A 57,671-nucleotide genomic window follows, 5' to 3' on the forward strand; every position below is an offset into this window, starting at 1 on the left:
CCCGCCGTTCCGGGGGGAACCGCTGGAACACCATCCGTTCCCGGCGGCAGCACCGCATCGGGCGGGAATGTTCCGGCAATACCGGACCAGCCCGGAGGACAGGACCGGACACCGGGCGATACGATTCCGCAGACCCCGCCCGGCGGCAACCAGGGATCGGCACCGCCGGAAGAAGATCCGGTCCGGACGCCGCCTGGAGGAAGCGGGACCGCCGCGCCTGTACCGGAAAATCCCCCCGCAGACAGAGATCCATCTCCGGTCCGGACATCGTCGGGATTTTCATTTACGGAATTCCTCAGGAATATTCCCCTGCCCCTGCTTATCGGGCTTATTATCCTGGTGCTGCTCATCCTCGGACTGATCATCTTCTTCATGGTGAGGAATCTCCATGACTCTCCGAATAGGGCCATGGCTTCCGCCGCGGGATCGGCATACCGGCCGCCCAGGGAGGATCCGCAGCAGCAGCCCCAGGACGAAGCGGCAAAACGCAACGCGGAACTCCTGGCGAGTTTTGCCGCCAACCAGCGACGGCCTACGAGCCCCTACCAGAACCGGTCTTCACAGGGAATGGGCGACCTGCCGCTGAACGGCCCGCTGATGCTTTCCCTGTTCGTGGAGGACCAGAATACCGCCATCGGACGGCGGAACGTACATACCGTAAAATCAGGGTATTCCTTTACCGTTGGGGGCGGGAAATCGGATTTCCTGATTTTCCTGGTACCCATGCCTCAGAATATAGCGGAAGTTAAATTTGACGGGCAAAACTGTACATTTATTCCCAGAAAACCGCAGTACTTCCCGGATATCGGATCACAGACAGTCTCCAACTGTATCGGAAAAAATATCAGGGTAATTTCGGATAAAAAGTATGAACTTCACATCAGGATAGAACGGTACCGGGATCCTCTGGAAACCCTCAACCGGCTGCTCCATTCCATTGACCTGCCGGGGGTTCCGGAACCTTAATCCGGTTCCGCATCGGAATACGGGATGCCAAGTTTATCAAGGGCATCCCGGGCTTTCCGGGAAAGGCTCCCGTTCTTGGGGTCCGTAAGCTCTTTTATCTGATTCCCCAGAGATGTGAGCTTGTTTTTTACCGCCATATCGATGGCATAGGACTTCTCAACAACCCCTCCCGCAGTCAGGAACCGAAGGGCCAGATCTTCGACTTTTTTCGTCTCCGCCTGGGCGATAATCCGGGAAAGACCGTTGTACAGCGGTGTTTGGTTTTTGGTTTTCGCCTCATCCAGCTCAGCAATAAACCGTTCCGCAAACGCATCGGGATCGTTTTTTATTAGCATTTCTCCGGCAACCAAACGGACACGGTCGGAATTTTTCCGGTTGAAAAACAGGGTTGAGAGGATTTCCGAAGTTTCCGAAGTATTGATGGCCCCGAGGGCCTTAATGGCTTCATCCTTTACCGCGGGAACGTCATCCCGCTCCGCCCGGTATTTGAGGTACGGTACGGCGGCGGTCATCTTCCGTTCGCTGGCCGCCTGTGCCGCGCCGATGCGGGTACGGTAATAAGAATCCCGGAACGCTTCGAGAATGGCGGTTTCCACCTCGTCTCCCGCAAAGGGTCCCAGCGCCGCGACCGCCGCCGCCCGGACATTGGGATCCGAAGACTGCAGCGATTTTATAACCGCGGGAAGGCCTTCGGAATCACCGATTTTTGAGAGAGCACCCAGGGCTGCCATCCGCCGGGTAGCCCGTTCGTCATTGTTGCCCGCGATCTCCGCAAGGAACGCCGTGCCCTTGCGGTTTCCCAGTTCGCCTAAGGCAACTATAATTTCCCGCATATTTTCATCGGTTGGATTCTTCTGATCGTAAAAATCTATCAGATAATCCGCAATAAAATCGGATTCATCCTTGCTGGCGGACCCTATCCTGCCCAGCGCGCGGAAGGCGTTGTTCATGAACCGGCTCTCATTGGAATTGATAATATCAATGAGCGGATCCGTCGCTTCCTCTGCTTTTACCTTTCCGAGGTAATCGATCGCGGCAATAACGGAATCGTTCGTTTCCTCATCCCAGTATTCCACCGCCGCCATGGCCCGTTTTTCCAGCCCCGGTTTCTCCCGGTCGGCGAAAAACGTAAAAACTCCGGACAGGATTTTTCCGTTTTTCGTCGTTTCTATAACAGAGGCGAGCTCGCCGTCCAGATAATCGGCATTTTCGTTTTTCAGGGCCTGGATAAGATCAATAATCTCATTTTCCGTTCCGTAACGGAGGGTTTCCCTGCGCTGATCCTCCAGGGAAACCGGGGCTGTTTTTTCTTCCGCGGGAAGAAACTGAATAAATACAGCCGCGGCCAGACAAAGGAATATCCGTTTTTTCATGCCTCTTTTTCCTTATAGCGTGAAAGGAACGATTTTTTGAAGTCGGCAAAACCGTCCTGTTCTATGGCATTGCGGGCATGTAGTACCAGGTCATGCAGGAAATACAAATTATGATAGCTTGCAAGCATGGAACACAGTATTTCCTGGGTCTTAAAAAGGTGGCGCAGGTATGCCCTACTATATTGTCGGCAGACTTTGCATTGACATTCTGCATCAATAGGGCCAAAATCGAGACGGTTTTCCGCTTTTTTCAGGGCAAAGGTTCCCCGGCGGGTAAACACATGGCCGTTTCTGCCGGTCCTGGTAGGAAATACACAGTCAAACATATCAATACCCTGTTCAATGGCATCGAGGATATACTCGGGGGTACCGATTCCCATGACGTACCGGGGCTTTTCTCGGGGAAGGAGCGCCGCGGTAAAAGCCAAATATTCCCGGAAAACATCGTAGGGTTCCCCCACGGAAAGCCCTCCGATGGCTATTCCGGGTGTATCGGCTTCTATGACCGTTTCAGCGCTCCGTGTCCGCAGATTCCGGTAAAAATTCCCCTGCACTATGGCAAAAAGCTTTCCCCGGTATCCCTTTTCCGCGGCCTCATCCCAGGCGCGTTTTGCCCGGCCCAGCCAAAGATCGGTAGTATCCAGAGCCTTGCGGGCGCTTTTTTCATCGATCCCCCAGTCGGAACAGACATCGAGCTGCATCTGGATATCGCTGTTGAGAGTTGTCTGGATTTCAACAACCTTTTCCGGAGTCAGTTCATGGTAGGATCCGTCAATATGAGAACGGAACCGTACCCCGGCATCGGTTATTTTGCGGAATTGCGGCAGGGAAAAAACCTGGAACCCCCCGGAATCCGTCAGGATATTCCGGTCCCAATTCATGAACCGGTGCAGACTGCCGGCAGCGCCGATGACCTCCGTTCCCGGCCGCAAATACAAATGGTACGTATTGGAAAGAATTATCTCAAAGCCTATTTCTGCAAGATCTTCCCGGGTCAGGGCTTTTACCGTGGCATTGGTGCCTACGGGCATAAAGACCGGAGTGGAAACGGTTCCATGGGGAAGAACCAGTGTCCCCGTTCTCGCGCCGCAGGAAGCGTCACTGTGATTAATTGAAAATATTTTTTCCGCCATTACGTTTTCGCACTCCGCATGAGTACCATTCCGATGACGATAAAACTGACTATGGGAAACCAGGCTCCGACAAAGGGAGGGATATAGCCGAGCTTTGCCATCATCATGGTAATCATTTCCATGATATAAAAAACCACCGCCGCCGCGAGGCTGGACAGGAGGCTCATGAGCAGGATGTTTTTTTTAAACCGGCCGCCCATGGCGATAGAAAGAATTATGACCACAAATGATGCGGAAGGAAAGGAATACCGGTGAAGGTAATCCGCCTGGGCCGCAACATACGGAAGACCCGCGAGCTTAAGGTCCTCCACCAGAAGAGCGGCGTCACCGGCGGGAAGCTCCTCCACATTAACCGCGCTCCGCCGGAAGGCATCCGGCGTTTCAGTATACAGGAAGGAATCATCAAAGGAAACCGCCCTGAGAATATCACTGTCCCACCGGTAAATGAGACCGTTCTCAAACTGCCAGCGGTCACCGTCCCAAACTGCCCTGGGTGCCCGGATAAGAGCCTCAAACTCTCCCGTTTCGGACTGTTCGACAATACTGATGCCGTTCAGCGTTTTCGCAGAATCATCGTAATAGTCAACGGAATAAATCGTTTTTCCGTTCCTCGTTTTGATAACAATATCCGAATTATTTGCCGACTGTGGCTGCCGGAGCAGGGTTTTGCTGAGGGTGTTTTTCATTTTAAACGTGGGAATTACAACCTGATCTTCAAAAAAAAATGAGAAAACACTGGCGGCAAGCCCGATGACAACAAAGGGAAGACAGAACCGCCGGTACGGAATGCCCGAAGAAAAAACCGCCGTCAGTTCATTCCTGGCATAGAGGTCGCCAAGGGTATAGGCTGTGGCGAAGAGCAGTGAGATCGGAAGCGCGTAGGAAAGGCTCTTGGGCAGATAATACAGACTCACCTGGAGAATCTGAAACACCGGCACTTCATTATTGAGATACCGCCAAAGGTTGGCGAACAGATCAATCAATGACAGAAGCAGCATGAACATGGACAGGGCGACCGCGAAAACAGGCGCGAACTGGCGGGCTAGATACCGGTCAAGGATCATTGGCGCACCTTAATGAGACACAGAACAAGTCCGACGGATATGACCAGTATATTGGGAAACCACATGGACCAGAACGGTGAATATCCCAGGCGCATCCCCATGGTCTGCCCTCCCAGAAGCAGAGCCCAATAGAAAACCGCAATAATAAGGCCGAATATGAAGCCCACGGTCTGGCCGCTTTTCCTGGCGAAAAGTCCCAGGGGAACCGCGAGAAATATGAAGCACAGCGCCCCGAAGGGTATGGAAAATTTCTTGTAATACTCCAGCCGGTATATCAGGAGACTCCTGTCCCGCCGCAGCCCCTGGGCATTGACGGCTTCCCGGGTAAAGTTTTCGAAATGGGACCGCCGCCGGTTCCATTCACCGCTGTCGGCGCCGAGCCTGAGGGATTTTTCGAGGAGCAACCCGTAATCAATGGCCCGGGAATAACGCTCTTCCAGTCTTTCGTCCAGGGCGGCTCTCTTTGCTTTGATTTCACGCCGAACATCGGTGGAGCTCATTTCCCGGGGACCGATCGTCGAAACAGCCTGGAGCAGATCTTCCTGTGAGACGGAATACCGGAGGAATGAACTGGAAGCGTAATCATAGTCCTCCCGGGAAATTTCCTTGGATGACTGGATAAAAGCGTCCGTAAGGTCCAGGCTCAGACTTGCGGTGCCGCTGTCTTTAAGCTCCGCCCCCCGGGCCATGATGATTCTCCGTTCGCCGTCGCTGGTACGGTCAAGGATCAGAACATCGTCAATTTCGGTGCCGTTTACGTTTCCGGTGACCAGAACCGTTTCCTTAAAACGTTTTACCGAATTCGACTCCAGCTCCAGCGCGGGGGTGGATACGAGAATACGCCGGTACAGCTTCGAGAATTCCACAGTACCCGCTGGGAGCAGGACATCGTTGGCGAAAAATGAAACAAGGGAGATCAATATCCCCACCGCGAAGGCGGGGATAAAAATATTGGCGTAGGATAAACCCGACGAAAGCATAACCAGTACTTCGTTGTCCGAAGAAAGCCGGCCCACGGTCATCAGGGTTCCCACCAGGGCGGCGAAAGGAGCCGCCATGGCAATGATTGAGGGAAGGGAATACAGAACCAGCAGCGCGACCTGGTTAAAGGGAACCCGCTTCGTCAGGATTTCCTGGGCCATGAGGAGCAGCTGGTTTACAAAGAAAATAAAAAAGAAAAAAAGAAATGAAACAAAAAATGAAAAAAGGGCTTCGGTTACTATATACCTGCAGATAATCCATGACAGGCTGCGTTTTCTTTCCATATCCACAGTAAATTATAATCCGGTGGAGCCGAAACCTCCAGAACCGCGGCGGCTTTCTGAAATTTCAGCGGATTCCCGGAAAGCTGCGGTGCATACCGGCGCGACCACGCACTGGGCGATCCGGTCACCGTCATGTACCGTAAAAGCCTCGGTACCGAGATTCACCAGGATAACCTGCACTTCTCCCCGGTAATCGGAATCAATCGTCCCCGGGGTATTTAACACCGTTACACCGTGCTTTGCCGCCAAACCCGACCGGGGACGGACCTGAACCTCATATCCTTCGGGGATTTCCATGATAAGCCCTGTGGGAATACGGTCCCGGCCCTGGGGGGGAATAATCCGGGGTTCATCCAGAAGCGCCCGGATGTCCGCGCCGGCGGCGCCGGCGGTTTCATAGGAAGGCAGGGATGCCCGGGGATTCAGTTTCAGTATCCTCACCGCAGGGTTTTCGGTGTTCTTCATTTGATTCCTTAAAAATACAACCCCGCAGCAGCGGCCGCGGGGTATTCTTCAGAAATAAAAACTACGGGTCATAACCGCCGTTATTTTTTTCCCTCGGCGCCATCAGGATCGATAGCGTCAATATATGAAAGGTTCAGCCTTCCCATCTTATCGATTTCGAGGAGTTTAACCGGGATCTGCTGACCTTCCTTAAGCACATCACTGACATTGTTTATGCGCTGCCGGGACAGTTTGCTGATATGCACCAGGCCTTCCTTGCCCGGCAGGATCTCCACGAAGGCGCCGAATTCCATAATGCGCTTAACGGTTCCGTCGTAAATCCGTCCCGGTTCGGGATCGGACACAATACCCAGGACCGCGGCCTTGGCATCTTCGGCGTCCTTGGAATTTTTGCCGTAAATCGTAACGGTACCGTCATTTTCGGTGTTGATGGTTACGCTGAACTGTTCGCAGAGGGCTTTTACGGTTTTCCCCCCCGGACCGATCAGGGCACCGATTTTATCGGTTTCGATCTTAAGGGTTACGATTTTCGGCGCGAACTCACTGATCTTATCGGTGGGTTTGTTGATGGTTTCATTCATCTTTGAAAGGATATGAAGCCTTCCCCGTTTAGCCTGATCCATGGCCTTTTTCATAACCTCGGGGCTGACACCGGCGATTTTGATATCCATCTGGAAGCCGGTTATCCCGTCCTGGGTTCCGGCTACCTTAAAGTCCATATCACCGAGGTGGTCTTCCTCTCCGAGGATATCCGACAGAACCGCGTACCGGCTGCCGTCGGTGATCAGCCCCATGGCGATACCGGCGACGGGTTTTTTCATGGGTACACCGGCGTGGAGCATGGACAGGGTTCCGCCGCAGACCGACGCCATGGAGGACGACCCGTTGGATTCCATGATTTCCGAGACCACCCGGATGGTATAGGGGAATTCTTCCTTGGAAGGCACCATGGCATCCAGGGAACGCCGGGCCAGGTTTCCGTGGCCGATCTCGCGGCGGCCGGTCCCCATACGCCCTACTTCACCCACAGAATAGGGAGGGAAGTTGTAGTGAAGAATGAAATTCTCCCGCTTGTCCCCTTCGATATCATCGAAAATCTGCTCATCAAAAACAGTACCCAACGTCGTTACCGCCAGGGCCTGGGTTTCACCCCGGGTAAACAGCGCCGAACCGTGGGTCCGGGGAAGGAGTCCGATTTCGCAGGTGATATCCCTGATGTCCTCGGTGCCCCGGCCGTCAACCCGCCGGCCCTTATCGAGAATCGAAGACCGGAGGATTTCGTATTCCATATCCTCAAAGAGGGCATGAAAGAGTTTATGCTGCATTTCATCGGTCAGCTGTTCGGCGTACTGGGCCGCAATATCGGTTTTAACCGCGTGGATGGCCGCGTGGCGTTCGTGCTTGCCCTTTACGAAGCAGGCTTCCTCAAGCCGGGGATACGCCGCAGACCGGATGACATCACTGTTCTCAAGTTTCACCGAAAGTTCGGTCAGGGGGAGTTTTTCCTTCCCCACAAGCTCCCGGAGTTTATCCTGGATGCCGCAGAGTTCAATAATAACCTTGTGGGCTTTTTCCAGAGCCTGGATCATGAGGTCTTCATCGACCTCCGAGGCGCCGCCTTCGACCATGGTGATACCGTCTTTGGTTCCGGCCACCACAATTTCCAGCCGCGATTTTTCGATCTGCTCAAAGGTCGGGTTTACGATTAGCTCGTCGCCGAGAGCGCAGATACGGACTCCGGCGATGGGGCCGTTAAAAGGAATGTCCGAAATGTGCACCGCGGCGGATGAGGCGATAATCGCCAGAATGTCCGGGGGATTTACCATATCGGCGGAAATGGTGGTGGGAACCACCTGGATCTCCCGGCCGAAGCTTTTGTCGAAGAGTGGCCGCATGGGCCGGTCAATGAGCCGGGAAACCAGGATTTCCTTATCCTTGGGACGGCTCTCCCGCTTGATGAATCCGCCGGGAATCTTTCCGGCGGCATAGTATTTTTCATTGTAATCCACCGTCAGGGGAACGTAGTCGAGCCCCTCCACGGAAGAACCGGATGTACAGGCGGTGGCAAGAACCACCGAACCCGCGTACTGGGCAAAAACAGAGCCGTTGGCCTGTTTCGCTATTTTGCCGGTTTCAAGGATCAGCTCCTTCCCGGCTATTTCAAATGTTACTCGTTGGACCATATCTTCCTTTGTTTGCTGGAGCGCGGAAGCAGACCGCGTGGTCACCGCCGCGCCGGCCAGGAAAAATTTATTTTTTTTAATAAATAAAAAACAGCAAATTTCTCCTCGCAGATAGAGCTGGTTTCCCGGTTTTCACCGGGAAACCGCCAAATATTATTTGCGGAGACCTAATTCTTTAATAAGCGTTCTGTAGCGTTCCAGATCCGTGCGCTGGATGTACTTGAGCATGCGCCGCCGCTGACCGACGAGCATGAGCAGCCCGCGCTGGCTGGATTTGTCTTTTTTGAACTGTTTGCAGTGCTCCGTAAGGGTATTAATCCGCTGGGTCAGCAATGCAATCTGAACTTCCGATGCACCCGTGTCCTTCTCGTTCTTGCCGAATTTCGTCACGATGGATGCCACATCCTCTTTGTTTAATGCCATATCTTTTACACTCCTTGGGAACTAATTAAGAACTCAATGCTCCGGGCATTGGGTATATCGGGAACCATGATTTGCCCGTTCTGAACAACGGCGGTGTCAACGGTTCCTTCGGCGGAATTATCGGTGTGAATAGAAACAGGGTACCGGCCATTCGGCGGCGTTATCCGGTCAGCGGCGGCGGCGTTAAAATAAATCCCTCCGGGTCCAGGGGTAATGGATAAGCCGGAAAGGTCCAGTTTAAAGTTTCGCCCGAGAAGTGCCGCCGCCTCGACGAGGTCACCGGCTGAAATCGCGGCGCGGATCCGGCTGGAACTCACCGGGATCCCATCCTGAAGGATGGGAGAAACCACGTCGGTGAAGATACCCTCGGGAGCGTTCATCTCCCTGATACGGGCTGCGTCAGTTTCCAGTCCGTGTCCGCAGCGAAAATTGCTGCCAATTACCAAATATCGCAGATTTCCCCGATTCTTTAGAAAATCGATGAATTCCTTCCCGCTTAGTTTACTGAAATTCCGGGAAAAGTCAATGAGCACCGTATGGGCGACCCCGAGGCTTTCCAGGATATCCAGCTTCTGTTCGAGGCTGCATATATATCCGGCGAAGGTTTCCGGCCGGAGTACGGCCTTTGGGTTCTGTAAAAAGGTTATTACGGTGCTTTCATAGGGGGCCCCGTCCCGCAAGACCCTGCGGATCAGCTCCCGGTGGCCGATGTGGATGCCGTCAAAAACACCCACCGTCATGGCGGCCCCGTCCGCGGGACCCGGAGAAAGGATAAAATCAGACCAGTTACTTACGCGCATAGACATATCCGTAGCACCAGGTTGCTTCTTTTTTTTCGATTATGGCGATAAATTCCCCGTCATCGGAGAACACCCCCGCAGCGCATTGTCCGCCGGGTTCCGAATTCCCCAGGGGAGTCCCCAGGGAGTCTTGCTGTATGGGTTTTCCGTGAACCATGGAGAGCGCTGTTTTTTCGTCCACCCGGTACCAGGGCAGTCCCAGCGCATTCAGGGCCGTCTCATCTATCGGCTTTACGGCGTTCCATGGGTCCGCGGAAAGGCCGTCATCCGGCGCAAAGGCGTCTTCCAGGGAAAATCCGCCTATACTTGTACGGGTAAGGGATACAAGGTGCCCCCGGGAGCCGGCGGCCAGGGCAATATCCCGGGCCAGAGACCGGATATAGGTTCCCTTTGAACACCGTACGGTTATTTCTGCGAACGGCGGGTCATAGGATACCAGGTCCAGGGAATATACCGAAACCGGCCGTTTTTCCATTGTATGGTCCCGGCCGCTCCGGGCAAGGCTGTGTGCCCGTTCCCCGTTAATGTGAACCGCCGAATACAACGGCGGGGCCTGCATAATTTCTCCGGTAAATTCAGGAAGAACCGATTCAAGGCGGGCATAATCAGGGACAGGACCTTCGGCCACCACCGTTCCCTCCGGATCCAGGGTATCGGTTTCCTGGCCGAAACGGATGGTTCCGCGGTAGCATTTTTCCGATGAGACAAACCAGGGCATCAATTTGGTCGCCCGGCCGGCCAGTACCACCATAAGCCCCTGGGCAAATTTATCCAGGGTCCCCGTGTGGCCGATTTTTCCGGTTTTCAGGGCCTTTTTTAAAAACCCCAGGGATTCAAAGGAAGTACGGCCCGGACTTTTATGGAGCAGGAGATACCCTCCTGAAGTTTCACCGCCGTCACTGCCGGTGTTCTTCACTTTCGAGATCCCCCAACTTCTGCACCATGTCAAAACCGGCCTTTATGCTTTCATCTTCGTGGAAACGAAGTTTCGGCGTCTGGCGGGTGTGCATCTGGCTTCCCAGCTGCGCCTGAATAAAACCCGCGGCGCTTTGAAGCCCCGCGACGCCTTTTTTCAGTCCTTCATCGGATTTATAGCTTGAAACATACACATCGGCGTAGCTGAGATCCCGGGATACCTGTACCCGGGTGACCGACAGAAACGGGTCAACCCGGGGATCCTTTATTCTTCCTTCAACAATCAGGGCCCCGATCTTTTCCTGAATCAGGCGGCCCACCCGTTCCATTCTGTATTCAGACATAGTTAACTGAGCTTCCGGGCTACTTCCACAAACTCGAAGACTTCGAACTGGTCATCTACCTGGATATTGTCGAATCCCTCAAGTCCGATACCGCATTCGTACCCTGCGGCAACTTCCCGGGCATCGTCCTTAAACCGTTTGAGGGAGGCGATCTTTCCGGTATGGATTACAATCCCGTCCCGGATCACGTTGACACTGGCGCTCCGTTTTACGGTTCCGGAAAGCACGTAACAGCCCGCGATGGTACCGATTTTCGGAACCTTGAAGGTATCCCGGACTTCGACCTGGGCGATTACCTCTTCCTTCGTATCGGGTTTGAGCATCCCTTCCATGGCCTGGGTTATTTCCTCAACGGCCTTGTAGATAACATTGTACTTCCGGATATCCACTTTTTCGGAATCCGCCAGAAGTTTTGCCTTGGGTGTGGGCCGTACGTTGAAGCCGATTATTATGGCGTTCGAAGCGATGGCGAGGTCCACGTCCCCTTCGTTTATAGCGCCCGGCAGCGCCTGGATAACATTGAGCCGGACTTCCTTGGTGGACAGTTTTTCCAGGCTGGAACGGAGGGCTTCCACCGATCCCTGGACGTCACCCTTGATGATAACCTTAAGTTCCTGAATTTCCCCGTCACTGATGGTATCAAAGAGATTATCCAATGTAATCTTCCTGACATTCTTGGCGTCCTCAAAACGCTTCAGTTCCTGCCGTTTGGCGGAGATACCCCGGGCGGTCCGTTCATCCTCAACCACCTGGAGGGGATCGCCGGCGTCGGGAATACCTTCAAAGCCGAGAACCTCCACAGGCATTGCCGGAGTGGCTTCTTCGACTTTATCGCCCTTATCGTTGAAGAGCGCCCGGACTTTACCGGGCCAAACCCCGGCCACAAAGGAATCGCCGATTTTGAGGGTTCCCCTCTCTATTATCACCGTGGCGACAATACCCCTGCCGTGGTCGATCCGGGATTCAAGGACCTTGCCTTCCGCGGAGCGGTTGTAATTGGCCCTGAGATCCAGCAGCTCAGCCTCCAGAAGAAGGGCATCGATAAGTTTATCAATACCTTCCTTTTTTAAGGCCGAAACTTCGACAAACATGGTCTGTCCGCCCCAGTCTTCGGGCATGAGGCCGCGTTCCGACAGCTGGGTTTTTACCTTGTCGGGGTTTGCCTCGGGTTTATCAATTTTATTGACCGCCACAATGATCGGGACACCGGCTTCCTTGGCGTGGTTGATAGCCTCCACAGTCTGGGGCATCACGCCGTCGTCGGCGGCGACCACAAGGATTACAATATCCGTTACCTGGGCGCCCCGGGCGCGCATGCGGGTAAAGGCCTCATGGCCAGGAGTATCCAGGAACGTAATTTTTCCGTGGGGCGTATCAACCATATACGCGCCGATATGCTGGGTAATACCGCCGAACTCACCGGAAGCCACATCGGCGCTCCGGATCGCGTCCAGAAGTTTTGTCTTTCCGTGGTCAACGTGGCCCATAACCGTTACTACCGGCGGACGCGGGCTCATGGAGCCTTCCTCATCCGCGGCGGTCTCGATTACCGTTTCGTCATAGAGGCTGACGATTTTGACATCCGCCCCGAATTCCGCCGCCAGAATGGTTGCGGTTTCCGCGTCTATCTGCTGGTTAATGGTAACCATCATCCCCATGCTCATCAGCTTCTGGATTAAGTCCGAAGCCTTGAGGTTCATTTTGCGGGCCAGTTCCGAAACCGAAATGACTTCCATTATATCAATGGATTTGGGTACCGGGTTGGCCACATGGGCGGATTTTTTCTTGGTCTGGAGGAGCTTTTCAGCCATTTCCAGTTCTTTATCCCGTTTCTGATATACGGGTTTTTTAGCCTTAAAGGACTTTTTCGCCGGCCCTTTGCCTTCCCCGATGGGAGGTGCCGAAGGCGCACCGCCGCCGGGACGGCCTGGGCCGCCGGGGCGACCGGGACCGCCGGGACGCGGGCCCTGTCCGAAACCGGGCCTGCCGCCGAAGCCGGGGCGTCCGCCGGGACCGCCAGGTCCTCCTGCCGGCCGGGGACCGCCGGGACGCGGGCCCTGCCCGAAACCGGGCCTGCCGCCGGGGCCATTGGGACGGAAATTACCGCCGCCGCCGGAATCACCGCCGGGACGGGGGCCAACAGGGCGTCCGCCCACCCGGCCTGCCGCGCCCGCGGGGCGGCCCGGGAAGGGAGCGCCGGGACGGTCTCTGTTTCCTTCATCCCGGGGCGGCCGGGGGCCTACGGGGCGTCCGCCTACCCGGCCCGCCGCGGCCGCAGGCCGCTGGGTGTTGGGCAGGGTAGAAACACCGTCGGAAGGTCTGCCGGCGGAAGGAGTCCCCGGAACAGCGTCAGCGGAGGATGTTTCAGGTTTTGCAGCCGGTGCCGGCTGAGATGCTTTTCCGGAATCATCCGGGAGCTTTGCCTTTGGTTCGGATTCCCCCTGGGCCGCAACGGCCACAACTTTGGGCTGAGCTTTCTTCGCAGCGGGGGTCGGAGAACTGCCTCCGGCCGGGGGAGCCGCTTTTTTCTTAACCACCACCACCTTACGGCGTTCTCCTCCCTCGGCAGCGGCTTTCGCACCGCCGTCGGATGAGTCGGATTCAATTTTTGCGTGTTTGATCAGTTCTACCTTTGGTTTCTGGGTGTTATCTAATTCCTCAGCCATGTTCCACCTTTTATTCTTCGTCCTCTTCGTACTCAAAACTCAGACCGATACCGCAATTTGGACAATTACTCATATCCGTCGTTATTTTAGCCCCGCATTCGGGACATTCATATTCTTCTGCTTCCCCGGAATCCTCCGGTTCACTGTCCGCCGCAGGCTCGTCGCCGCTTTCTTCTTCATAGAAATCGCCGTCCGCGGAATCTTCGGATCCGGAATATTCATCTTCCTCGACGATTTCAACATTTTCTTCTATCAGCTTCTGAAGTTCTTCAAGCTGTTCGGCGGTAACTCCCTGGAGTCCCGCCAGTTCCTCTTCGGAAAGGGAGAGGTAATCCTCGATGAAATCAATATTGTTCTCCAGAAGCGCTTCGGCCACCGCCTGATCCACCCCGGGAAGCTCCGATATACGGGAGATTTCATCCTCATAATCCCCGCTGTCTCCGAACAGTTCCGAAACGGCCCGCCGGGATTCCGCGGCAATATCCATTTCCGCAAACTGCTCTTCGGTTTTTACGTCAATATTCCAGTCCACCAGGCGGTTGGCCAGACGGACATTGAGTCCCTGTTTTCCGATAGCCAGGGACAGCTGCGATTCGTTTACCACCGCCAAGGCCTGATGCTTGGCCTCATCCAGGATTATGACATCCCGGACCTCCGCAGGGGACAGGGAGTTTTTGATAAAACGCCGGGGATCGGGATCGTATTTGAGAATATCGATCTTTTCCCCTTCCAGTTCCCTGATAACCGCCTGGATGCGGACGCCCTTGAGTCCTACACAGGCACCCACGGGATCGACATCTTCCCGGTTGGAATACACCGCAAGTTTGGTCCGGTAGCCGGGCTCCCGGACTATTTTGTGGATTTCCACAGTCTTATCGTAAACCTCTGGAACCTCAAGCTCAAAAATAGCCCGGACAAAATCCGTATGGGTCCTGGAAAGGACCACCTGAAGCCCCGCGGGGGTCTTATTTACTTCCGTGATAAGAGCCTTGATCCGGTCATTGACATGGTATACTTCCCGGGGGCTCTGGAACTTCTTCGGAAGAATACCTTCGACCTTGCCCAGATCCACGTAAATGGTACCGTTCCGCTCCCGCTGGTAATACCCGATAATGATTTCGCCGACCTTGTCCTTGTACTCCGAATACAGGCTGTCCTTCTGGATCTCCCGTATCGACTGGTGGGCGGTCTGTTTCGCGCTCTGCACCGAAATCCGGTCAAACTCCTTGGGATCAACTTCGATCAGGAGTTCATCACCCATTTCCGCTTCGGGATTCAGTTCCCGGGCGTCCTCAAGGTCGATCTCAGAGACAGGATCATAGACCCCGTCGACAATCATTTTTTTTGCATAAATAGAAACTTCCCGGTTGTCATCGCTGAACCGGACAATTGCATTTTCCGCATTCCCGAACCGGCGTTTGTATGCCGCCAGAAGGGTATTTTCAATGGTTCTGAGGACGAGCTCCTCGGACATACCGCGATCCTGAATCAGCTGGCGGATTGCCTCCGACATATCCGTTGCCATCAGCCTTCACCCTCCTGGGAATAATCCAACTTCGCTTTTGCGATTATATCATAATTCAATTTCACCTCTCCATCTCCCCTTTTTAGAATGAGATGTGTTGTATCCGCGGATATGAGAATTCCCGCGGACCAATCCGAAATATCGGTACGGTAGCATTTAATGCCCCGTCCTATATAATACTGAAACTCCGAAGCGTCCTTAATTACCCGGTCGATCCCCGGGGACGAAACCTCGATATAAAGATCCTGTCCGGGAAAAGCAAGCTCAAGCCTCGGTGTAACGCTGTGATGAACCCGCGAGCAGTCGTCCACTCCGATGGCGGTGTTTTTATACACAATCAGCCGGATGTGGATACTCCCTTTCTGCCGGGACACGGAACAATCCACCAGGGACATCCCCAGGCCCTTAACCACCGGTTCCAGGGAATCAAACACAGGATCAGACCCTTTGGGCGTATACTGCACGGAACCACCTTAGCGTTCTTTTTTACTTTTTCCCATAAAAAAAAGAGCCGTTCGAGCGACCCTTTTTACATTATGAGAATCTTCGATTGTATGATTAACAGTATCCCGAGATATGTTTTTTGTCAAGTAAGCCCGGGGCCGGACAATAAATTCGGCATAAAAACCCATATTCCGCCTGAACCATCCCGCCACGGGAAACCCAGGATGGATAAAAGTACTTTTTCCATTACGGCTTCTCCGGCGTGGCGGACGGTTAAGGAAAACACTTGCCTGCCATGAGATAATTTCACAAATAGAACAAAAAAAACATTTTTCGAGAATAATGATTTTTTTAAGAATTAAAATAAAGTCATAGTTTTGCGGATTATAAACTTCTGGATCCGAATAATACCGGAAAACAGGATTTTCCCGCCGGCACTCTTAATATTCTTTCATTTAATTAATAAAAGTGTTTGACAAATGCCGGCAAGTAACCCTAAGATTTTTTCTATTGTAGCAGCTGGGGGTATGATGGAATGAAGATCCGGCGTAAGTACACCAATTGGATTTGGGGGTTTGTTTTTATTGCCCCTACTGTAATAGGACTGTATGTTTTTTTTCTGTATCCCATGGTCAACTCAATCTATATTTCCCTGACCAAGTGGAACCATCTGACCAAACCGGAGTTTATCGGTTTTGAGAATTACCGGAGGCTGTTTTCGGATCCGACGATACTCAGGGAATTTTTCAACACCTTCTTTTTTGTCTTTACCATGGTTCCCCTGATCATTATCGTGTCCCTGCTGCTGGCCAATACCCTGAACCGGCGGACAAATCTGACCGGTTTTTTCCGGACCGTATTTTTCCTCCCCTATGTGCTGCTCCCGGTGGTCACCGCCCAGGTCTGGATGATCATGTTTAACTCCCGCTACGGACTCATAAACACCATACTGGGTATTTTCGACCTTCCCCAGCCGGTTTGGATGTCCGACCAGTGGCTTGTCCGGATGATTATTGTTCTGGTCGGACTCTGGGCGAATGTGGGGTACTACGCTGTTATCATCCTGGCGGGACTCCAGAATATTGCCGATCAGTATTACGAGGCGGCTGAGCTTGAAGGCGCCACACCCCGGCAGAAATTCTTCCGCATCACCATACCGCTGGTGACACCCCAGCTGTTTTTCGCCGCCATCATCGCCATGATTACCATCTTCAAAATGTTTGACTACATCTTTATTTTCGGGAAGAGCAATGACTTTGTCAGGGAATCCATCCGTACCATGGCTTACGGCATTTATGAACGGGGATTCACCTACCTGGAAATGGGATATGCCTCGGCGGAAGCCATGATATTGTGCGTGATTGTTCTGGCTATCACGATTATCCAGAACATTGGTCAGAAAAAATGGGTTCATTACAGTTGAGGGGCACCATGAAACAGCAGATAGGCCCGAAATTAGGTATTTTCTTTTTCTTCATCCTGGCGGTGATCTGGCTTGTCCCCTTCATGTGGATTTTCCTTTCATCCTTTAAAACCTACGCGGAAACCGTAACCCTGCCCATCCGTTTCCTGCCCGGCAGCTTCCTGAATTTTGACAATTACAAAGAGCTTCTGGGTACGCTGAACTTCGGGGCGTACTATAAAAACAACATCATCAATACCATTGGTATTCTGGTGCCCCAGCTGTTTTTCTCATCCCTGGCGGCGTATGCCTTTGCAAGAATAGATTTCCCCTTCAAGAATATTATCTTTACCTCACTTCTGGTGGCGCTGATGATTCCGATCCAGATGATTCTCATGCCCCGCTACAACCTGATGATCAAATTCGGCTGGTTCAACACGTACCTGGCAGTCATTATTCCCAGTATCCCCAGCGTAACCACGACTTTCTTTGTACGCCAGCAGATTATGGGGCTGCCGAAATCCCTGGATGAATCGGCCATTATAGACGGGGCCAATCATTTCCGCATTTTCTGGTCCATCATTATGCCCCTCTGCAAAAGCGCGCTGCTCGCCACGGGGATACTCTGCCTGGTGTTTGCCTGGAACGATTTCCTGTGGCCGCTGATCGTCATCAACAACCAGGAACGGTTTACCCTTTCCATCGCCGTGGCAAACCTCCAGGGACAGCACCTGACCAAGGAAAACCTGATCATGGCGGCGGCGCTGCTCGTCTCCACGCCGGTGATTATCGTATTTCTTTTTACCCAGCGGTATTTTATCAGCGGGATTGCCCTTTCCGGGATCAAGGAATAATTCCCCAAACATACGCCCCATGGGGGATAAAAATAACAGGAGGCTATAATGGTCCAGAGAAAATTTGCAGCGGTTCTTCTTCTTCTGACAGTTTTTGCCGGTGTCTTTGTGTTCGCCGGCGGCGGTCAGGATGGCGGAGCGAAGGTTATCAATTTCTGGTACTGGGACCAGAATGGGATGGAAGTGTACAAGCAGCTCATTTCAGAATTTGAAAGCCAGAACCCGGGGATTAAAATCAATCCCGTGGTCACCCCCTGGGCCGATTACTGGACGAAACTCCAGACCGCGCTTCCCACCGGTACCGGACCGGATGTTTTCTGGCTCAACCACCCGAACGCGGTTTCCTATCTCCCCACCGGCCTGGTGATGGACCTGGAATCCGCCGCCAATGATATTCATTTTGAGAATTTCGCCAGGAATTTTTATGAGCCCTTTATGTACCAGGGCAAACGGTACGGGGTACCGATTTTTTATGACGCCACGGTTCTGTATTACAACAAGGCTCTCTTTGATAAAGCCGGCGTGGCGTATCCTACCGGGGACTGGACCTGGGATGATTTTTACGATGCCGCCCGGCGGCTTACGATCAAACAGGGGAACAGGACTATCCAGTACGGTGTGGTCATTGATATCAGCTCCCAGAGCGGATACTCAAATTTTGTGCTTCAGAACGGCGGACGTATCTTCAGCGACGACCGGATGAAGTGTATCATTAATTCCCCCGAATCCATTGAAGCGATCCAGCGGCAGCTTGACGTAATCCACAAGAACGGCTGGGCCCCGACAATCCAGGAAATGCAGGAAACCACCAAGGCAACCCTGTTCCAGTCCGGCACCGCCGCCATGATCACCCACCATTCGGGGATCGTAAAGCAATACGCGGAAATCCTGGGCAAGGACCTCAACGTGGCGCCCCTGCCCAGGCAGAAACAGCGGGCCAGTATTTACCACAACATCGCCTATGTCGGTTCAGCAAAAACCAAGTATCCCGAAGAGGTCAGGAAATTCCTGGCATTCCTCGCCACTAAGCGGCATGCCGAAGTTCTGTCAAACGTATGGGCTCCCTGCTACAACGGAACCACCGAATTGTTCTACGCGGTATACGACTGGATGGATACCCATTATATCAGCGAAGCCATTGAGTACGGTTATCCCCTTCCCATCGCGGGCAGGAACGCGGGACCCATCTATACCATGATGGATAAGGAGATGAGTAAAATCTATACGGGTACCCAGGTTACATCCGAAGTTCTCGGCAATTTTGAGAAGATTATAAACGCTGAAATAGCTAAGTAGCGCCCGGCGGGTAAAAACAGGGCACCTCGGCGCGGATGAGCCGGGGTGCCCTCTGTATGTACAGCGGCGGAAAAACCGGCTGCCCGGCAGCCGGAATATCACAGGAGATTACTATGGAACCTATTAAAGTTCTGATCCTCGGTGCAGGAAACCGGGGCGGCTACGCATACGCGGGATACGCCAAAATGAATCCCAAGATGATGAAGGTTGTTTCCGTGGCGGATCCGAACGAGGCAAAGCGGAAACGGATCCAGGAGGAACACGGCATTCCGGACAGTCTGGCTTTTGCCAGTTGGGAGGACGCCTTAATCAATCCCCCGGAACTCGACGCGGTAATCATCGCCACCCAGGACAAGATGCACGCCGGCCCCCTGGCTAAGGCCATGGCCCTGAACCTCAACATTCTCTGTGAGAAGCCCATTGTTCCGACTTTGGACGAATGCCGGCAGATCGAAAAAGACGCGGCTGATTTCACCAAGGTGTTTATGATCGCCCATGTGCTGAAATACACATCCTTCTTCTCGAAGGTAAAGGAGCTCCTGGACGCGGGTAAAATCGGAAAGCTGATAGGCATCGACCTCATCGAAAGCGTGGGACATATCCACATATCCCATAGTTTCGTCCGGGGCAACTGGCGCAATCTGGCGGAATCGTCGCCCATGATCCTGGCCAAGAGCTGCCACGACATGGATATGCTCCACTGGCTGGCCGCGGCGGACTGCGAATCCGTGAGCTCCTACGGTGCCCTTAACTATTTTAAGGCCGAAAATGCCCCCGCCGGAGCGCCCCGGCGCTGCCTCGACGGCTGTCCCCACATGATCGGCTGCCCCTATCACGTTTCGAAAATTTACCTCACCGACAACATCGGATGGCCCACCAACGTGATTACCACGGACCTTTCCATGGAAGGCCGGGTAAAAGCCCTGGAGACCGGTCCCTACGGCCGCTGCGTATTCCACTGCGACAATGATGTGGTAGATCACCAGACTGTGGCTATGAAATTCACCAACGGGGTGACCGCAAACTTCACCATGTCGGGATTTACCTACAAAACACACCGGAACGTTACCCTCTTCGGGACCGCCGGTGAAATGACGGGAGATATGGAAGAAGGAACCGTCACGATCAAGGATTTTTCATCCAGAAATATCGAAACCATTGATCTGGCAAAACCCGTGGGCGGCCATTCCGGTGGGGACGTCAATTTCCTCACCGACTTTGTCATGATGGTCAGGGACAAGTCCGGCGCGGGAAGAACATCGGTGAAGGATTCCTTTGAAAGCCATTACATGGCCTTTGCGGCGGAGTCTTCCCGTCTCAGCGGCGGAAAGACCCTTTCTCTGGGAGAATTTAAGAAAAGCGGTAAGTAAAAAAAATGCTGTCTCTGTGTAAATCCGGCTTTTGTCCGCCGGATTCTATCCAGGAGGACTTTAGTCCGGATTTACCGCAGACAGCTCCGCAGCTGCATTAGGAATTATTTCTTGGCGGCCGCGATTTCTTCCCGGGGAGCGGATTCCGCTTCCGGTTTGAGCGTTTTTATGCAAAGCAGATGAATGGTTACACCGATTGCGATACAGGCAAACAGTATGGATGCCCAGAGTTTCTGCATAAAAACAGCGGAAAAAGCAAGAAGGATCCAGACTGCCGCAATTCCCCGGACCTTGGATGCCAGGGGTACGCCTTTTTTCGTCCGGTAGTTTTCTATGTATGGTCCGAAGTACTTATTCCGGATAAGGAAATTGTACAGCTTCGGTGAACTGAAGGAAAAACACAGCGCTGCCAGAATTACGAAGGGTGTTGTGGGGAGTATGGGAAGGAATACCCCTAACCCTCCAAGAACCGTAAGAATAATACCGGAAATCAATAAGAGTATCTTTTTCATCTGCAACCTTTTTATTCCAGACTGACAGCCGTGACACGCTATTTCCATCCCGGCGGAACCAGTATCGTGAGTATACCGGAAAAGACAAAATAGAAAAAGCGGTCTCCGGCTTTTTTCTCAGCGGTACGATTCATCCTTTGGTTTGCCCTTGGTTGCTTCCATCAGGTCAGCGTGTTTCAGCTTGGAAAGCTCCTTTGCCTTTTTCGGGTCGAGTTTCATAACCCTGCATATCCGCGTTCCGTAATCTTCATCCGCCATAAAGCAATGGGCGGCGTGACGGTATTTGATATTGTCGGTGACGCCCTGCATGTTGCGCATGGTATTTTCCGCCAGAACCTGCTTCTGCTGGTCGCTCATGAGGCGGTACAGATTTCCGGCCTGGTTATAACAGTTGTCGGTCTTGTCATCCTTTGGATCGTAATGGCCCATGGGCCCCTCAAGGGACAGAGCCGGCTCCAGGAATTCCGGCTGCTCCGCCCATTCACCGTAGCTGTTCGGCTCATAGCCGAGGGTGGCGCCGTAATTTCCGTCGACCCGCATCATTCCGTCCCGGTGGTAGGCGTGGACCGGCACGATGGGTTTGTTTACGGGGATCAGGTCCTTGTTTACCCCGAGCCTGTACCGCTGGGCGTCACCGTAGGAGAACAGCCTGCCCTGTAGCAGTTTATCCGGAGAATAGCCGATCCCCGGAACAATATTGGCGGGATTAAAAGCCGCCTGTTCGACATCGGCGAAATAATTCTCCGGGTTTCGGTTGAGTTCCAGCATCCCCGCCTCAATCAGGGGATACTCCTTATGGCTCCATATCTTGGTAATATCAAAGGGATTTTCCCGGTGGGCCTTTGCCTGATCTTCGGTCATAATCTGCAGACAAAGTTTCCACTTGGGGAATTCGCCGTGCTGGATGGCTTCAAAAAGGTCCCTCTGGTGGCTCTCACGGTCCATGGCGACCACTTTCGCGGCCTCCTCGTCAGTGAGGTTCTTGATTCCCTGCTGGCAGACAAAATGGAATTTGACCCATACCCGTTTGTTTTTGGCGTTGATGAAACTGTAGGTATGGCTCCCGAATCCGTGCATATGCCGGTATGACGCGGGAATACCCCGGTCGGACATGGTTATGGTTACCTGGTGAAACGCTTCGGGCAGGGAGGACCAGAAATCCCAGTTATTCTGGGCGGAACGCATATTTGTCATGGGATCCCGTTTGATCGCGTGGTTGAGGTCCGGAAACCGGAGCGGGTCCCGCAGGAAGAATACCGGGGTATTGTTTCCTACCAGGTCCCAGTTGCCCTCTTCGGTGTAAAATTTAACCGCAAAACCGCGTATATCCCGCTCCGCGTCGGCGGCCCCCCGTTCTCCGGCCACCGTGGAAAACCGGACAAATACATCGGTTTTTTTTCCCACCTGCGAAAAAACCGCGGCCTTGGTATACTTGCTCACATCCTTGGTTACGGTAAAATTTCCAAAGGCGCCGCTGCCTTTTGCGTGCATCCGGCGTTCGGGGATCACCTCGCGGTCAAAATGGGCAAGTTTTTCAAGGAACCAGATGTCCTGGAGCATCATGGGGCCGCGTTTTCCCGCGGTCAGGGTATTCGTATTTTCCGCCACCGGGGCGCCGTTAATGTGGGTTAATTTTTTGTTTTTCATTCTTAACTCCATTTTTTTAAATTTCTGATAGTTATAATTATATGTGTCCGTGTATATTTTACAAATAGTTTTCGTGGGAAATCAGTCGTAAAACAGGCTTACCGCATAAACGGTTTCCGCCCCGGCGTCCTTGAGTACCCTGGAACATACATCCAGGGTGGCTCCGGTGGTAATCACGTCATCGAAAAGAAGTATCCGGGAAGCGGGCTTTGCCGCACACACAATTTTACCCAGCAGGTTTGTCTTACGGTCTTCCTTGCTGAGTTCCTTCTGGCTTTTTGAGGGGAGCCTTTTTAAGCATGAGCGCAGTGAAAATTCCGGAACGGTATACTCCCCCTGGATACTTCGGGACCGGGAAAGTATCCGGAGGCAGCGTGCGAGGCAGGCAATCTGGTCCCATCCGGCGGATTTAATTTTACCCGGGCGCGGAGGGACCGGAACCCAGGTTTCCGGAACACCATCGGGACCGAATAATTCCAGGGCTCTGAAGAAACTTTCCGCAAGGTAAAACCCCAGGGCCCTGTTTTTGCCGTATTTATAGCCGCTCATGATCTTCCGGTAGTTCCCTTCATACGGAAATACCGAAACAGCCTTATCAAAGGAGAATTCCTCTCCCCTGCGGCAGGAAAGACAGCGTGATTTTTCCGAAATCAGGGGACGTCCGCAGGACACACAGCGCTGATCCCGGTTTATTTCCAGGGTATTTCTGCAGAAACGGCAGACTCCGCAGAGGGCATCCCGGTATTCACTTAAGTAAGTCCCGCAGAGGACACACCCCGCGGGAAACAGCCATTCCCGCACCAGGGGCGCGGTACGCTGAATAAGATTCATATATACGCTAGGGCACGGTCCTGAAGGGTGCTTCGATCAAATGAACCGCCCCGCGGCAATCAGCGGGTTAAACCTGGCTTTCGAATAAATCAGGGGGATCATTTTTTGAATGGGTACGGTATTTCGATGTATAGCCTTTTACCAGGGATTTCCAGGTATGTATACGGTTGAGGGCCTCCAGAGGGGTCATTCTGTCGGGATTGAGGGAGCGGATGTCCTCAAGGATCCGTTCCAGTTCTTCCGGAACCACAGCGGCGGAAGGGTTCTGCGGGGCGGTTTTTTCCTGGAGGAAAAGCTCCTCATGCAGGGACTGCTCCTTTTCCCTGAGCCGGTCCATGATACGCTGCGCCCGGCGGAGCACCGGATCGGGAATTCCCGCGAGGCTCGCGACATGGAGGCCGTAGGATTCGGCGGCGGCGCCTTCGATAAGCCTGCGGAGAAAAACTATTTCGCCGTTTCGTTCCAGGACTTCCATGGAGCGGTTCGCCATCCGGGGATGGGAGATCAGGGACAGCTCATGGTAATGGGTCGCGAACAGGGTCCTGCACCCGATCGTTTCCAGAAGTTCCTCCGAAACCGCCCAGGCAATGGAAAGCCCGTCACTCGTGCCGGTTCCCCTGCCCACTTCATCCATAATAACGAGACTGCGGCTGGTGGCGGTATGGAGGATATGGGCGGTTTCATTCATTTCCACAAGGAAGGTCGATTCGCCACGGGCAAGGTTGTCCGAAGCCCCAACCCGGCAGTAAATACGGTCCGTAAGGCCGATATGGGCTTCCTTGGCGGGCACAAAACTCCCGCACTGGGCCATGATGGTTATCAGCGCCGCCTGCCGGAGGTAGGTGGACTTTCCTGCCATATTTGGTCCGGTTATCAGCGCAAAGGAAATACCGCCGCCGTCAAGCAGGACATCATTGGGAATGAATTCACCCCTGGGAAGATGGGCCTCCACCACCGGGTGGCGTCCCTCGGTAATAGCGGTACGGTTTTCCCCGTCAACCCCGGGCCGGACCCAGAGGCGGACCGTGGCCGCCCGGGCAAGGGACTGGGCAACGTCAAGTTCCGACAGCCGGGCGGCGGCGGCGGTAAGCTCCGGTATAAGCGCCTTCGCCGCTTCCCGGAGTTCCAGGAAAAGGTTCTTTTCCAATTCAACTATCTTATCCGACGCGCCGTTGATTTCCGATTCCAGGGAAGCCAGGCGGTCAGTGGTATAGCGCTCCCCCCCGGCGACGCCCTGACGACGGATAAAATGGGAAGGCACCTTGGAAAGGTGCATCTTGGTTACTTCAAAAAAATAACCGATCAGCCGGTTGTAGCGTATTTTTAAGGTACTTATTCCCGTGGCAGCCCGTTCTTCTTCGAGGTACTGCTCCAGGAGGCCCCTGCCGTTATCCCGGAGTGTTTTAAGATCATCCAGGGTCCGGTTGTACCCGTCCCGGATGAGGTTGCCTTCGCTCAGCAGAATTGACGGATCGTCGCACAATCCCTTTTCCAGGAGGTCCCGGATGGAAGAGAGTTTTCCCGACGCGCCGGCGTCCAGAAGACTGCCGGCGGTATTTTCAAAGGCAAGGCTGAGATCTCCGGTCAGGGTTTCCACGGCTTCAAAAGAAAGGAGGCTGTTTTTTACCGCCACCATATCCTTGCCGTGGGCCTTATCCATGGCAAGGCGGGAACACAGCCGCTGCAGGTCAGGGGTTTTGGCAAGGAGATCCCGGAGCGCGGAAAGCCGCCCCTGGTCGCGGTAGAAGGTTTCCACCATATCGAGCCGCCGCGCAATAAGGGCAAGATCCCGCAGGGGGTGGAGCAGCCGCTGTTTGAGAAGGCGCCGGCCCATGGCGGTTTTCGTTTCGTCCATGGTTTCAAGCAGGGAAAAACGGACATCCCCGTCCCGCAGATTCCGGATGAGTTCCAGGTTTCGCTGGGAGGATTCATCGATACCGACGAATTCCTCTTCACCGTACCGGATTAAAGTCCTGACATGGGGAAGAAGGCTCCGGGCGGTACCGTCCAGATAATCCAGCAGGGCACCGGCGGCCAGGATTTCCGTGTCATGGTCCTCAAAACCGAAACCTTTCAGGCTGGCGGTGCCGAACTGTTTTTCCAGCCCTTCCCTGCTCCGCTGGGGATCGAACAGCCAGTCCGCCCAGCGGTTGATCACCAGTGACGGCCGTTCGGATACAGCGGCGGCCACGGCGGGGTATTCCTCCAGGAGCGATTCCTGGACCAGCATTTCCTTTGCCTGGAGCCGTTCCAGTTCCTGGCGTATCCGTTCGGCGGCGCCGTCAAAGGGAAAAGACGTCGCCCGGAATTCACCGGTGGAGAGATCAATATAGGCGAATGAAAGTCCCTTCGCGCCGGATGCCAGGGCGCACAGATAGTTGGGATTTCCCTTATCGAGATAATCCTCATCCACCGTCGTCCCCGGGGTGATGACTTCGACAACCTTCCGGTCTACGATACCTTTCCCTTTTCCGGGTTCCGAAACCTGTTCACAGACGGCTATTTTTTTTCCGTATTTAAGGAGGCGTGCGATATAGGAACGGGCCGCGTGGTAGGGAATGCCGCACATGGGCTGTCCGTTCCGGCTGGTGAGAGTCAGGTTGAGCAGAGCGGAAATTTCAACGGCGTCTTCCGCGAACATTTCATAAAAATCCCCCAGGCGGAAGAACAGTACCTCCCCCTGATGGTCCCGCTTTATCCGGCGGTACTGTTCCAGCATGGGGCTCGATTCAGCCGAAGCGATAGGCCCCCTCCTACCTCCCGGCTTTGGTCATCAGATTCTGGATGACCTTATCGGTAATATCCACGGTCGGACTGTACCATATGATGCCGGTGTTTTCCTTGAGATTGAGGACCATGCTGTAGCCTTCACTTTCCGCTATATACCGTATTTCGTCGAGGACCTGCTGGAGGAAGGTGTTTGACTGGGCCAGGCGTTTGCGCTGGTCCTCCAGTTCCGCGGTTTTCGTCTGAAAATACTCCCGGAGAAATTCCGATTTCCGGTAAATTTCACTTTCCAGGCGGAGGGCCTGTTCCGTATTTCCCTGCCGTTCGGCATCGACCTTGCTGCTGCGCAGGGTCTGGATTTCCTCGTTCATCCGGTCGATTTCAGCCTGAACCCGGGCACTCCGCTCCTCAAAATCCCGGACCGCCCGGGAATCCCGGAAAAACGAGGTGTACACCCTGGGAAGGTCCACCACGGCAAACCGGGTCAGCTGCTGGGCTCCGGCGGAGGCTGCCCCCAGAACCACCAGCAGTACACTTATAATCAAGGTCCGTTTCATACCTACAGCCTTCCTTTTTGGTAAAATCTAGTATGAAGAAAGCGCAAAGGAAATAATAAAGTCTATACCCGAATTGGGTTTGCCGCTCCGTTTCCACAGGGAACCGGACTGCCATTCAACCTGTCCGTCAACGACCTTGAACCGCTTCGCGAATATAAACCTGAAGGGAAACTGCGGAAGGGCGAAACGCAGCCCCGCTCCGAAGCTGAACCGCATATCCTCCATCTTGAAATCATTAAAGAACGCTTCCGGTGTCTCCTTCATGGCGGCGGCGTCGAAGAATCCGTCCAGAGCCAGGATCCCCGGGATGACCGGGAGCCTGAGTTCGGCCCAGTTTTCCCAGAGGGCCAGCCCCCGGTTATACCGTTCATTGGTCCAGCCCCGTCCGATGAACGTACCGTCCACCGACAGCTGGTTTGAGGATTCGACCGTGGCATCATCCTTGCCGAACTGGGGCAGCAGGAAAGAAACCCCGGTATGTATCCCGAAGACCATCTTCAGGCTGTATGTTTCGGTAACGGGTATATTAAACAGGGTGGCGAAAAACTCCGCTTTTGTATCGGACCGGATGTAATGCTCCCGTTCGACCGGAAAGATACCGTAAAACCCGAAACGCTGTATCGCATAATACCCCTTTGAGGGGTCGTAATAGATATCCCGCTGGTCCAGGGATATCGAGGCGGAAATGGAATTCGACGGCACCCATTGGTTGTTGCCTTCCCGCAGGGTCGGGTCAAAGGGTCGGTACATATCTTCATCGTATACGTTTCTGACAAGACCGGCCCTGATGCTGCCGCCTAAACTGAGATTTCCGAGGAACGTTGAGAAACGGTACCCCGTGCTGAATCCCAGGGAGAGGCTCCACTGGTTGTAATCCATAAGGTATTCATCGTCGGGAAGCTTGCTGGCGTCCACGTACTCATCATAGCTTTCGAAACCGTCGGGATAGGCGTACGTTTCGTCACCGTTAAAGAACGGCGCGTAGTTATTCATTGCCGCGCCGCGTTTGGCGTGCCTGACGGTAAAATCAAATCCGCCGGACAGGGGCAGCCCGAAAAGCCAGCGCTTGGTATATTCCAGGGTCAGGTACTGGGTATCCGGGGAGGCGCTCAGCTCGGCTCCGAGACTGTTGCCGTATCCCATAAAGTTGCGGTCGTTCCATTTTATCACCCCGGAAATGGGGAACGTATCGGGATCGGATGTGCCGGAGAAGGTTACCCCGAGCTGCAGATCCGTGGTGGGCTGTTCCTCCACGGTAAAGACCAGGTTCATAAGGCTGTCAACGCTTCCCGGCGGCGTATCGGGGGCAACCATGGAGAAGTACTGCAGGTTGTAGAGGTTCCGCATGGCGTCCATAACCTTTGTTTTGGAAAACACATCCCCGGGCTCCAGGTCGATTTCACGCAGGATAACAAAGTCCTTTGTTTTCTTATTCCCCCGGATGACAATATTTTCTATATGGGCCCGGCCGCGTTCAATAATGGAAATACGGTAGGATACGGTCCCTTCGTCGGAGTTTTTGACTTCCTCCCGGGAAATGGAATTGAAGATATACCCGTTTTCGTAGTACAGATCCGCCACCCGCTGGAGGTCCGCTTCGACCCGGCGGGCGTTAACCACCTGGCCTGGTTTGGAACTTACCAGGGCGTTGAGCTGCTCGGTGGAGAAAATTTCGTTTCCGACAAATTCAACCCCGCCGAAGTTGTAAATCCGGCCCTCGTAAATCTTAAACCCGAGTATCATGATATTGTTGCCCTTGTCATCCCGCCGGACATCCCGGACAACGTCGGTGACCGCAGCGTCTATATAGCCGCGGTCATGGTAATACTGGGTAATGGAATTCCGGTCGGCGACGAGTTTTGCCTCCTGGAAAGCGCCGTCATTGAGGATACCCTTTGTCTTGAGGGAAAGCTGCCCCCGCAGGGTGCGGTCGGAAAAGGTCGAATTCCCCTCAAACTGGAACCCTTCAATGGTAATCCGGTCCCCTTCGTTTATGTAAAACGTTACCGCTATGGTATTGTCATCGTTTGTTACGGATTCCGCCCTGATGGAGACATCGGGAAAGCCCTTTTCCAGATATTTGTTCCGCAGCGCGGCCTCGTCGATCCGGAGGCGCAGCTGGTTGGCAACATCATTTACCTTGAGGGAAATCACATCCATCAGCTCGTTCCGCCGGAGGGTGCTGTTTCCCACGAAATTTATCCGGGAAACAATCGGCCGTTCGGTTACGGCAAATTTGATTATAACCTCGCTGCCGGCGGCATCCGACGGCACAGCGGTGGGAGAAATCATATCAAAGTATTCCAGCGCATAAAGCCGCCCCTGGAGTTCCCAGAAATTTTCGTCCGTAAAGGGCTTGCCGATAAAGGATTCCACCACGCCGGCCAGTTCGGTTTGGTTGATATGCTTCAAACCTTCAAACACAATATCCTTAATTGGTTTTCCCTGGTACCACTCCCCGGACTGGGCAAAAGCGGAAAAAGCCGCGGCCAGCATCAGAAAAACTAGGAAACGTATGCGCATCTAAGCTCCTTCATTAAAAAGACCATTTCCAGCTGAGGGTAAAGGAAAGGTCATCAATATACAAGTTTTCAGGATGTTCCGGAACTAAATTCCACTGTATGGTAACCAGCGGACTCCGCAATTCTATCCCAATATCGGGCTCAAATTTAAGCCCTCCGGAATAACTGTTGGATTTGTATTGATCATACCGCAGCGACAGCATCATCTCAATGAACATATCCGAACCAATATATTTACCAATAAAAACCGTTGTATTATCGAAATAGTTACCCACCCCGCCATTTGTGTCAACCGGGTCTCCGAGTCCGCTTATCTGCATTACCGCGTTCTGGAGTATCTGGGTTCTGATGGAGAACATATCAAGCCCCAGGGCGTTCCGGATGGTGCGTTCGAACCGCCGTACCACGTTGAACTGGCTGAGCAGGTCCGTGGTCGCGGTGAGAAAGCCGATGGCGCTGGAATCCCCCGATGGCGTTCCGACAATATTCTGTCCCAGAAGCGCGAATATTTCCGCCTGGGACAGCGCAGGAGTGGACTCAAACCGCGGGGTAAAAGAGCTTAAGGGGGCATTATCGATAATGAGAGAAATGGTGACCGGGCCGTCGTCGGTCCGGTCACGGATCTCGGCCCGGGCCGAGATAAAGGGGTCGAATTTCAATTCATTCTCATTAAAAATAAGGCTACCCTCACGGATGTAAAAGCTTCTTTGAAAGTAAAACACCTCTCCGCTGCGTAAGGATACATTTCCCACAACAGAAAATCTGTTTGTTGCGGTATCGCTGGAAACCCGTATCCCCGTTCCAACATCGGTATACGCCCGGATGATGGGAAATTCCTCCGAAGGCCACAGGAATTCCACCTTTCTGCCGGATGTTATCCGGATATCCACCATAACCGGTGTTTTTCCCTGTTCCTCATTCCGTTCTCCCATGGACTGGGAATCCACGGTTATTACCGTATCACTGCCGGTAAGATCACCCTGGACAATAAAAACCTGGTCCTGCATGGCGAGATGCAGGGACCCGGAAACATTGCCTTCGGCGGCCACTCCGGAAATATCAATGCCGAAGGGAATGGGGTCATCCTGTTCAACGGAAATATCGATGGTAAAGGTATTCGGGATCCAGCGGTCGAAGAGGAACCACGCGGAAACCGTGCCATGCCCCTTGCCCACGGGTGTAACCAGCGGACCAAAGGTCATTTCGTTCCCGCTGAGGGTTATGGTAATCGGAGTCGGGCCGATATCTTCCCGGAGATACTGGGGGACCCTGATCCTGACGCTGTTTCCTATGGCGGTTCCGAAGAATTCCGGGTCACCGATGGGACCGGTTACGTGTACGGTGGCATCGGCGAAACCGCTGCTGAAATCAATTATATCCTTCCTGGGGATAAACTGCCACAGGGCCTGCAAATCCACATAAAGGTTTGAAGCATAGGCGTCGATCATGCCTTCGGAAATCGTACCGATCAGGGCTCCCCGGATGGGAGACGGGTTTGAAAAACTCGCGTAAAAAGAGCCTTCATCGGAAAGCTGGAAACGGATCAGGTTTTCCGGGCCGCCGGACAGGGTGGTGAGCGAATCCGACCGGGAAAAATCAAAATAGAACGGCTCCGCGGCTTCCAGGGCATCCAGGCGGAAGCGGTTCACCGTAATGAGGCCTTCAAAGGCATTTACCACATCGGCTATGCTGAACCATGAATCGATGGGATCAAAATTAGCCCAGGCATCCAGGGAAAGATCCATATCCCTGCCCAAAGCCGTTCCCCGCATCTGCATTTTCGTATTCATGGACGCGTCGAGGCGGCTCATCCAAAGGGTTGGGATTTCCACGAAAAGGCCGCCGTATTGCAGGCGCACGTTTTCAACCATCAGGTCATCCTCATCCAGGGAAGCGAAGGCCGACATGGAGACATCGGTTTCACCGATCTGCGCGGAAAGGCTCGAAAGAATCATATTTACCGAATAGTGGTCGCGGTTTACCCAGTTTATCCGGACTTCCCCGGTTGCCATGGCATTAAAAGAATTGGCGATTATGCGGCTCAGGTACATCCGGGACCCGTAAAGCCTGACGTCCAGGGACCCGTCGGAATAGTTCAAATCCGCATCATAGCGCTCAATCCCCGCTAGGTCGGTGATGTTCAGGCTGCCCGAAACACTGGAAAAATCGCTTTGCCACCGGGCCGATCCCCGGCCGGACAGAGCCCCCCGGCCGTCGTCAAAAAGCAGCTGCGGAAGAAGCAGGCCGTTCTGGTCCGCCATGCCGGTGATGAGGATCCGCAGCGCGGCGGTACCCGGCGTGGCCAGATCCTGGACTTCAAACCGTTCAAGCTCGACGGACCAGAAATCCCTGGATTCCCACCGGAGATAGCTGAGCAGGTACATCCGCGCGTTCTGGCCGTTGATCGGAATCGGGATACCGTCCGCCTGGATAAAACCCGAATAACCGCCGCTGCCGGTCATGGCAATATTTACGGAAAAGCCGTAGGAACCCTGAATGCTGATGGACCGCTGATCGAGGATAAGCCCTTCAAGGTAATAGGTGATGTCCATATACGATGTCTGAAATGAAAATGAGATATCGGATATATTTGAAAAGTCGGCGTATCCCGAAGCTTCTATGCTTCCGTCGGACCAGATAATCCTGCCTTCGGACAGCTCAAACCGGCGGTCCGTCCCCGAAACGGAAAACAGGGTAAAGACATCCTGGTCTCCCTCATAGGCGGTTACCAGGCGGGGGGCGTTATAGGAAATATGCTCAAAATCCGTGGTAACAAAAAGTTCCGTTGTCATTGAAAGCTGATCTATGATGCCGGTCAGGATCTCCGGAAGATTGGGCAGGGAAACAAAAGGCCGGACGATCTGCACCATATCCCCTACGGAAAAGGAATCCACCGAAAGGGAGGCCTGGAGGCTCCGGGGATCGTAGTCATAGGATCCGTCCAGGGTAAGATTGCTGATCCGGACATCCTCATAGGAATCGAGGTCCCGGAACCGGAGAGCCGAAGCACCGAAAACAACCCCCGTATCCAGGGGTGTTATACTGACATCCAAAGCCGACAGAAGCACCGAACCAAGGGTGACACTTTCACCGAATATACTGATTTCATTTCCGAAGGTACTGATATTGAGGTCAGCGGTTACCGTGCCATCTCCGGACAGGCTCAGGTCCTCCGCGGTAACCCTCCCGTTTATCGCCAAGGGGTCAAAAACAATTCCCCCCGCAAAAGAAAAGGTTCCCTGGGAAGCGGCAAACCTGAAATCCCTGACCGTAACCTGCCGGCTGTCCCCTGAGCCGTCGATTACAAAAGAAGCGTTGTCCGCGGGAATGCCTTCCGGAACATCCCCGGAAAGCTGGACTGTATAATTGAAGTCACCCAGACTGTCAGTCCGGATGGCGGCAAACCCCGAGACAGTAAGATCCAGGAGGGGATCAAACTGTGTCCATCCGCCGGAAAAGCTGACCAGCTCATTGAGGGAGAAATTATCCGACCGGAATTCCCCTGACAGGGCCCCCGAAGACGTGTCATACCGGACGTAGAGATCGAAGGGCAGACGGTCCTGGATTTTACGCAGCTCCACGATACCCTGGGAAACCGCCAGATTGACGGTCATGGACCGGAAGGTAAAAAGATCCCCCGAAAGGACCGGAATACTGAGGTTGAGATTCCCGCTGCGCAGGTCCGAGGAAAATTCCCCGGAAATCTTTCCCGCCATAACAACGGAAAGTTCCTGGCCCAAAAAGCTCGGGAGGGATGTACCCGCATTCCACCGTCCGCTGAGTATTATCCGGCGGTCCTGGGTCCGCGCGTTAAAGGTGAGGCCGTCAATGGTAAAAAGATTGTCCATAAAGTTGAATGACGCCTTACCGCCCCGAACCCTGGCCTGGATATTGTCGGGAAGGAATTCCAGGCCGGTCCAGGTCCGCGGGGGGGCGGCCTCGGGAGCTTCCGGGGGAGGTTCATCCGGCGAATCGGAAGAAAAAAGCACCCATAAATCGGCATCCTTTTCACGATCGATGGTAATTGCCGGATTATCCAGAAGCAGTGATTTTACCGAAGCTTCCGGTTCCCCCCGGAGAATGTCCCATAAAGAATAGGAAATCCGCAGCCGCGAAACCGTGATACTCGGGGTGCCGTCATCGCGGAGTATCTGGAGATCCCGGATATCGATGGTCCCGAATATTGAAGGCCCCATGGATGCGTAGACAATGGTTCTGCCAAGATAGGACTCACCATGGGAAATCAGACGGTCCCTGATATCGGTCATCTGCTTCAGAATGGACTGCTGAAGCGGGCGGAGTACCAGCGCGGTTATGGCGATCAATGCCACAAAGACGAGAATTTCAATACTTATCCGCAGCACCTGGTAAAAGCGCTTCGGGGGGCCCGTACCTTTATGTTTTCCCGAACTGTCCGCCACCGGAGATGTTCCTTGCTTCCGATTTCATCTCACTGCATGGCAATGAGGTAAAAAATACTTATTTAGAACCTAACACTAAACCATGCAAATTGCCATGGATACCGGTATTATTATATCGGCCGAATTGTACCATCCTCCTCATTATGGTATAACAATCATACTATGAATATAATACAAAATTTTTTGGTCCTTGAGGGGGGAGATGGTACCGGAACCTCCACACAAATTAAAATTCTTGCCGAAAGACTTGGCTCGGAACAGAGAAATTTCGGTTTTTTCCCTACTTTTGAACCCACCGAAGGCGAAATCGGCGTACTTCTCCGGAAAGCCCTCCGCCGGGACATAGAACTGACCCCCCAAACAATAGCCCGCCTGTTTGCGGCGGACCGGAGCGAACATCTGTACGGCCACCGCGGCATCATCGAACGGTGCGGATCCGGACAGCTGGTGGTTTCAGACCGGTATACCCCTTCATCCTTGGTGTACCAGGGGATAGAATGCGGGGATGAACTTCCCCGAAAACTGAACGAGGATTTCCCCTACCCCGAGATGCTGCTCTATTTTGAAATAGATCCCGAAACAGCCCTGAAGCGGGTGGAACAACGAAAAACCCGGGATATCTACGAGTACCTGGATTTCCAGGAAAAAGCCCACGCCCGGTACCGCAAACTGCTCCCGGAGTACGAATCCGCGGGGGTGCGGGTCATCCGTGTCGACGCGTCCGGGGATGTGGAATCCGTTGCCCGGGAAGTCTGGAGTGCTCTGGAAAAACTGCCGATAATGGGAATATGAATCGGCGTCAGACCGTATTACGGACCACTGGATTTTTTCTTCTCATCGCGGCATTTGCGGCGCTGCCTGCCCCGGCGGCCAGCGCGTACTTTGTGCAGTACAAGGAACAGTATTACCGGCTCTACCATCTTCATTACATCCAAAATCCCGATGATACTATTGAAAACATCTACTGGCTCGAAAAAGCTTTAGCCGCGGATTTCTGCAATCCCCTCTATGCCATGGCGCTGATCGAAAACGAAGTCCAGTGGGAAAAATACCGGTACCTCTTTATGATGCACGTCAACCTGAAGCTAATCGAACAGTATCTGTTCCTGGGAAATAAGTGGAACAAACGGAATGCCTATTTCTACAACGCTCCCTGGAAGGAGCAAAACCTGGAAAGCCTGGAAACGGCGGAAACCTGCTACCGCACGGCCCTGTATTACTGGGGCGAAGCGGTAGCCTGGGCGGAGAAATCCAGGGAACGGCGGTTCTACTTTATCAATCTTGAACGGGTTCAGTACTGGGAAGATGAGGCCCTCCGGATTGAGCAGAAAAAACTGGACTATGAAAAAATAATAAACCGGGAACTGGCCCTGCTCCAGCAAGTCCGGGAACAGTTCCAGGCTATGGATGAAAACACCTACTGATCCCGAACTATTCGCCTGTTCCGGGATTTTCCGGCCAATGGTGCTTGGGATACCGGCCTTTCATATCCTTGCGGACATCCTTATAGGAACCGGCCCAGAACCCCGGCAGGTCATTGGTGATCTGCACCGGCCGGTCCGCCGGCGATAGGAGCCGGAACAGGACCGGCACACCCATGATACGGGTATCGCCGGACAGACCGAAGGCATCCTGGACGCGCATACTGACCACCGGTTCTCCCGAACAGTAATCAATACGCTTTTTCCTTCCCCCGGGAAGGGTGAAATATTCGGGAACCCCCTGCCCTAATTCGGCCGCCCGGTCCCAGCCGAGCCGGGCCAGCAGGGCGTCCCTGAGTATGGTTCCGCTGACCGCCGGGCCGGTTTTGTTTTTTCCGCCGGCCTCAAAAAACGGCCCGAGCCACTGGGCCGCTTCGGCGGCGAGGGTTTCGTCGGTCCAGGTATCCTGCATGGCAAGGTCCGGCCGGGAAACGTAAAACCGTATCCGGCACAGCAGGTTCCGGGCCGGAGGATTTCCATCGTCCCAGGGCAGGATACCCAGACCTTCGCGGATCAGCAGCAGGGAAAGTCCTTCCGCGGCCTCCGCCTGCGCGGCGGGACGCTCCTGTTCGCCCAGAGAAATCCGTCCGGCCCGGCGCGTAATCCGCACCCGGGGCTTAAGGCCCTTCCAGTACAGTTCCTTATCCTCGGACAGGTATTTTCCCAGGACTTCCAGGGCGCTCTCTTCCGATAGAGGGGCCGCGAGCCTGATCCGGCCGCTCCGCTCTCCCGCGTCAACCTCCGCGGCAACAAGCCACGGTTCACCGTTCAGGCCGCCGGAAACGGCAGCTTCCCGGCCGGATACAAAACGGTACTTCCCGGAAGCCTGCAGGCGGCAGATCCTTCCGGGGAAAGCCCTTCCCAGAAATTCGCCGGAATCCGCTTCCGCCGCCGGAGTCCAGCGCACATGCCCTGTAAAACCCAGCCGATGCAGGATGTCCCGGGCAAGCCGGTAAACCCCGCGGGCCCAGGGAGTTTCCGGCTCCGTCCGCAGGAGCTCAAGCCGCCGCCGGATATCCGCATCCTCCCGGAGCCCGGCCCCATCCCGTTCGGAGAGCAGCGCCGCAAGGACCGCCCCCAGGACCGGGGCATTCTTTTCCGCGGCGGAGAAGCACAGGACCCCCAGGGAGGGTTCCAGCCCCAGGGATACCATGCGGCGGCCCTTCGGGGTAGGATTGAATTCCCGGTCGATGGCGCCCAGATCCGCCAAGGTCTCCAGGGCTTTTGCCCAGGCGGTCTCCGGAGGCGGATCGAGCCAGGGAAGATCCCCGGGCTGCCGGCATCCCCAGATGCAGCACTCCAGAACCAGGGAGGAAAGCCCTGTCCTGAGGATCTCACAAGGGGTCTCCTTGGGGCGGGGATCGTTTTCCCGCCATAAACGGACACAGGTCCCCGGTTCCACCCGGCCCGCACGGCCGGCCCGCTGATCCGCGGACTGCAGGCTGGCAGGCTCCAGACAAAGCCGGTTCATCCCCGATGGAATATGAAACCGCTCAAGCCGGACGAGTCCCGAATCGACCACCAGGTTTATACCCGGAACGGTAATGCCGGTTTCCGCGACGTTGGTCGCCAGAATAATCCGGCCGGGGCCAGTTCCGGTGACGACCGCCCGCTGTTCCCCCAACGGAAGGGACCCATGGAGAATCTGCACCCGGTACTTTCCGGACAGGCCCTGGCCGCTGAGGCTCCGGCGGACGGTTTCAATCTCCCCTTTTCCGGGGAGGAAAACCAGGACCGAAGGCAGATCATCCCTGTCCCGTTCAGCCTGCTCCAGAATTGCCGGCAGGGCTGCGGCGCAGGCCGCTCCGGGAGAAATGTTTCCCGGGAGGGACCGGTAATACACCTCCACGGGAAAGGTTCTTCCCGGCACGTCAATGACCGGCACTGAGTTTTCCCCGGGCGGCGCGGCGCAGGCCATGAACTCCGCGACCCGGGGGGCATCCATGGTCGCGGACATTACGAGAATCCCAATGTTTGAACCGAGGCGCCGGAGATCAAGAAGCATTGCCAGGGCAAGGTCGGTATTCGCCGACCGTTCGTGAAATTCATCCAGAATCACCGCGGAAACCCCGGCCAGACCGGGATCGTTCTGGATACGCCGGATAAAAAGCCCCTCGGTAAGCACTTCGATGCGGGTCTCGGATGACAGTTTCCGTTCCATCCTGACCGAATAACCGACCCGTTCTCCCGGAGCTTCCCCGATAAGTTCGGCCATGCGGCCGGCGATACCGGCGGCCGCGGCCCGCCGCGGCTCAAGCACGATAATTTTTCCGGGCGGTTTCGCCGGGACGGACGGCGCCGGAGTTTCAGCCCGGAACGCCATTAAACCCAGGGGAATAAGGGTCGATTTTCCGCTCCCGGGATCGGCCCGGAGCACCGCCATGGGATTCTGCTCAAGGGTTCCGCAGATATCCCGCAGCCGGGGGGAGAGCGGCAGCTGCAAGGATTCTAAAAGCGGAATAATATCCGGAAAGGGAACGGACACTTAAAAACGCTGCCGGTCTCTGAGCACCAGACCGCCGGTCTGTTCCACCCGGATCTCAAACCGGTCTCCGGAAGCCACCCGGCGGTGGACCGCGCTGCCGTACACGGAACGGATAATTCCCGCCCTCCGGGCCGCCTGTTCGTCCCGGACGAGTTCCATGAACTCCATGAGCCGGTGACGGTACAGATCCGGGGCGATTCCGTAGATATCGTCGTCCGTCCGGTTAAAGATAAAAGGAATACCCAGTATGTCGGTTCCCCCCAGGGGAACCCCCTCAGCCTGGGCGACCCTGTCGCTGAACACCCGGTATGGTATGGCTATATTGATTTTACGTCCCCCGGATATTTCGGAATAATCGAAATTAAGTACCATGGCGTCGATATAAATATCCCTGCCGGGAAGGCTCAGTTCCTTGCGTTCCACCGCTGTCCCGGGGCGGGAGGGATCGTAAAAATCCACTGCCATCCGCGTAATATTGTCCTGCACCGAAAGGATGTGTACATCCGCCACGGTGCAGCTGCGTTCAAGATTCTGAACTACCCGGGTAAGATCCCTGATCTTCTGGGCGGCGGCGGCGGATTCCTCGATCCGGTTTATGGTTTTCCCCAGCCCCGCGAGACTGAGGGCAATCAGTACTACCAGTACAAGCATGGGAAGGGAAACCAGCAGCTTCGCCGCCATTTTTCCCAGGGCCTCCATGGATGCAAGAAAGGCGTCGCCGAATCCGAACCGCTGGCCTGCCGCCTTTGAGAGAAGCGACGCCCGGCGGATAGTGTGGGATACCCAGACAACCGCCACCAGCAGAACCGCCGCGAGAATGATGGTGATTCCCGGCGGAGTGGTTACCATCATGGTAATGAAATCCGCGATCTTTTTTATTGCTGAAAGCAGCGTATCCTGTCCTGTTTCCATTGTCCCTATTCCTCTATTATTTCTACGGCCCCGCTGGTATGGATTGTCAGGGCGTATACCCGTCCGGGCTCAAACTGCCGGATCCGTCTGAGGTCGTGGACCGCATTGCCGTACAGGTTCTTAAGCCCTTCCTGCGCCGGCCCCATTCCGGGATCTCCGGTTTCAAAGAAATAGGCTTCTTCCTTTTTTAGCTCCCCGAACAGCGCCGTGAGAGCATTCCGGGTGGTTTTATCCAGTCCGACGCTTTCGAAGATCCCCGGCATCCCGTCACGGTCATAGTACTGGAACAGCCCGGTACCGTCCCGGGGGGCGATCACATCCGTAAAGATTCTGCTCGGAAAAACCAGGTATTTTTCTCCCACCGGGACAATGAGGGAATCCACCGCGAGTTCTTCGCCTTCCCAGGAATCTTCGAAAAACGCAAGTTCCCCGCCGTCGGCGTTGTAGAACCGGAACCGCGCCGTGACAGCGCCGTTTTCCCGGGAAAGAACCATGAACCTGAGGGGTATTGTGGTTTCAGTTATTCTGCTGATTCTGTCTTCCAGCGAAGCAATGATATCCTGCTGCCGGGAAAGGACTGCCCCGATGACTCCGGCGATGATGATGACCGAAACGCATAAAACAATCAGTCCTTTCTGAAACCCCCGGAACAGTCCCCGGGCCGATTTTTCCGCCATTTTATTCCTTTTGCCTTTGTCCGGATCTGTTATCCGCACAAAGGGTTATTCCGATCCGGAGAACAGATCCCCCTGGGCAGTTTCTTTTCCCTTTTTATTTTTTCCGCCGCCGCCGGGGCTTTTCGCGCCCGCCGCGGCGTAATCGGATACTTTCTCCGGGTGGGCCAGTATATCCAGGAAAACCGATTCATCGATAATGGGAATACCGAGATCCGCGGCCTTGCGGTTTTTTGATGATCCCGATTCGGGATCATTGGTGACCAGAAAGGACAGGTCCTTAACCACCGCTGACTTCGCGGAACCGCCCAGGGCTTTTACCTTCTCCTCACCTTCACTCCGCTTCATGGCGGTGAGTTCCCCGGTGAAGCAGAATGAATATCCCCGCAGGGGCTGTGTATCGGCACTGGGCGGATCCGCGATGGTGATAACACCGGCGGCCAGCACCGCGTCCATTTCCGGGGCGGTATCCGCAATGCCGTCCGCGATGGTTTTTGCGGTTATCTCCCCGAGGCCGTATACATCCGCGATGGCTTCCGCCGGAGCGGCCCGCAGTTTTTCCAGTGTATCGAATCCCGCGGAGGTCACCTTTTCCATGATGGTTTCACCCACTCCCTCGAGATCGAAGCCCGCCACGAAGGCGGCCAGGGAAAGCGACCGGGGGGTCCGGATATGGCGGATCACCTTGGCGGCGGACAATTCTCCCATTCGTTCAAATTCCCCTAGTTCCGCGGCCGTAAGGGTGTAGAGGTCGGCAATGCGGCGGACCCGGTTTTTATCGTAGAGCTGGCGGATCAGTTTTTCCCCGAGCTCCCGGATATCCAGTACATTGACCCACTTTTCCACCCGGTGCAGAAGGCGTTTCGGGCAGTCGGGGTTGGGACAGTACAGCCGGGTTCCCCCATCGGTCAGGGCGGTTCCGCAGGTTTCACAGGTTTCGGGGAACTCAATATCGGTTTTTCCGCTGTCCGGCTCCTGGGCATCCATAGGGGAAAGCCCTTCTATCTTTGGGATAATTTCTCCCCGCTTGACGATGGTGACGGCGGACCCTATTTTGAGCCCCATGGCGCGGATCATGTCGGGGTTGTTGAGGTTGGCCCGCTGAACCGTGGTCCCCGCGAGCCTGACGGGATCGACAATACCGATCGGGGTATAGGTCGCGCCGGATTCACTCCACTCCACACGCCGCAGGATACTGACCGCCGCTTCGAGTTCAAATTTGAAGGCTATCTGCCGTTCCGGCCGGGCCCGGCGGAGATCCGCCATATCGGTCCGGCGGTCCTTTATGACCAGGCCGTCGATATCCACGGGAATGGTTTTCCGCTTGTCCGATACCGACTGGCGGTACGCGATGATGTCTTCGGGATCGGAAAATTCCTTTGTGGGGCTCGTCTCAAACCCCCGTTCGGTAAGCCACGCAAGCTTCGCGATTTCGTCCGGAAAATATCCGTCATTGCCGGAGACTGAGGCGTCATAGGTTATGAGTTTCAGGTCTTCGCACCCGGCGCCGTCTTTCCGCCGCATGATGCCGTTGGCGGCGTTCCGGGTATTGGCCTTGTCCTGGTATTTTTTCCGCCAGATTTCCCGGGTCATGAGCACTTCACCCCGGATACCGCCGGTAAAGTCCGTCTTGAGGTCGGCGACGACACCCTTCATTTTAAGGGCATTCTGGGTAATATCGTCCCCGATGATCCCGTCACCCCGGGTTACAGCCCTGGCGAGCCGGCCTTTTTCATACTGAAGCTCCAGGCTGGCGCCGTCGAGTTTATACTGAACCACATAGGAGTCCGCGGGGGTTTTGGCGGCCCATGCCCGGAATTCCTCGGGGTTGGCTGCTTTGTCCTGGCTCCCCATAGGAATGATATGGCGGACCTTGGGAAAACCGTCGGTGTTGTCCGCGCCGACCTTCGCCAGCACCGGGCTCGACGGATGGAGCTCCTTGAGTTCATCCCAGAGAATATCGAATTCCGCATCGGAAATTTCGGCTTCGCCGTTATAATACGATTCCTGGTATCCCCGGATGAGCCGTTCCAGGGCGGCAATACGGGTGTCGGTTTTTGTCTGCTCTTTAGTCTTTGCCATTCCTTACCTCCGCCGCCGGAACATCAGTTCCCAGACGGCATGATTTTTGTCTATTCCTTTGCGTTCAAATTTCGTTTCCGGCCGCCATTCCTGGTGCGGCGCGAATCCTTCATAGGAATTTTCCAGATTTGGGGTAGCTTCCAGCTCCGTCAGGGCCCACCGGGCGTAATCCTCCCAGTCGGTTACCATATATACGTACCCGCCGGGGCTCAGCTTTTTCCCCAGCAGCTCCGTAAACGGCCGTTTTATGAGCCGCCGTTTGTGGTGGCGCTTTTTAGGCCAGGGGTCGGGAAAAAAAACATGGAAGCCCGTCACGGAGCCATCTTCAATCACGCCCGCCAGTACTTCCGCCGCGTCGTATTCCAGGATCCGGATATTACCGAGATTCCGCTGTTCGATTTCCCAGAGGAGCCGCCCGATCCCCGGCCGGTGGACCTCAATTCCCAGATAGTTGATCCCGGGGTTATCCGCCGCGATCTGGGCGGTTGCCACTCCCATGCCGAACCCAATCTCCACACAGAGGGGATTGCCGTTCCCGAAAATCCCCTGAATGTCGAGGCCGCCCTGGGACGGCGCGGGAATACAGTACCGCGGGGAAAGGGTGTCATAGGACCGGCGCTGGGCGTCACTCATCCGGCCGGCCCTGAGGACATAGCTTTTTACGGGGCTGTATTTTTTTAGGTTCCCGGAGGAACCGGCAGATTCAGTCGTGTTCATGGTGATGTCCTTCTGTCTCAGCGGAGCGGTACGACATCCGTCAGGGCGGATGTCTGGTATTCAGGATCTTCGGCCCACAGGGCGGCGGCGCGGGCATCCCGGGGAAGCCCCAGGCTTTCAATATCGCCCTCAGGTTCCGGCAGCTCCAGGGTTCTCAGGTAAATTCCGTTTTCACTATAGCACACCAGGCGGTTCACCGGATACGCCGAGGTGTAGCGGTACATTCCATCGGAGACAGAAAAAACCGGAAAATCATGGCGCGGGGACACGGGCCCATCAAAGGATACGGTCCGTTCTCCCCGGCTCCCGCCTTTGTCTTCCAGCACGGCCCGGAACTGCCCCCGGGGGAGCCGCTCCCCATCGATCATGGCAATGGCGTTGGTTCCGATCCAGGTTTCACCGTTTACAATCTCACTGCGCCAGTCTTCGTTGGTAAGTTTCCACCGGAGTTCCTCCCGGTCGTGGTACAGATATAATACCGCAAGATCCTCCAGGCCGTCGGCGTCTTCAGGAAGTATATACAATGAATACCGTTCCTCCACGCCGCTGCCCGTACCCGAGGGATAGTACTCCAGCCGCAGGGTTCCCCGGGCAATCTGCGGAGCAGACTGGGAACAGGAAAAACTGAACCAGAGAAAAACCGCCGGTAAAACCAGAGGAATAATATTCCGTAAAAAAAAGCGCATGACCGCCACCTGCACAGCAATGATAATTATTTTACTCTAAATTAAGTATATATACCAAATCGGGATATATATCAATTTAGTCCTTTCTGCGGCTTGACCGACGCCTGGTCCGGGATTATGTTTGACCCAGTGGGTGTTTTCAGAGCGTTCTTAATCAGCGGTTTAGTATTATTCCTCCCTTTCCAGGTTTTTGCCCAGACCGCCCATAAGCCTGATGTTCCCGCGATTGAACAGTCCCGTATAGAGTGGCTCATTTCAGCTCTGGAAGAACGGAATCTGCCCTATGAACAGCGGGAGCTTTTTTCCCAATACGGCGCTTTCGGATCTTCGCTGCATGTGGTAATCAGGCCGGATACCCAATCCGACGACCAGCCGGAATTGTTTATCCTCGCGATGCCGCTGTACAGCGCCGGGGATCCCGGCAGCCCCGGCCGCTACGATATGGAAGCGGCCCTGATATTTGCCGAAAAAACCATGCAGTCGGGAACAAACGCGGAAATCCGTATTGCCTTTCTGGGAAATGAGTATTCGGTCCTCCCGGAGGATATAGAATCCTCCCGGCACGAAGGGTTTGAGGACCTTCTGGATATCTATGACAATCCCGAGCTGATGAATCTGCTCTATATCGATATTCCGGCGGAAACGGATAAACTGGGCATCCACCACGGATCGGTAGGCAATACCGCACCCATGGGAATATTATCGCCCTTTACCGAAGCCTGCGCCGATCTGGACATACCCTACAGTTTCGTAATCCGGTACAACGAACTGTACAAAATCGGTCTGGCCAGCGGCCCCGAAGTCCTGGAAATCAGCCAGCCCCGGGGGGTTCCTTCTTTCTTTGTCTATGGGGAACCCCTGGAAAATCCCGTAAAAGCAATCCCCGGCGACCGCCTCGGATCCCTGCTTTTTTCGTATTCGGAAAAACTCGACACATCCCCCTCGGACATGGATTACCATTATTCATTGCTGCACGCCTTCAGCATGACTTTGTATTTTTCCGAAACCCTTACGGTACTGTCGTTTCTGGCTCTTCTGGGAATATCCCTCTTTGTATTTCTTATTTATACGGTGATTTTCCGCCGGACCCTGATAACCCAGTGGCGGATATTTTTTAAACGGGCCTGGGTTGTGGGGGTGCTGTTTCTGCTGCTGGTGGCGTCCCTCCTCGGGGCGGATCTGTTTTTGTTTTTTATGAAGAAAATCTTCAGTATATTCGGCAGCCCCCGGGATTATACCGAGGCAATGCTGAAAATAATCGCCGCCATTGCCCTGTTCAACCTGACAACTCCCTTTTTCGCCCGGCTTAAGATTCCCCGGAAAGCCAATTATTACGGAAGCTCCGCGGTTGTTTTGATCGCCGTTGGTTTGTTTATTGCAGCGGTATTTGATATTACCTTTATTCCTATATTTTTATGGGCATTTGTTTTCGGTTTTTTGGCGGCGGTTATCCGGAGGCCTATACTGGTTTTTATCTGTACTCTGCTGACTCCGATCCAGGTAATCGGAGCGCTTATCAATATAATGACTACCGGCAATTCACAGCTTGCGCAGATCATCGCGTCGGTAAATTTTTACATAACCCTCTATATCGCGGTGATCTCCCTCCCGGTCCTGCTGCTTTTCAGCAGGGCCATACTGCTCAGCCGCCGGCTGTCCCATCTCCAGACCGCGAAAAAATATACATATTTCCGTCTGTCTTTTCTCGGAGCGGCGATCCTCGCGATAGTGGGATATAATATTTACCTTTCCCTGAATACACCCCTGCCGCCTGACCGGCCGGTTATCACGGAACAGTCCTCCGCAGACGCAATCATGACGGTGTCCGCCGGGGACATACAGTTTCTTGACCGCCGTACGGTTAACCTCCGGCTGGAAGCGGCTGGAAGTCCGGTTCAATTCAATGTGATTTTAAAAAATACGGTGGAAGGTCTTCCTTTGGTTATCTACGATACCGCCATGCCCTACCGGATTTCCGATGACGGCAATTCCGTAATCTTCCTGCTCGGTGAATTTCCGGAGAACCCCTTTTCCTCGGAGATCGTGCTCCCCCTGGATTTCAGGGGGATTCTCCGGGCCGAGGCTTTGTATACGCCCTGGGATGGAACCGTAACACCTGAACCGCCGGAAAATCCCGGGGATTACGTGCTCCGGGTGGTACGGGAAGTCCCGGTTCCTCCGGAGCTATAATTCTATTTCAATACGAACAGGGTCTTTTGACGTAAGGAGATCCGCCATGGAAATCTCGTAGTTCCGCCGGCCGTTCCCGGCGGCGATCCTGAAATCGTACCCCTCGCAGGATTCCCTGACCAGGTCCGTCAGGTCCGGGTTCAGTTCGGGGTTCCCCGGAAAGTCGATGGTAAGCACTGAGCCCCCGTCTTTCCCGGTTATACTGGCGTACCGGCCGGTGCCGTCCAGGAACTGAGCCAGAGCCTCCAGGGAGGCAAATTTCAGTTTGACGGTATGGACCGTATCATCCCCGTCGGTTTTTGCGTTGTATGAGTCCAGGGCAAGTCCCGGGATCCGCCGGACGGTCCGTTCAACATCCGCCTTACCCACCGGGATTGGCAGCCACCGGGCATTGCCGTCCAGTTCTCCCAGGGATTCCAATTCCCGGGAAATACGGTACCGGACCACCATGGATCCCGAACCGTTCCCGGAAAGGGAAATTTCGGCATCCACCCCGATACAGGAACCCAGCAGTACCGGCAGGATTGCCGCGATGATACAATACAGACTCAAGGTTAGCCGTTTCATACGTTCTCCACACCCCGCCGGAATACCAGGGGTTAAAATTCTTCTGAATGGATTTTATAGTCCTGAATACGGGCAGGAACTTCATGCTCTATCATGGCGAATGCCTTCTGCAGCACCGTCTCGCCGTACTGCCGCGAATTGGAAACCAGGGCGCCGCCGATCTGCGCAAAGGTCAGGGAATCCTGGAGATCAACCTCGGCGACGCTCATGTGGAATTTCCGCCGGAGTTTTTCCTTTACGGACAGGATAATCCGGCGTTTATCCTTAATGCTGGCCACATCGGGTATTTCAAATATAATCTGTATCATGGAAACAATCATTGCTATCTCTCTCTGGACTAACCCCTAGGCTACCGAGTTATACTATACATAATAATGGATGTTTTGCGAAGCCTTCCCGGGGCAATACAAAAGGTTATACCCCTGGTGTGTATAACCATACTCACTTTTTTGCCTTGTACGCTGCCTCCCCTGGAAGCCCAGGAAAACACCCAGCCGCCGGATATCGAAGAGATTCCGGTTCCCAGCTACCTCGAGGAGGAAGCCCGGCCGGAGCTTTTTTCATCCTCCCTGGGGGATTCGGATATTTCACTCTTCCTGTCGGGATTCTGGAAAGGAACCCTCAGCGGCAACTGGGGACTGTCAAAAAGCCCCCTGGGACTTACCGCGGCATCCACGGATTCCCCGATTCTGTTTACCCAGGAAGCCGATCTTACCCTGTCTCTCTGGATGCGGCAACGATGGTTTGTGGAAGGCACCTTTGTCGACGATTACAGCATGAACACCTACCGGGCGGGCTACCAGGGACTGCCGGGGGAAACGGTCCAGTATATTGGCATAGGCAACACCGGCCTGGATTATCCCGTATTTCCGTATCTCGATCTCGGGGGAAATTCCTCGAGTTCCTTCGGGGTGTACGGACGGTTCGGCTCCGGGGATTTTACCTTCCACGGTCTCGTCCGGTACGACGCCGCCCAGCGGGAAGAACGGGTTTTTGTGGGAACCCGGGAACGGACCTATACCGATATTTCCCCGGAATATCCCCTGCGGGGCCGTTTTTTTATCCTCCCCGACGAAGATATTGATACGGTTCCGGTCGTATATATTGAAGATTCCGACGGGTCCCTTTTTGGAGGAGGACGCCGCTGGCGCCGGGCAAATCCCAGCGAATACGCCGTCAGCGCCCGCTACGGCCAGGTTGAACTGAGCAGCCAGCCCCAGGGTATGGTGGCGGTTTCCTACAGCAAAACAGGAAGTTCGTACCTTTCTTCCATGGGAGGGTATAACCCATCGTCAGGATTTCTTGGGCAGGTCCAGCAGTTTTTCAGCCAGAGCGGCGCCGGTATTGAGCTGAGAAATTACCCCCAGCCCGGGGGTGAGTATTCCGGCGGAGCGGTTCCCGGTACCGTTTCAATAGGATCCGTTTCCGCGCTGGTGATCTACGAACCCGGGACATTTTCCCCCTTTGAGAGTATGAGCCGCTACCAGGCGCCTTCCAGCGCCGCCACGTCGGCATCCCTGGTGGAATCATCCACGGGAAACCGTATTTCCGGCTATTCCCTCAATTCCCTGGATGATCTAACCGATGAACCTGGACTAACCCTGGTAGACACGCCGGTATCCCGGGGTATCTTCGAGCTGGCCCGGGATGCGGCGGGTTCCGACCGCCGTTTGCCGGAAAAACGCTGGCCCCTGGGAGCCAAATATCCCGGGCTGTACCTGCCGGGCAACCGGAACCATTCCGAGGATATCCTGATCCGGTTTACCAATTACGGTTCCTCCGGGGCGTATTCCCTGGGCACCGATGTGGTGCCCGGTTCGGTCCAGGTATACCGGGAGGGGCTCGAAGACCCGAGAATTTCCTTTAACGAGGATACCGGCTTCGTGACCCTGGAAACCCCCGCGGGGTTCAATGAGGTCATCCGTATCACCTATCTCAAACAGAGCGACCAGCGCCGGGAGGGAAGCCTCGCCGCGGGCCTGGCGGCGGTGTACGATCCCCAGGGGCCCTTCAGTACGGGCCTGTCCGTGGGGCTGCGGTGGAACCTCAGCAGCGACGCCTTTTCCGAAGAGGATGTATCCAGCCCGGGCACCGTCGGCCTGAGCGGAGTCGCGGCCTGGGATGACGAAAACCTCAAAGCCAAAGTAACCCTGGGCCTCGGCTTTGAACAGCCCGATACCACCGGCCTCTACCGGGTCAGCGGCATGGAAGGCTCCGAAACCGTATGGGATTATCCGTTTTCCGAGGCGGTTATCTCCCCGGTACCGTCGACGTTATCTGGATCTCTTTCCGAGGCAAACCGGGGAAACCTAACGTACCGCAACTACCGCGACACCAACTGGACTGGCTCCAGTTCCCTCCGGCCCATAGAATGGTCGGGGGCCAGCGTGGTATCCGATAAAAACGCCCCCTACCCGGCCCGGGACGACTCCATAGGGTCCGATACGCTGGTAGGGGAATTTTCCCTGGACGGGTCCAAAACATGGACCGGTTACCAGGTTCCCTTAACCGGCATTGATGAATTGATGGAAACCACCCAGGAAATCCAGGTCCCCTTCCGGCTGTACAACTTTTCCGCAACCCCCGGCACCCAGTTCAAAATAATCGTGCAGTTCGGACCGCTCCGGGACGATGATACCTGGCTCGGGGAAAATTCCGGCCTAATCGTTGAGCGGGAACTGTTCGCCGGCACCAATACAGCCCTTCCCGAAGGCTGGCAGCTCGGCCGGGTGATCCTGTCCGAAGAAGACCAGCAGAAACTCCAGGAAGCCCGGGCCGTACGTATCGTTATTCTCGCCGGCGGTGCGGTGATCCAGGGGCGGGTCCTGACGGCCCCCCTCATCATTCTCGGCTCACAGTTCAGGCCGGTGGTAGTGGATACCTACGACGGAGAGGTATCTTCCGCCCCCGGGACAGCATCCCAATATGTCACCGCCCAGGAGGCGATCGACCACAGCCTCAGGGATAAATACACCAGCAGTATCGACCGGCTCCATCCGGACGGGGCGAAGCAGCGGGTCCTCAAGGTTGAATGGGACGGCCTCAACAGCAACGAATCACCGGGAACCGACGGACGGACGGGAACATTCCCGTTTTCATCCTATAAAAAACTCAGGTTTTTCGTCAAAGCGCCGGACAGCGGCGTGGGGAGCGGCCGGAACAACATGAAATTCCGGTTTTTCGTGGGAAAATCCCCGGCGGGGCTCAAAAGTTCCGGAAGCGCCTACCTGGACGCGGAGATCCCCCTCTCGGCCCTGCCCGCCGGGGAATGGACCAGGGTGGAAATCCACTACGGCAAGGGTGATCTTTCGGTTTCCGTGGACGGGCAGGACGTTCCGGGCGCCAGGGTCAGTTATTCGAGTCCGCCGGTGGGATTCGATGAATCCTCTGAGGGCAGCAAAACCATGTACGTCGCCGCCCTGGTGGTCCCTGACTCGGGAACAGCCCTTAACGCGTCCTCATTTTCCATTGATGAAATTACCCTGGAGGACCCCGTTCCGGCGTACCGGGGCAACCTGGGCGGCGCCCTTTCCTGGTCAAAACCGGGGACCGTTCTGGAGGTCCGGGGGAATCCGGTGGTCACCGATATGGCCGCGGAAACGGTTCTGGAAAGCGGCGTCCGGGGAAATCCGGCGGATTCTTCGGTGCAGACCACCGGGGCGGTCCAGAACAGATCCCGCATGGAGGCCACCGTGCTGGGAGCGAGAATAACCGGTGACTTCAGGATCAACGCCGGGACCAGCAGCCAGGCATGGAACGCCGGCCACGGAATATCCCGGAGATTCGGGGTATTCGGGTTTTCGGAGGAATTTTCAGTAGGCCCCGAAGATGAAAATCTGCGCCATAAATTTGCCATGGATATTTCCAGCCAGTTCAGGGGAATCCTGGAATCCGAAGTGAACTATGAGGACGAAGACCTGGAGCGCCGGTGGAAACTCGGAACCGGCGTTACCTTTGTGCCAGGCAAAGGCTCAGGGCTTTCCCTGGATATCGATGCCCGGTGGACCGACAGAACCGACGACCCGAAAGACTGGCTCCAGGGATACGGTTCAAGCTGGACCCGCAGCTGGGCCGAAATGGTCCCCGACGCCGGCGAAGGGGTCCGCCGGCGGGAAGCCCGGGGGCTTTTTAAAGCCACCGCCGATTTTGAACCCGTCGGAGCCGTCCTGTCCATGGAGGCATCGACAAATTCCAGCCGTATCCAGGATACCACAATTTCGGAAAGCTCGGGGAAACTCGATTTTCCCTTCCGGTTCGGAAATTACCAGGGATCCTTCCTTATGGAACGCAGTTTCCGGCAGGACGCGGCGGAGAATGGAACGGGAATACAGGACGACCTCACCGTCTTTAGGGACAGCCTGATATCAGCCGCTCCATTATGGGCCGCGGTTCCGTTTTATTCCCTGTTCAACAGTGGTCTCGGCGGGACGATAACCGATCTCACGGAGGATTCTGACCGGACGGTGGATTCAAACCGGTTTACCGACCGCGTGTCCCTTTCCCTGAGAATCCCGGAAAAACGGGGAGCCCTGGGCCTCGTGATTCCCAATTCGTTCCAGGCCGGTATCGACCGGATTCTGCACCAGAAACTTGATACCCTTTCGGATATCCTCAAGGTAACCGGAAACCTCCGGTTTTCCGGGGTGAATATGTTCGGGGCCTTCGGGACAAACCCGCTATTTTCCTTTTACAGCACCGACGAGTTTTCCCATAGCCTGGAAACCGCCGTGAGCATTCCCAGAAATGAAGATATCCTGTGGCGTGTCCAGGCAGGCCAGAATATGGGTTTTTACGGTTTTTCCGGCGCCGAGCTTTTAGTTTCGAATGTATTTACCGTAACCAATTCCGGATGGTCCGAGACCGCGACCATTGACTGGATTGTACCGACCAGAAACAGCCTGCTTTCGGTATGCTACAATTTTTTAATGAATAAAGCCCGGGGAGCGGACAACTGGCCGGCTCTTTCCGACCTTGCCCGGAAGGATTACGAACAGCTGCGCAAGGAAACCCTGGAACTGCTGCTCGACAACACCGGGGATTATTTTACGATGTCCTTTATTGCGGGCCACGAATCTATTATCCGCATTTTCGGCCAGCTTAACTTCAGTGTTTTCGCGAAGCTGAATACCAGCTACAACGCGGATACTGAAATTCTGTCATTCATCGGTACTATCGGAACCACCCTCAACATCAGTTTCTGACGCGGCGGGAACATCCCCGCGGGGAGATTCAGTCTCCGGCGGCGGCGTTTCTTCCGAAGCCTTTTGTTCGGCCGTAACAATGAGCCGGCGGATCTCCGTCTTCGCGCTGTCTGAAACCGATTTCTCATCCAGCAAAGCCTCAAGCCGCAGGGTATCGGAAAAACCGCCGTTCACCAGCTCCGACAGGGCTTCGATACCCTGGGAAGAACCGGAATCAGCGATAAGCAGAAGCCGCGCCCGTGAAAACTGTACATCCTGCCGCGACACAAGCTTCAGCCCCGACGTGTCTGATGAAAGGACCGTATCGTACTCGGCCAATGCCCGGGCGTACAGCTCCGCCGATTCCAGGGCCAGGGCGTACTCGTACCGGACATCCAGGTCGGAGTAATTTGCCAGCCATTGATCATATACATCCACGGCTTCGACCTTATCCTGGGCTCTCAGTATCCGGGCATACAGAAGCTGCACATCCTTGTTTTCCAGAAGCGCAAAAGAGTAATTTGAAAGCACCGCTTCTGCTTCCGGCGCCTTTTCCAGGGCCAGAAGAACCAGGGCGTAGTTGTATCCCGCATCGGCGCTTTCGGGCTCCAGGGGCAGGACCCTTTCGTAATACCCCTCGGCCAGAGTGAGATCGCCGGTCCGTATCCTGGCGTAAGCGGCGGCCTTAAGGACCATGGTATTTTCCGGATCCTTCACGAGGATCGATTCAAACTGCTCCGCCGCTTCCTCATACCGGCCTGTCTCAAAGGCAATCCGGCCGAGGTTGTACACCGAAGCCGTCATGGTTTTGTCCATAAGGCTGGCACGTTTGAACCATTTTTCGGCTTCTTCGTATTTGCCCAGATCCATGTAGGCTATCCCCAGGGAATAATATTCTTCCGCCGAAATCGCTCCGACCCGGGATACACAGGAACCGAGGAACGGAATAAGGCACAGTACAAGCCACAGAAGGGGCTTTTTAGTTTTTGGCATTCACCGACCCAAGAACGGTTTTTTCTATTTTGCGGAGCTGGGCCCGGTAAAGGCCGGCAATATTAGAACCGTAATCGGCGATAAGCTGCATAATATCCCTGGGCTGTTCATCCATATCCATGCCGTTGATGCGGTCCCCGGCATCACCGAGTCCCGGCAGGATATACGCCGCTTCGTTGAGTACCGGATCCATCCACAGGGTGTAGACTTCGCAGTTATCCAAAGCCCGGACCACCCGGAGGGCGCCCTTGAGGGCGGCGATAACATTAAAAAACTGCACCGATTTCGGCTTGATTCCCTGATCCAGAAGGTATTTGATTACCGTAACGAGGCTGCCCCCGGTGGCGTTCATGGGGTCGGCGAAAATCAGATCCTTGCCGTCAAGGGAACCGAGATCGAAATACGACCGTTCCAGGTCAAGGATATACTCCATATCATTTTCATGCTTCGAATCGTCCCGTTTTATTTTAAAGAGGGCAAAGGGTGTGGTGTATCCGTGGGATGAGTATTCCTGGATTTCCTTCGACATGATCATGGACGGCAGCAGAGCCCCCCGGAGCATGACGCACATAACGGTATTTTCTATTTTTTCATCGATATTGGTTATTTTATGGACCGCGTAATTCTGGACCGGAACGGATACCGGCGTTTTTACGATAAGGTAGTTTTTATTGGAACCCGTTGTCCCGCCGTAGGCGAGCTTAAAAAGCATTTCGTAGGCCCGCTGAATATAGTATACGAATTCCTGATTTCCCGTACGGTAATCCCGGAGTTTCGCGATCACCCGGGAGGCTTCAGGATGGCTTTCCTGGGGGGTCATAAAGGAGTACACATTGATGCAGGGTTCATTTTTGCATATATCCTGCATCAGGTTTCCCATCTTGTTGTAATGTTCTATAAGATTTTGTTCTTCCCGCTTCTTTTCCGCTTCCGATTTCGTGGTCGAAAGGGTATTAAAACAGGTCATAACCTGGCTGTAGAGCCCGTCCATCTGGCTGATATACTGTTTATCCCTGTCGGTCAGGAATCCGTCTAAATCTTCGGCCTTAAGAATTACCTTGCTCATAAAAATATCATAGCAGTATTAGGGAATGAAAAAAAGGGGCCGGACCGGAATTTTTCCGGTTAAGCCCCCGTATATGCGGTTCGGACCGGCATCCGCCGGCCGGCGCGGCGATTTTTATGGCAGTTACGGCATCTCCACGGCTTTCTCGACAAACGGCGTACGGAGCTGGGCTTCTCCGCGGGTACGCCATTCACCGGCCTCGGCACGTCCCCGGAGAAGGATCCAGAAATTCCTCGCCGGCCCCAGCTTCCCGTTGGCGTACAGGGAACTGCCCAGGTAATAAATGGTTTTATAATATTCAACTTCCGAAAGATATGCCGATAAAACCGGCTGCGCCGAAATTTCCGTCATAAGGGCGCGGGTTTCCGTAAACTGGTAATCGAAACGGCGGGACAGCATTTCTTCAATGAGTACGGTGTTCTGGATCAGAAACGCGAAGAGCAGATGCTCCGAAGCCCTGCCGTACCGTCCTGAATAATAGTAGTAAAATCCGAGGAGCCTGTGGGCCTTTTCCACCACCGTGTTATCGTACCGGTACAGTGTCAGGAAGCGGTCGATACCTTCATTTTCCAGGGTCCTGGTCATGGCGTTTTTGACAAATGTTTCCGAGTCTTCCGACCAGAGATAATCAAGTTCGAGAATCTTAAGATAGCATTCTTCCATTTCAATATACTCACGCCGCATGCGGTGGATATCGGCGATACTGTACAGAATTTCCGTATCAGCTCCCGGGGTTTGCAGAAGCGCCCGCAGATCATAGGCTTTCCGGTATTGGCGCAGAGCCACACCGAGTTCCCCTTCCGCCCGGTAACACTCACCCAGCCAGAATTCCGCCTCCGGATACCCCTTGAGTTCCGCTGTTTTTTCCAGCGCCGCGGCGGCGGAATTGTTTAATTCCTCCCGGGGAACGCGGTAATACAGTTCCCGGAGGGCCTTGTCCGCCTGATCGTATCCCCGGTCCTGAATATAGGTCTCAACCCGGCTGAGGGAGTCTCCCAGCCGCCGTACCTCCGGCAGGGACAGGACAAAAATAAGATCCTGTTCCATTCTGGTGAACATGGTTTCCCGCTGACGCCGGGCATCCTCAAAGGCAATCAGCGCGTCGCCGTACTGGCCTTCCCGGAAGAGCAGCTTTCCCTGCTCAAGGGTAAACCAGTAGGGCCGCTCCGGGGCCTGGGAAAACAAAAAGCCCCCCGGCAGGGTTCCCAGGAGAATAAAAAAAACAAACCGCTTAATATTTTTTTTCATAATAACTTCTGCAGTTCCTCCCGGAAGGCATCATCCGCTTCGGAGGCATCTATGGTCCTGATAACTTCGCCGCGGCGGAAAATCAGCACCTTGTTTCCGGCTCCGGTAATCCCGATATCCGCGTGGCGGGACTCCCCAGGGCCGTTTACGACACATCCCATAATAGCAACGGTAATATTTTTATCCAGGGAATACAAATAATTCTGCCATTTTTCCGTAAACCCGTGGGTATCGAAACTGTTTCTCCCGCACCGGGGACAGGACACAATGGTGACACCCAGATTCACCGTTTCCCCGCCCTCCGTATCCGCCGCGGCATTGAGGATTTCCCTGCCGGCGATTATCTCCTGTTCCATGGTATCCGACAGCGAGACCCTGATGGTCGCGCCGATGCCTTCGGCCAGCAAGGTGTGCATAGCTACAGCGTTCCTGACCACCCCGGGGATGAGGGGGCCGGCCTCGGTTACGCCGATATGGAGAGGGACATCCGTCCGGGAGGCCAGGAGGCGGTTGGCCACTAACGTATCCCGGATTGACGAAGCCTTCATGGAAACCAGCACGTCCCGGAAATTCATTTCATCGAAGATTTCCAGCTCCCGCTCCGCGGCGGTGACCAGCGCTTCCGCCCGGGTTATCGCCCCGGCTTCAACCTTTTTGCGGAGATCCGCCGGAAGGCTCCCGGCATTGACCCCGATGCGGATGGGAACCCTCCGGGCGGCGGCCTTCTCAAGGACCATTATTACCCGTTCTTTTTTTCCGATATTGCCCGGGTTGATCCGGATTTTCGCGATAGGATAATCCAGGCACCGGAGGGCGATTTTATAATCAAAGTGAATATCCGCCACCAGGGGCATGGCGGTTTTCGCCGCGAGTTCCCCCAGGACATCGGCGGCGTCCAGGTCGGGAACCGCGAACCGGAGCAGCCGGCAGCCGAGACCGGCCAGGCCTTCGATCCGCTCCAGGGCGGCGCTGCCGCTGCTGCCCGTTATATCCGAAGCGGAAAGGCTGTCCTTCCACATGGTTTGAAGAGCCACCGGGTTTTTTCCGCCTAAAACCACGGAATTTATGTGATCATACCCGCCTATGGTGATAATACGAGAAGAAGGAACTTCAGCCATTGTGTACCCGCCTAAAAAACAATAAACACCTTAAAAATATCGGCATTTTTAAGGTGTTTGGTATGAAGAAAATGATTTAATTGCTGTTCGCCAAAACCGGAAATAGCTTCCGGTTTTGATTCGATCTTTCCGGGCCGGTATTTAGCCGGCAACACCCAGGAAGAAGACCATTACGAACAGTGCTACGGTTTCGATAAGACCAACCACGAGGATATAGTTACCGAACCCCTGCCCGGTTTCACCGTACGCGTCGGAGGCATAGGCACCGCACTTGCCCTGGTACAGGGCGGAAGCGCCCATGGCAAGGCCGGCGAATAAACCGATTGCAAGTTTTCCCACGCCGTCCAGGGCGCCGGAAATAATGGTATTCATAAGAATGAACCCATAGATTGTCTGGGTCAGGGGTGCGCCGGCAAAAGCCACCAGGACGAAAGGCACCGGTTTATTCTGGATAAAACATTTTTTCCATGCACCGATGGCAGCCATACCGGCGGTTCCTGCACCTAAAGCTGATCCGAGAGCGGAAAGGCCGAGACAAGCGGCAACTCCAATCATTCCAATATCCATTGCTTACTCCTTAGATTTCAGTCTGCCGGGCAACAACATTGTCCGGCAAATAGTACTTATTATCAGAAATCCCGGAAAAAACCGGGACAATCAGCCCAGGATCAGTCCTTTTTTTCTCCTTTGTCCTTTACGGCGAAGGGAGAATACGTATGTCCCGACCATTCCATTCCGAGATGGCCGGCGTATTCCAGCAGGTTGAGCCGCACCCCATGGACCACCACCGAAAGGGCGTTCATGGCAAGGTTAAGCCCATGGCCCGCAATGAGAATCAGTCCGCCGGCGATGATGCGCACCGGACCTTCGGGCATTCCCATGGCCATATTGTTGAAACTGCTGGCAATAGCGGCACCCGCCAGACCCACCGCGAAAAGGCGGATATAGCTGATGATGTCCGAGAAACTCGATACCGCGTCCAGGAAGGTCGGAAGGAAATTTGCGAAACTCTTGCCGACATTCTTAAAGAAATTCCCGCCCTTCTGTTCGGAGAATATGAAGAATGCCCCCAGGCCTCCGAAGATGAGGTACAGCGCGAACTGCGGCACCGGGAAGGCGGTCCTGTCGAGAACCAGATTGAGCACCAGGAAGTACAATCCCACCACCATACACAGCCAGCCCAGCTGGGCGATGAATGTGAGCGCCGGGAATTCACGCTTGATATTCTTCGCGTGGGCCAGAACGATCTGTATGGTACCGACAATAAAGCACATATGCTTTATATTCTGCTGAACGAGATTTTCCGCTACCTTCGGGTCCAGGTTCGGGTCCGGCCTGAAGGGCGGAATAACCATGGCCTGCATGAATCCGGGGAGATTCTCCGTCGGAATGGCAAACCAGGAACCGGTTATACTTCCCCAGACAATCGTTGAGATTGACAGCAGCCCGAAAAGCAGCACCGCGTCGGGGACGGTTCCGTTCTTTTTCTTTGACCGGACACCGAAAATCACCGACGCCGCCAGCAGAATGATACCGTACCCGGCGTCTCCGAAAATCATGGCGAAAAACAGGCAGAAGAACAGCAGATACGAAAGGCTGATGTCGTATTCCCGGTATCCCGGCGTTGTACCCAGGAGGTTAAAAAGCGGCTGTATAAGGCTGACAAATTTGTTGTTTTTTACCAGGGTCGGCGGGTTATCCTCTTCATCGGGATCGTCCGCGATCAGAGCCCATCCGTTTTCGGCGGCTCCGCGCTTTACCACACCCAGGAGATCCTGGGGTACGAATCCGCTGATCCAGGAAACGGCGTATTCAGCCGGTGTATCATCGGTGACTTCCATACCGACTTTGGCGGTCTCGAATTCAATATCCTGAAGCAGAGGCACCAGGCCCGCTTCGATCACCGCTTTTTTTGGGGCCAGTTTTTCAAACTGCCGCTCAATATCCGCGAGCTGATCTCTTTTTTCCGCGATCGATATATTGAATTCCGCTATGGATTTTTCCGGCAGAACCAGGGGAACCTCCCCCGGTATCGGTTCATCCAGGGCGACACAGTAAACCAGGGATTTATCCTTCCCCAGCACAATTACCTTATGATCATCCCCGAGGGATTCATAGGTTTTCCGGGGAAGTTCATAGGGAATAAGCGAAAGCCCCTGGTCGGATAATTCCTGGATTGATTTCGGGTTAAATTCGCCCCATTTTTCAATACGGCTCAGTTCTTTTATTTCGGAAACCATCTGTTCCTGCAGGTTTTTCCGCTCATCCGCGAGGCCGAGGACCTGGGATACCGGATCTGCCGGGGGTGTTTCATTCGCCCATTCAACGGAATACTCGGCTGCGGGTTTTTCCGCCGCGGGTGTCTCCGCGCCGTTTTTATTCTTTGTTTTTGATCCGGAATAGCTCCGGAGTATCCCGATAGCGGAGTCGGATTTGGCTTTCTGTTCCAGGAGTTTCGTGAGGCGGTCCGATGAAGCCTGCCGGTTCTGGAGGTGAACGACCCCCAGTTCCCGCAGTTTCTCCAGGGAGCCTTCCCTATCCTTATCCATTACCACCAGGGAAACTTT

At 54.6% G+C, this 57,671-nt stretch carries 43 protein-coding genes (2 of these 43 running past the window's edge); 9 read left to right on the forward strand and 34 right to left on the reverse strand.

Annotation, left to right across the window (positions count from 1 at the left end):
* On the forward strand, positions 1 to 966 hold the 3' portion of the coding sequence (locus tag JFL75_RS04445; RefSeq protein ID WP_215625486.1) for a VWA domain-containing protein. The gene continues 858 nt to the left of window position 1, outside the view; the window shows 966 of its 1,824 coding nt (coding positions 859-1,824); its start codon lies beyond the left edge, outside the window; its stop codon occupies positions 964 to 966.
* On the opposite strand, the gene JFL75_RS04450 is transcribed toward JFL75_RS04445, so the two are convergent.
* The 13 genes from JFL75_RS04450 to JFL75_RS04510 form a co-directional block, all read right to left on the reverse strand.
* Entirely contained in the window at positions 963 to 2,339 is a 1,377-nt protein-coding gene (locus tag JFL75_RS04450; RefSeq protein WP_215625487.1) for a HEAT repeat domain-containing protein, read from the reverse strand. The genes JFL75_RS04445 and JFL75_RS04450 overlap by 4 nt on opposite strands.
* Positions 2,336 to 3,472 (reverse strand): tRNA guanosine(34) transglycosylase Tgt, encoded by a 1,137-nt coding sequence (tgt, locus tag JFL75_RS04455; protein ID WP_215625488.1) that lies wholly within the window; start codon positions 3,470 to 3,472, stop codon positions 2,336 to 2,338. Before tgt ends, JFL75_RS04450 begins: the two co-directional genes overlap by 4 nt.
* Positions 3,472 to 4,536, reverse strand: a complete 1,065-nt coding sequence (locus JFL75_RS04460; RefSeq protein ID WP_215625489.1) for an LptF/LptG family permease — start codon at positions 4,534 to 4,536, stop codon at positions 3,472 to 3,474. Before JFL75_RS04460 ends, tgt begins: the two co-directional genes overlap by 1 nt.
* Positions 4,533 to 5,801, reverse strand: coding sequence for an LptF/LptG family permease (locus tag JFL75_RS04465; RefSeq protein ID WP_215628715.1), 1,269 nt, complete (start codon positions 5,799 to 5,801; stop codon positions 4,533 to 4,535). The genes JFL75_RS04460 and JFL75_RS04465 overlap by 4 nt, the downstream gene beginning before the upstream one ends.
* Before the next feature lie 12 nt (positions 5,802 to 5,813).
* Entirely contained in the window at positions 5,814 to 6,266 is a 453-nt protein-coding gene (dut, locus tag JFL75_RS04470; protein ID WP_215625490.1) for a dUTP diphosphatase, read from the reverse strand.
* Positions 6,267 to 6,346: 80 nt separating this feature from the next.
* Positions 6,347 to 8,449 carry a polyribonucleotide nucleotidyltransferase gene (pnp, locus tag JFL75_RS04475; protein ID WP_215625491.1) on the reverse strand — a complete coding sequence of 701 codons (2,103 nt, stop codon included), beginning with the start codon at positions 8,447 to 8,449 and terminating at the stop codon, positions 6,347 to 6,349.
* A 153-nt stretch (positions 8,450 to 8,602) separates the two neighbouring features.
* A complete protein-coding gene (rpsO, locus tag JFL75_RS04480) occupies positions 8,603 to 8,872 on the reverse strand; it encodes a 30S ribosomal protein S15 (RefSeq protein WP_215625492.1) in 270 nt (89 codons plus the stop codon).
* A gap of 5 nt (positions 8,873 to 8,877) precedes the next feature.
* A complete protein-coding gene (locus JFL75_RS04485; protein WP_215625493.1) occupies positions 8,878 to 9,672 on the reverse strand; it encodes an FAD synthetase family protein in 795 nt (264 codons plus the stop codon).
* Entirely contained in the window at positions 9,659 to 10,588 is a 930-nt protein-coding gene (gene truB, locus JFL75_RS04490; RefSeq protein ID WP_215625494.1) for a tRNA pseudouridine(55) synthase TruB, read from the reverse strand. The genes JFL75_RS04485 and truB overlap by 14 nt, the downstream gene beginning before the upstream one ends.
* Entirely contained in the window at positions 10,569 to 10,931 is a 363-nt protein-coding gene (rbfA, locus tag JFL75_RS04495; RefSeq protein WP_215625495.1) for a 30S ribosome-binding factor RbfA, read from the reverse strand. The genes truB and rbfA overlap by 20 nt, the downstream gene beginning before the upstream one ends.
* A gap of 2 nt (positions 10,932 to 10,933) precedes the next feature.
* Positions 10,934 to 13,597, reverse strand: a complete 2,664-nt coding sequence (gene infB / locus JFL75_RS04500; RefSeq protein ID WP_215625496.1) for a translation initiation factor IF-2 — start codon at positions 13,595 to 13,597, stop codon at positions 10,934 to 10,936.
* Positions 13,598 to 13,607: 10 nt separating this feature from the next.
* Entirely contained in the window at positions 13,608 to 15,122 is a 1,515-nt protein-coding gene (nusA, locus tag JFL75_RS04505; protein WP_215625497.1) for a transcription termination factor NusA, read from the reverse strand.
* Complete coding sequence (locus JFL75_RS04510; protein ID WP_215625498.1) at positions 15,122 to 15,586, reverse strand: LSm family protein; 465 nt, start codon at positions 15,584 to 15,586, stop codon at positions 15,122 to 15,124. Before JFL75_RS04510 ends, nusA begins: the two co-directional genes overlap by 1 nt.
* 515 nt (positions 15,587 to 16,101) lie before the next feature.
* Between JFL75_RS04510 and JFL75_RS04515 the strand changes: the two genes are divergently transcribed.
* From JFL75_RS04515 to JFL75_RS04530, 4 genes are all read left to right on the forward strand, one after another.
* Entirely contained in the window at positions 16,102 to 16,989 is an 888-nt protein-coding gene (locus JFL75_RS04515; RefSeq protein WP_215625499.1) for a carbohydrate ABC transporter permease, read from the forward strand.
* An 8-nt stretch (positions 16,990 to 16,997) separates the two neighbouring features.
* A complete protein-coding gene (locus JFL75_RS04520) occupies positions 16,998 to 17,822 on the forward strand; it encodes a carbohydrate ABC transporter permease (RefSeq protein ID WP_215625500.1) in 825 nt (274 codons plus the stop codon).
* A gap of 48 nt (positions 17,823 to 17,870) precedes the next feature.
* Positions 17,871 to 19,118, forward strand: coding sequence for an ABC transporter substrate-binding protein (locus tag JFL75_RS04525; protein ID WP_215625501.1), 1,248 nt, complete (start codon positions 17,871 to 17,873; stop codon positions 19,116 to 19,118).
* Positions 19,119 to 19,231: 113 nt separating this feature from the next.
* Complete coding sequence (locus JFL75_RS04530; protein ID WP_215625502.1) at positions 19,232 to 20,488, forward strand: Gfo/Idh/MocA family protein; 1,257 nt, start codon at positions 19,232 to 19,234, stop codon at positions 20,486 to 20,488.
* A gap of 104 nt (positions 20,489 to 20,592) precedes the next feature.
* Here JFL75_RS04530 and JFL75_RS04535 read toward each other — a convergent pair whose 3' ends face one another.
* From JFL75_RS04535 to JFL75_RS04565, 7 genes are all read right to left on the reverse strand, one after another.
* On the reverse strand, positions 20,593 to 21,000 hold the full coding sequence (locus JFL75_RS04535) for a YbaN family protein (RefSeq protein ID WP_215625503.1): 408 nt from the start codon (positions 20,998 to 21,000) through the stop codon (positions 20,593 to 20,595).
* Between the two features lie 117 nt (positions 21,001 to 21,117).
* Entirely contained in the window at positions 21,118 to 22,647 is a 1,530-nt protein-coding gene (locus tag JFL75_RS04540) for a catalase (protein ID WP_215625504.1), read from the reverse strand.
* Positions 22,648 to 22,728: 81 nt separating this feature from the next.
* Positions 22,729 to 23,478, reverse strand: coding sequence for a ComFC family protein (locus tag JFL75_RS04545; protein ID WP_215625505.1), 750 nt, complete (start codon positions 23,476 to 23,478; stop codon positions 22,729 to 22,731).
* A 67-nt stretch (positions 23,479 to 23,545) separates the two neighbouring features.
* Complete coding sequence (gene mutS, locus JFL75_RS04550; protein WP_215625506.1) at positions 23,546 to 26,197, reverse strand: DNA mismatch repair protein MutS; 2,652 nt, start codon at positions 26,195 to 26,197, stop codon at positions 23,546 to 23,548.
* A gap of 34 nt (positions 26,198 to 26,231) precedes the next feature.
* Positions 26,232 to 26,762 carry an OmpH/Skp family outer membrane protein gene (locus tag JFL75_RS04555; RefSeq protein ID WP_215625507.1) on the reverse strand — a complete coding sequence of 177 codons (531 nt, stop codon included), beginning with the start codon at positions 26,760 to 26,762 and terminating at the stop codon, positions 26,232 to 26,234.
* Between the two features lie 27 nt (positions 26,763 to 26,789).
* Entirely contained in the window at positions 26,790 to 29,285 is a 2,496-nt protein-coding gene (gene bamA / locus JFL75_RS04560) for an outer membrane protein assembly factor BamA (RefSeq protein WP_215625508.1), read from the reverse strand.
* A gap of 13 nt (positions 29,286 to 29,298) precedes the next feature.
* Positions 29,299 to 33,705, reverse strand: coding sequence for a translocation/assembly module TamB domain-containing protein (locus JFL75_RS04565; protein ID WP_215625509.1), 4,407 nt, complete (start codon positions 33,703 to 33,705; stop codon positions 29,299 to 29,301).
* Positions 33,706 to 33,867: 162 nt separating this feature from the next.
* On the opposite strand from JFL75_RS04565, the gene tmk reads away from it, so the two are divergent.
* On the forward strand, positions 33,868 to 34,497 hold the full coding sequence (gene tmk / locus JFL75_RS04570) for a dTMP kinase (RefSeq protein WP_215625510.1): 630 nt from the start codon (positions 33,868 to 33,870) through the stop codon (positions 34,495 to 34,497).
* Positions 34,494 to 35,129 (forward strand): DUF8513 domain-containing protein, encoded by a 636-nt coding sequence (locus tag JFL75_RS04575; protein ID WP_223292763.1) that lies wholly within the window; start codon positions 34,494 to 34,496, stop codon positions 35,127 to 35,129. The genes tmk and JFL75_RS04575 overlap by 4 nt, the downstream gene beginning before the upstream one ends.
* A gap of 7 nt (positions 35,130 to 35,136) precedes the next feature.
* On the opposite strand, the gene hrpB is transcribed toward JFL75_RS04575, so the two are convergent.
* Genes hrpB through JFL75_RS04605 form a run of 6 tightly spaced genes read right to left on the reverse strand, consistent with a single transcriptional unit; the run spans position 35,137 to position 42,742 of the window.
* Positions 35,137 to 37,629, reverse strand: a complete 2,493-nt coding sequence (gene hrpB, locus JFL75_RS04580; RefSeq protein ID WP_223292764.1) for an ATP-dependent helicase HrpB — start codon at positions 37,627 to 37,629, stop codon at positions 35,137 to 35,139.
* 42 nt (positions 37,630 to 37,671) lie between these two features.
* Complete coding sequence (locus tag JFL75_RS04585; protein WP_215625511.1) at positions 37,672 to 38,583, reverse strand: hypothetical protein; 912 nt, start codon at positions 38,581 to 38,583, stop codon at positions 37,672 to 37,674.
* A 5-nt stretch (positions 38,584 to 38,588) separates the two neighbouring features.
* Positions 38,589 to 39,260, reverse strand: coding sequence for a hypothetical protein (locus JFL75_RS04590; RefSeq protein WP_215625512.1), 672 nt, complete (start codon positions 39,258 to 39,260; stop codon positions 38,589 to 38,591).
* A gap of 45 nt (positions 39,261 to 39,305) precedes the next feature.
* A complete protein-coding gene (gene ligA / locus JFL75_RS04595) occupies positions 39,306 to 41,339 on the reverse strand; it encodes an NAD-dependent DNA ligase LigA (RefSeq protein ID WP_215625513.1) in 2,034 nt (677 codons plus the stop codon).
* A 3-nt stretch (positions 41,340 to 41,342) separates the two neighbouring features.
* Positions 41,343 to 42,056: a tRNA (guanosine(46)-N7)-methyltransferase TrmB gene (gene trmB, locus JFL75_RS04600; RefSeq protein ID WP_215625514.1), complete on the reverse strand. Its 714-nt coding sequence runs from the start codon at positions 42,054 to 42,056 to the stop codon at positions 41,343 to 41,345.
* A gap of 17 nt (positions 42,057 to 42,073) precedes the next feature.
* Entirely contained in the window at positions 42,074 to 42,742 is a 669-nt protein-coding gene (locus tag JFL75_RS04605; RefSeq protein ID WP_215625515.1) for a hypothetical protein, read from the reverse strand.
* A 117-nt stretch (positions 42,743 to 42,859) separates the two neighbouring features.
* On the opposite strand from JFL75_RS04605, the gene JFL75_RS04610 reads away from it, so the two are divergent.
* Positions 42,860 to 44,932: a hypothetical protein gene (locus tag JFL75_RS04610; RefSeq protein WP_215625516.1), complete on the forward strand. Its 2,073-nt coding sequence runs from the start codon at positions 42,860 to 42,862 to the stop codon at positions 44,930 to 44,932.
* Here JFL75_RS04610 and JFL75_RS04615 read toward each other — a convergent pair.
* Together JFL75_RS04615 and JFL75_RS04620 are read right to left on the reverse strand one after the other, a co-directional pair.
* Positions 44,927 to 45,499 (reverse strand): hypothetical protein, encoded by a 573-nt coding sequence (locus tag JFL75_RS04615; protein ID WP_215625517.1) that lies wholly within the window; start codon positions 45,497 to 45,499, stop codon positions 44,927 to 44,929. The genes JFL75_RS04610 and JFL75_RS04615 overlap by 6 nt on opposite strands.
* A gap of 32 nt (positions 45,500 to 45,531) precedes the next feature.
* Positions 45,532 to 45,807 (reverse strand): DUF503 domain-containing protein, encoded by a 276-nt coding sequence (locus tag JFL75_RS04620; RefSeq protein ID WP_432756660.1) that lies wholly within the window; start codon positions 45,805 to 45,807, stop codon positions 45,532 to 45,534.
* A gap of 66 nt (positions 45,808 to 45,873) precedes the next feature.
* Here JFL75_RS04620 and JFL75_RS04625 point away from each other — a divergent pair, with 66 nt between their 5' ends.
* A complete protein-coding gene (locus JFL75_RS04625; RefSeq protein WP_215625519.1) occupies positions 45,874 to 50,700 on the forward strand; it encodes a hypothetical protein in 4,827 nt (1,608 codons plus the stop codon).
* Here the strand turns inward: JFL75_RS04625 and JFL75_RS04630 are convergent.
* The 6 genes from JFL75_RS04630 to JFL75_RS04655 all read right to left on the reverse strand — a co-directional run.
* Positions 50,656 to 51,672, reverse strand: a complete 1,017-nt coding sequence (locus JFL75_RS04630; RefSeq protein ID WP_215625520.1) for a tetratricopeptide repeat protein — start codon at positions 51,670 to 51,672, stop codon at positions 50,656 to 50,658. The two genes, JFL75_RS04625 and JFL75_RS04630, sit on opposite strands and share 45 nt — an antisense overlap.
* Positions 51,659 to 52,738, reverse strand: a complete 1,080-nt coding sequence (locus JFL75_RS04635; protein ID WP_215625521.1) for a uracil phosphoribosyltransferase — start codon at positions 52,736 to 52,738, stop codon at positions 51,659 to 51,661. The genes JFL75_RS04630 and JFL75_RS04635 overlap by 14 nt, the downstream gene beginning before the upstream one ends.
* A gap of 123 nt (positions 52,739 to 52,861) precedes the next feature.
* Complete coding sequence (locus JFL75_RS04640) at positions 52,862 to 53,986, reverse strand: hypothetical protein (RefSeq protein ID WP_215625522.1); 1,125 nt, start codon at positions 53,984 to 53,986, stop codon at positions 52,862 to 52,864.
* The gene (gene ispG / locus JFL75_RS04645) at positions 53,983 to 55,104 is read right to left on the reverse strand and encodes a flavodoxin-dependent (E)-4-hydroxy-3-methylbut-2-enyl-diphosphate synthase (protein WP_215625523.1); all 1,122 of its coding nucleotides are present in this window, start codon (positions 55,102 to 55,104) and stop codon (positions 53,983 to 53,985) included. The genes JFL75_RS04640 and ispG overlap by 4 nt, the downstream gene beginning before the upstream one ends.
* Positions 55,105 to 55,245: 141 nt before the next feature.
* On the reverse strand, positions 55,246 to 55,671 hold the full coding sequence (locus tag JFL75_RS04650) for a V-type ATP synthase subunit K (RefSeq protein ID WP_215625524.1): 426 nt from the start codon (positions 55,669 to 55,671) through the stop codon (positions 55,246 to 55,248).
* 101 nt (positions 55,672 to 55,772) lie between these two features.
* Positions 55,773 to 57,671 carry the 3' portion of a V-type ATP synthase subunit I gene (locus tag JFL75_RS04655; RefSeq protein WP_215625525.1) on the reverse strand. The gene runs 18 nt beyond the window's last position, so 1,899 of the gene's 1,917 nt are visible here — the last part of the coding sequence; its start codon lies off the right edge, out of view; it ends in the stop codon at positions 55,773 to 55,775.

It is taken from the genome of Breznakiella homolactica (assembly GCF_016616095.2).
In the GTDB taxonomy this organism is placed as follows: Bacteria; Spirochaetota; Spirochaetia; order Treponematales; family Breznakiellaceae; genus Breznakiella; species Breznakiella homolactica.

Coding starts and splice junctions, on each gene's coding strand:
- JFL75_RS04450 (WP_215625487.1), bottom strand. CDS start 2,339: ATGAAAAAACGGATATTCCTTTGTCTGGCCGCGGCTGTATTTATTCAG.
- tgt (WP_215625488.1), bottom strand. CDS start 3,472: ATGGCGGAAAAAATATTTTCAATTAATCACAGTGACGCTTCCTGCGGC.
- JFL75_RS04460 (WP_215625489.1), bottom strand. CDS start 4,536: ATGATCCTTGACCGGTATCTAGCCCGCCAGTTCGCGCCTGTTTTCGCG.
- JFL75_RS04465 (WP_215628715.1), bottom strand. CDS start 5,801: ATGGAAAGAAAACGCAGCCTGTCATGGATTATCTGCAGGTATATAGTA.
- dut (WP_215625490.1), bottom strand. CDS start 6,266: ATGAAGAACACCGAAAACCCTGCGGTGAGGATACTGAAACTGAATCCC.
- pnp (WP_215625491.1), bottom strand. CDS start 8,449: ATGGTCCAACGAGTAACATTTGAAATAGCCGGGAAGGAGCTGATCCTT.
- rpsO (WP_215625492.1), bottom strand. CDS start 8,872: ATGGCATTAAACAAAGAGGATGTGGCATCCATCGTGACGAAATTCGGC.
- JFL75_RS04485 (WP_215625493.1), bottom strand. CDS start 9,672: ATGCGCGTAAGTAACTGGTCTGATTTTATCCTTTCTCCGGGTCCCGCG.
- rbfA (WP_215625495.1), bottom strand. CDS start 10,931: ATGTCTGAATACAGAATGGAACGGGTGGGCCGCCTGATTCAGGAAAAG.
- infB (WP_215625496.1), bottom strand. CDS start 13,597: ATGGCTGAGGAATTAGATAACACCCAGAAACCAAAGGTAGAACTGATC.
- nusA (WP_215625497.1), bottom strand. CDS start 15,122: ATGGCAACGGATATGTCGGAGGCAATCCGCCAGCTGATTCAGGATCGC.
- JFL75_RS04515 (WP_215625499.1), top strand. CDS start 16,102: ATGAAGATCCGGCGTAAGTACACCAATTGGATTTGGGGGTTTGTTTTT.
- JFL75_RS04520 (WP_215625500.1), top strand. CDS start 16,998: ATGAAACAGCAGATAGGCCCGAAATTAGGTATTTTCTTTTTCTTCATC.
- JFL75_RS04525 (WP_215625501.1), top strand. CDS start 17,871: ATGGTCCAGAGAAAATTTGCAGCGGTTCTTCTTCTTCTGACAGTTTTT.
- JFL75_RS04530 (WP_215625502.1), top strand. CDS start 19,232: ATGGAACCTATTAAAGTTCTGATCCTCGGTGCAGGAAACCGGGGCGGC.
- JFL75_RS04535 (WP_215625503.1), bottom strand. CDS start 21,000: ATGAAAAAGATACTCTTATTGATTTCCGGTATTATTCTTACGGTTCTT.
- JFL75_RS04540 (WP_215625504.1), bottom strand. CDS start 22,647: ATGAAAAACAAAAAATTAACCCACATTAACGGCGCCCCGGTGGCGGAA.
- JFL75_RS04545 (WP_215625505.1), bottom strand. CDS start 23,478: ATGAATCTTATTCAGCGTACCGCGCCCCTGGTGCGGGAATGGCTGTTT.
- mutS (WP_215625506.1), bottom strand. CDS start 26,197: ATGCTGGAACAGTACCGCCGGATAAAGCGGGACCATCAGGGGGAGGTA.
- JFL75_RS04555 (WP_215625507.1), bottom strand. CDS start 26,762: ATGAAACGGACCTTGATTATAAGTGTACTGCTGGTGGTTCTGGGGGCA.
- bamA (WP_215625508.1), bottom strand. CDS start 29,285: ATGCGCATACGTTTCCTAGTTTTTCTGATGCTGGCCGCGGCTTTTTCC.
- tmk (WP_215625510.1), top strand. CDS start 33,868: ATGAATATAATACAAAATTTTTTGGTCCTTGAGGGGGGAGATGGTACC.
- JFL75_RS04575 (WP_223292763.1), top strand. CDS start 34,494: ATGAATCGGCGTCAGACCGTATTACGGACCACTGGATTTTTTCTTCTC.
- JFL75_RS04585 (WP_215625511.1), bottom strand. CDS start 38,583: ATGGAAACAGGACAGGATACGCTGCTTTCAGCAATAAAAAAGATCGCG.
- JFL75_RS04590 (WP_215625512.1), bottom strand. CDS start 39,260: ATGGCGGAAAAATCGGCCCGGGGACTGTTCCGGGGGTTTCAGAAAGGA.
- ligA (WP_215625513.1), bottom strand. CDS start 41,339: ATGGCAAAGACTAAAGAGCAGACAAAAACCGACACCCGTATTGCCGCC.
- trmB (WP_215625514.1), bottom strand. CDS start 42,056: ATGAACACGACTGAATCTGCCGGTTCCTCCGGGAACCTAAAAAAATAC.
- JFL75_RS04605 (WP_215625515.1), bottom strand. CDS start 42,742: ATGCGCTTTTTTTTACGGAATATTATTCCTCTGGTTTTACCGGCGGTT.
- JFL75_RS04610 (WP_215625516.1), top strand. CDS start 42,860: ATGTTTGACCCAGTGGGTGTTTTCAGAGCGTTCTTAATCAGCGGTTTA.
- JFL75_RS04615 (WP_215625517.1), bottom strand. CDS start 45,499: ATGAAACGGCTAACCTTGAGTCTGTATTGTATCATCGCGGCAATCCTG.
- JFL75_RS04620 (WP_432756660.1), bottom strand. CDS start 45,807: ATGATACAGATTATATTTGAAATACCCGATGTGGCCAGCATTAAGGAT.
- JFL75_RS04625 (WP_215625519.1), top strand. CDS start 45,874: ATGGATGTTTTGCGAAGCCTTCCCGGGGCAATACAAAAGGTTATACCC.
- JFL75_RS04630 (WP_215625520.1), bottom strand. CDS start 51,672: ATGCCAAAAACTAAAAAGCCCCTTCTGTGGCTTGTACTGTGCCTTATT.
- JFL75_RS04635 (WP_215625521.1), bottom strand. CDS start 52,738: ATGAGCAAGGTAATTCTTAAGGCCGAAGATTTAGACGGATTCCTGACC.
- JFL75_RS04640 (WP_215625522.1), bottom strand. CDS start 53,986: ATGAAAAAAAATATTAAGCGGTTTGTTTTTTTTATTCTCCTGGGAACC.
- ispG (WP_215625523.1), bottom strand. CDS start 55,104: ATGGCTGAAGTTCCTTCTTCTCGTATTATCACCATAGGCGGGTATGAT.
- JFL75_RS04650 (WP_215625524.1), bottom strand. CDS start 55,671: ATGGATATTGGAATGATTGGAGTTGCCGCTTGTCTCGGCCTTTCCGCT.